Annotated in this window: 46 protein-coding genes, 1 tRNA gene and 1 pseudogene (2 of these 48 running past the window's edge); 31 read left to right on the forward strand and 17 right to left on the reverse strand. The window is 62.5% G+C overall.

All coding sequences use genetic code 11. From position 1 onward, the window contains the following. On the reverse strand, positions 1 to 942 hold the 5' portion of the coding sequence (locus NCT04_RS05645) for a sensor histidine kinase (RefSeq protein ID WP_250464296.1). Its footprint begins 546 nt before the window's first position; the window shows 942 of its 1,488 coding nt (coding positions 1-942); the start codon lies at positions 940 to 942; its stop codon lies off the left edge, out of view. 173 nt (positions 943 to 1,115) lie between these two features. Between NCT04_RS05645 and NCT04_RS05650 the strand changes: the two genes are divergently transcribed. The 5 genes from NCT04_RS05650 (at position 1,116) to NCT04_RS05670 (ending at position 3,526) form a co-directional block, all read left to right on the forward strand. After that, positions 1,116 to 1,292, forward strand: coding sequence for a DUF1328 domain-containing protein (locus tag NCT04_RS05650; protein WP_132450940.1), 177 nt, complete (start codon positions 1,116 to 1,118; stop codon positions 1,290 to 1,292). Positions 1,293 to 1,353: 61 nt separating this feature from the next. Beyond that, positions 1,354 to 1,515 (forward strand): DUF1328 domain-containing protein, encoded by a 162-nt coding sequence (locus tag NCT04_RS05655; protein ID WP_040048814.1) that lies wholly within the window; start codon positions 1,354 to 1,356, stop codon positions 1,513 to 1,515. Between the two features lie 187 nt (positions 1,516 to 1,702). Then, positions 1,703 to 2,278, forward strand: a complete 576-nt coding sequence (locus NCT04_RS05660; protein WP_244827567.1) for a ferritin-like domain-containing protein — start codon at positions 1,703 to 1,705, stop codon at positions 2,276 to 2,278. 114 nt (positions 2,279 to 2,392) lie between these two features. Next, entirely contained in the window at positions 2,393 to 3,025 is a 633-nt protein-coding gene (locus NCT04_RS05665) for a response regulator (RefSeq protein ID WP_244827568.1), read from the forward strand. A gap of 45 nt (positions 3,026 to 3,070) precedes the next feature. Next, positions 3,071 to 3,526 (forward strand): response regulator, encoded by a 456-nt coding sequence (locus tag NCT04_RS05670; RefSeq protein WP_250464298.1) that lies wholly within the window; start codon positions 3,071 to 3,073, stop codon positions 3,524 to 3,526. On the opposite strand, the gene NCT04_RS05675 is transcribed toward NCT04_RS05670, so the two are convergent. Further along, positions 3,523 to 4,746 carry an MFS transporter gene (locus NCT04_RS05675; protein WP_244827570.1) on the reverse strand — a complete coding sequence of 408 codons (1,224 nt, stop codon included), beginning with the start codon at positions 4,744 to 4,746 and terminating at the stop codon, positions 3,523 to 3,525. The two genes, NCT04_RS05670 and NCT04_RS05675, sit on opposite strands and share 4 nt — an antisense overlap. A gap of 69 nt (positions 4,747 to 4,815) precedes the next feature. Beyond that, entirely contained in the window at positions 4,816 to 5,169 is a 354-nt protein-coding gene (locus NCT04_RS05680; protein ID WP_250464300.1) for a hypothetical protein, read from the reverse strand. 182 nt (positions 5,170 to 5,351) lie between these two features. On the opposite strand from NCT04_RS05680, the gene NCT04_RS05685 reads away from it, so the two are divergent. Continuing rightward, a complete protein-coding gene (locus tag NCT04_RS05685) occupies positions 5,352 to 5,627 on the forward strand; it encodes a hypothetical protein (RefSeq protein ID WP_244827572.1) in 276 nt (91 codons plus the stop codon). Between the two features lie 132 nt (positions 5,628 to 5,759). After that, positions 5,760 to 5,972: a hypothetical protein gene (locus NCT04_RS05690; RefSeq protein WP_250464302.1), complete on the forward strand. Its 213-nt coding sequence runs from the start codon at positions 5,760 to 5,762 to the stop codon at positions 5,970 to 5,972. Between the two features lie 207 nt (positions 5,973 to 6,179). Here NCT04_RS05690 and NCT04_RS05695 read toward each other — a convergent pair. Further along, a tRNA-Leu gene (locus NCT04_RS05695) sits at positions 6,180 to 6,264 on the reverse strand. A 102-nt stretch (positions 6,265 to 6,366) separates the two neighbouring features. Between NCT04_RS05695 and NCT04_RS05700 the strand changes: the two genes are divergently transcribed. Next, the gene (locus NCT04_RS05700; RefSeq protein ID WP_250464304.1) at positions 6,367 to 6,840 is read left to right on the forward strand and encodes a metallophosphoesterase family protein; all 474 of its coding nucleotides are present in this window, start codon (positions 6,367 to 6,369) and stop codon (positions 6,838 to 6,840) included. Positions 6,841 to 6,897: 57 nt separating this feature from the next. Here NCT04_RS05700 and proP read toward each other — a convergent pair whose 3' ends face one another. The 3 genes from proP to argA all read right to left on the reverse strand — a co-directional run bounded on the left by proP (position 6,898) and on the right by argA (position 10,751). Then, on the reverse strand, positions 6,898 to 8,373 hold the full coding sequence (gene proP, locus NCT04_RS05705; RefSeq protein ID WP_244827575.1) for a glycine betaine/L-proline transporter ProP: 1,476 nt from the start codon (positions 8,371 to 8,373) through the stop codon (positions 6,898 to 6,900). Positions 8,374 to 9,042: 669 nt separating this feature from the next. Next, positions 9,043 to 9,315 (reverse strand): oxidative damage protection protein, encoded by a 273-nt coding sequence (locus NCT04_RS05710; RefSeq protein ID WP_244827576.1) that lies wholly within the window; start codon positions 9,313 to 9,315, stop codon positions 9,043 to 9,045. 65 nt (positions 9,316 to 9,380) lie between these two features. Continuing rightward, positions 9,381 to 10,751, reverse strand: a complete 1,371-nt coding sequence (gene argA, locus NCT04_RS05715; RefSeq protein ID WP_244827577.1) for an amino-acid N-acetyltransferase — start codon at positions 10,749 to 10,751, stop codon at positions 9,381 to 9,383. A 22-nt stretch (positions 10,752 to 10,773) separates the two neighbouring features. Here argA and hrpA point away from each other — a divergent pair, with 22 nt between their 5' ends. The 6 genes from hrpA to NCT04_RS05745 all read left to right on the forward strand — a co-directional run bounded on the left by hrpA (position 10,774) and on the right by NCT04_RS05745 (position 20,241). After that, a complete protein-coding gene (hrpA, locus tag NCT04_RS05720) occupies positions 10,774 to 15,540 on the forward strand; it encodes an ATP-dependent RNA helicase HrpA (protein WP_250464305.1) in 4,767 nt (1,588 codons plus the stop codon). Between the two features lie 151 nt (positions 15,541 to 15,691). Continuing rightward, entirely contained in the window at positions 15,692 to 16,705 is a 1,014-nt protein-coding gene (locus NCT04_RS05725) for a YVTN family beta-propeller repeat protein (RefSeq protein WP_244827579.1), read from the forward strand. An 88-nt stretch (positions 16,706 to 16,793) separates the two neighbouring features. Next, complete coding sequence (locus tag NCT04_RS05730) at positions 16,794 to 17,813, forward strand: sterol desaturase family protein (protein WP_250464307.1); 1,020 nt, start codon at positions 16,794 to 16,796, stop codon at positions 17,811 to 17,813. Between the two features lie 71 nt (positions 17,814 to 17,884). Then, positions 17,885 to 18,724, forward strand: coding sequence for an EI24 domain-containing protein (locus tag NCT04_RS05735; protein WP_250464309.1), 840 nt, complete (start codon positions 17,885 to 17,887; stop codon positions 18,722 to 18,724). Positions 18,725 to 18,736: 12 nt separating this feature from the next. Next, complete coding sequence (locus NCT04_RS05740; RefSeq protein ID WP_244827582.1) at positions 18,737 to 19,549, forward strand: competence/damage-inducible protein A; 813 nt, start codon at positions 18,737 to 18,739, stop codon at positions 19,547 to 19,549. Next, positions 19,546 to 20,241, forward strand: coding sequence for a copper homeostasis protein CutC (locus NCT04_RS05745; protein ID WP_250464311.1), 696 nt, complete (start codon positions 19,546 to 19,548; stop codon positions 20,239 to 20,241). The genes NCT04_RS05740 and NCT04_RS05745 overlap by 4 nt, the downstream gene beginning before the upstream one ends. A gap of 14 nt (positions 20,242 to 20,255) precedes the next feature. Here the strand turns inward: NCT04_RS05745 and NCT04_RS05750 are convergent, their stop codons facing one another. Then, positions 20,256 to 20,720, reverse strand: a complete 465-nt coding sequence (locus tag NCT04_RS05750; protein ID WP_250464313.1) for a rhodanese-like domain-containing protein — start codon at positions 20,718 to 20,720, stop codon at positions 20,256 to 20,258. A gap of 376 nt (positions 20,721 to 21,096) precedes the next feature. Here NCT04_RS05750 and glnA point away from each other — a divergent pair, with 376 nt between their 5' ends. From glnA to ntrC, 3 genes are all read left to right on the forward strand, one after another. Then, the gene (gene glnA / locus NCT04_RS05755; RefSeq protein WP_244827585.1) at positions 21,097 to 22,512 is read left to right on the forward strand and encodes a type I glutamate--ammonia ligase; all 1,416 of its coding nucleotides are present in this window, start codon (positions 21,097 to 21,099) and stop codon (positions 22,510 to 22,512) included. Between the two features lie 207 nt (positions 22,513 to 22,719). After that, positions 22,720 to 23,862 (forward strand): nitrogen regulation protein NR(II), encoded by a 1,143-nt coding sequence (glnL, locus tag NCT04_RS05760; protein ID WP_244827586.1) that lies wholly within the window; start codon positions 22,720 to 22,722, stop codon positions 23,860 to 23,862. A gap of 133 nt (positions 23,863 to 23,995) precedes the next feature. Further along, a complete protein-coding gene (gene ntrC / locus NCT04_RS05765; RefSeq protein WP_250464315.1) occupies positions 23,996 to 25,474 on the forward strand; it encodes a nitrogen regulation protein NR(I) in 1,479 nt (492 codons plus the stop codon). A 16-nt stretch (positions 25,475 to 25,490) separates the two neighbouring features. Here the strand turns inward: ntrC and xth are convergent, their stop codons facing one another. Then, positions 25,491 to 26,267: an exodeoxyribonuclease III gene (xth, locus tag NCT04_RS05770; RefSeq protein ID WP_250464317.1), complete on the reverse strand. Its 777-nt coding sequence runs from the start codon at positions 26,265 to 26,267 to the stop codon at positions 25,491 to 25,493. 369 nt (positions 26,268 to 26,636) lie between these two features. On the opposite strand from xth, the gene NCT04_RS05775 reads away from it, so the two are divergent. The 7 genes from NCT04_RS05775 to NCT04_RS05805 all read left to right on the forward strand — a co-directional run bounded on the left by NCT04_RS05775 (position 26,637) and on the right by NCT04_RS05805 (position 36,458). Further along, positions 26,637 to 26,732, forward strand: a complete 96-nt coding sequence (locus NCT04_RS05775; RefSeq protein WP_244827589.1) for a potassium-transporting ATPase subunit F — start codon at positions 26,637 to 26,639, stop codon at positions 26,730 to 26,732. Continuing rightward, a complete protein-coding gene (kdpA, locus tag NCT04_RS05780; RefSeq protein ID WP_250464319.1) occupies positions 26,729 to 28,510 on the forward strand; it encodes a potassium-transporting ATPase subunit KdpA in 1,782 nt (593 codons plus the stop codon). Before NCT04_RS05775 ends, kdpA begins: the two co-directional genes overlap by 4 nt. A gap of 14 nt (positions 28,511 to 28,524) precedes the next feature. Further along, positions 28,525 to 30,657, forward strand: a complete 2,133-nt coding sequence (kdpB, locus tag NCT04_RS05785; RefSeq protein WP_284509323.1) for a potassium-transporting ATPase subunit KdpB — start codon at positions 28,525 to 28,527, stop codon at positions 30,655 to 30,657. Between the two features lie 11 nt (positions 30,658 to 30,668). Further along, a complete protein-coding gene (gene kdpC, locus NCT04_RS05790; RefSeq protein ID WP_250464321.1) occupies positions 30,669 to 31,226 on the forward strand; it encodes a potassium-transporting ATPase subunit KdpC in 558 nt (185 codons plus the stop codon). A gap of 32 nt (positions 31,227 to 31,258) precedes the next feature. Next, a complete protein-coding gene (locus tag NCT04_RS05795; protein ID WP_250464323.1) occupies positions 31,259 to 34,000 on the forward strand; it encodes a DUF4118 domain-containing protein in 2,742 nt (913 codons plus the stop codon). 279 nt (positions 34,001 to 34,279) lie between these two features. Further along, positions 34,280 to 34,870 carry a GNAT family N-acetyltransferase gene (locus tag NCT04_RS05800; protein ID WP_250464325.1) on the forward strand — a complete coding sequence of 197 codons (591 nt, stop codon included), beginning with the start codon at positions 34,280 to 34,282 and terminating at the stop codon, positions 34,868 to 34,870. 313 nt (positions 34,871 to 35,183) lie between these two features. Continuing rightward, positions 35,184 to 36,458: an amidohydrolase family protein gene (locus NCT04_RS05805; protein ID WP_250464327.1), complete on the forward strand. Its 1,275-nt coding sequence runs from the start codon at positions 35,184 to 35,186 to the stop codon at positions 36,456 to 36,458. 51 nt (positions 36,459 to 36,509) lie between these two features. Here the strand turns inward: NCT04_RS05805 and NCT04_RS05810 are convergent, their stop codons facing one another. The 6 genes from NCT04_RS05810 to fixL all read right to left on the reverse strand — a co-directional run bounded on the left by NCT04_RS05810 (position 36,510) and on the right by fixL (position 45,828). Continuing rightward, the gene (locus tag NCT04_RS05810) at positions 36,510 to 38,615 is read right to left on the reverse strand and encodes a M3 family metallopeptidase (protein ID WP_250464329.1); all 2,106 of its coding nucleotides are present in this window, start codon (positions 38,613 to 38,615) and stop codon (positions 36,510 to 36,512) included. 174 nt (positions 38,616 to 38,789) lie between these two features. Beyond that, positions 38,790 to 39,644: a bifunctional methylenetetrahydrofolate dehydrogenase/methenyltetrahydrofolate cyclohydrolase FolD gene (folD, locus tag NCT04_RS05815; protein ID WP_244827596.1), complete on the reverse strand. Its 855-nt coding sequence runs from the start codon at positions 39,642 to 39,644 to the stop codon at positions 38,790 to 38,792. Positions 39,645 to 39,862: 218 nt separating this feature from the next. Beyond that, complete coding sequence (locus NCT04_RS05820) at positions 39,863 to 40,768, reverse strand: DUF2950 domain-containing protein (RefSeq protein ID WP_502800655.1); 906 nt, start codon at positions 40,766 to 40,768, stop codon at positions 39,863 to 39,865. 42 nt (positions 40,769 to 40,810) lie between these two features. After that, positions 40,811 to 42,073 carry a DUF3300 domain-containing protein gene (locus tag NCT04_RS05825; protein ID WP_250464684.1) on the reverse strand — a complete coding sequence of 421 codons (1,263 nt, stop codon included), beginning with the start codon at positions 42,071 to 42,073 and terminating at the stop codon, positions 40,811 to 40,813. A gap of 564 nt (positions 42,074 to 42,637) precedes the next feature. Beyond that, positions 42,638 to 43,279 (reverse strand): oxygen response regulator transcription factor FixJ, encoded by a 642-nt coding sequence (gene fixJ, locus NCT04_RS05830; RefSeq protein WP_244827597.1) that lies wholly within the window; start codon positions 43,277 to 43,279, stop codon positions 42,638 to 42,640. Further along, a complete protein-coding gene (gene fixL / locus NCT04_RS05835; protein ID WP_244827598.1) occupies positions 43,276 to 45,828 on the reverse strand; it encodes an oxygen sensor histidine kinase FixL in 2,553 nt (850 codons plus the stop codon). Before fixL ends, fixJ begins: the two co-directional genes overlap by 4 nt. 281 nt (positions 45,829 to 46,109) lie before the next feature. Here fixL and aceE point away from each other — a divergent pair, with 281 nt between their 5' ends. The 4 genes and pseudogenes from aceE (at position 46,110) to lpdA (ending at position 52,812) form a co-directional block, all read left to right on the forward strand. Next, positions 46,110 to 48,806: a pyruvate dehydrogenase (acetyl-transferring), homodimeric type gene (gene aceE, locus NCT04_RS05840; RefSeq protein WP_244827599.1), complete on the forward strand. Its 2,697-nt coding sequence runs from the start codon at positions 46,110 to 46,112 to the stop codon at positions 48,804 to 48,806. Between the two features lie 79 nt (positions 48,807 to 48,885). Next, the gene (gene aceF, locus NCT04_RS05845) at positions 48,886 to 50,553 is read left to right on the forward strand and encodes a dihydrolipoyllysine-residue acetyltransferase (protein ID WP_250464331.1); all 1,668 of its coding nucleotides are present in this window, start codon (positions 48,886 to 48,888) and stop codon (positions 50,551 to 50,553) included. A 174-nt stretch (positions 50,554 to 50,727) separates the two neighbouring features. Further along, a pseudogene (locus NCT04_RS34670) lies at positions 50,728 to 51,066 on the forward strand (biotin/lipoyl-containing protein); the annotation flags it as partial. Positions 51,067 to 51,069: 3 nt separating this feature from the next. Further along, the gene (gene lpdA / locus NCT04_RS05850; protein WP_350030003.1) at positions 51,070 to 52,812 is read left to right on the forward strand and encodes a dihydrolipoyl dehydrogenase; all 1,743 of its coding nucleotides are present in this window, start codon (positions 51,070 to 51,072) and stop codon (positions 52,810 to 52,812) included. A 176-nt stretch (positions 52,813 to 52,988) separates the two neighbouring features. On the opposite strand, the gene NCT04_RS05855 is transcribed toward lpdA, so the two are convergent. Next, complete coding sequence (locus NCT04_RS05855; protein ID WP_244827602.1) at positions 52,989 to 53,564, reverse strand: phasin family protein; 576 nt, start codon at positions 53,562 to 53,564, stop codon at positions 52,989 to 52,991. Positions 53,565 to 54,346: 782 nt separating this feature from the next. Here NCT04_RS05855 and pbpG point away from each other — a divergent pair. After that, positions 54,347 to 55,543 (forward strand): D-alanyl-D-alanine endopeptidase, encoded by a 1,197-nt coding sequence (gene pbpG / locus NCT04_RS05860; RefSeq protein WP_250464335.1) that lies wholly within the window; start codon positions 54,347 to 54,349, stop codon positions 55,541 to 55,543. An 84-nt stretch (positions 55,544 to 55,627) separates the two neighbouring features. Here pbpG and NCT04_RS05865 read toward each other — a convergent pair whose 3' ends face one another. Further along, the gene (locus tag NCT04_RS05865) at positions 55,628 to 56,422 is read right to left on the reverse strand and encodes an IclR family transcriptional regulator (RefSeq protein WP_244827604.1); all 795 of its coding nucleotides are present in this window, start codon (positions 56,420 to 56,422) and stop codon (positions 55,628 to 55,630) included. 155 nt (positions 56,423 to 56,577) lie between these two features. Here NCT04_RS05865 and NCT04_RS05870 point away from each other — a divergent pair, with 155 nt between their 5' ends. Together NCT04_RS05870 and NCT04_RS05875 are read left to right on the forward strand one after the other, a co-directional pair. Further along, on the forward strand, positions 56,578 to 57,318 hold the full coding sequence (locus tag NCT04_RS05870) for a (Fe-S)-binding protein (RefSeq protein WP_250464337.1): 741 nt from the start codon (positions 56,578 to 56,580) through the stop codon (positions 57,316 to 57,318). 15 nt (positions 57,319 to 57,333) lie between these two features. After that, positions 57,334 to 57,671, forward strand: partial view of a lactate utilization protein B gene (locus NCT04_RS05875; RefSeq protein ID WP_250464338.1) — the beginning only. 1,075 nt of this gene lie beyond the right edge of the window; the window shows 338 of its 1,413 coding nt (coding positions 1-338); the start codon lies at positions 57,334 to 57,336; its stop codon lies off the right edge, out of view.

Consider the following 57,671-nt stretch of genomic DNA (forward strand, 5'->3'; position numbering starts at 1 on the left):
GGGTTCGCTCGTCCTGAGCTTGCCGCGCACCCACGCGACATCCATCTTGCTCGCGGTAAGAATGGAGCCGAGTTCGTCGTGCAGTTCGCGCGCAAGTTCGGTCTTTTCGTTTTCGCTCACGGATTGCAAATGCCACGCGAGCGCTTCGAGCTGACGCGTGCGTTCGAACACGAGCCGGTCGAGTTCCTCCTGCTGCGTAATGAGCTTCTTCTGCACGCGGTCCTGCTTGTCCAACTGGATACCGAGATTGCGGAACAGCAGCAGGAACAGGACGATGTTGAGCGCGCACAACGCGCCGACGCACAGCGTGGAAATGCGCTGATCGGCGCGGCTTGCATCGAGCGCGTGCTGCGCGCGTTGCTCTTCGTTCAGCCGCAGGAGGGCGAGCGCGGCATCGAGCGTGGCGCTGGTGTCGGGCGACGGCGTCGCTACGACGCGTGCGCGCATTTCCGCATCCGCGGGCGTCTTCGACAGATCGGCGAGATGCGCCTCGCCTTGCGCGATGTTCTCGTCGGCGGCCGCGCGAATCTGCGCGAAGCTCGCAAGCGCGGCGTCATCGCCGATGCGGCGGTAATAGCTATCGAGCGATGTCAACGCGCGGCGCACGCGCCCGGCCGTTTGCGCGAAGTGGCTCTTGTAGGTGTCGTCGGCGGCGAGCGCGAAACCGCGTTCCTCGGCGCTGAGCGTGGCGATATCGGCCGCCAGCGACGATAACTGCGCGGTGGCGCTTTTTGCATCGAGCGCGGTCTCGTACTCGGCCGCGATGCGCATGCGCCCCGATTCCAGAATCACGAGCCCGCCGACGGTAATGACGATAGCCACCGTCATCGCGACCGCCCAGCTATAGCGATGCATCCATTCGTTGATACGCGTTGCGCGCCGGGCGAGTCCCTGTGGAGTTTCAGATGCTGCCGGCGCGGCGTCTTTTAGAACGTGGCTCATGGTGTGTTTCTGCGGTTCCGGCGGGCGTCGTGAGCCACGCCGGCAAAGCCGTTTGAAAGCGGATGTCGGTGGATTCCCACAGCAAAAAAGGAGCCAGCCCGGATGCGCACGCCCAAAGGCCCGGCTAGCATGGGTTCGTCATCATTTTTCAATCATTCCAACGGGGAACGATCATGCTGAAGTGGGCATTATTTTTCGCGATCGTGGCCGTGATCGCCGGTCTTCTCGGGTTCACGGGCGTGGCAGCGGGCGCTGCGACCATCGCCAAATTCTTGTTCGTGCTGTTCCTGATTCTGTGCGTCGTGTTCCTGGTGCTCGGTTTCGTCGTCACCAAGAAAATAGTCGATTAGCGACCAACTCACTCGCGCCCGAACCTGAATCAGACCATCAAAAGCAAGTCAGGGGGATTCCATGCTTCATTACGCTGCCGTTTTCTTCGTCATCGCGATAATCGCGGCCGTGTTCGGCTTTACCGGCATTGCCGCGGGCGCCGCGGAAATCGCCAAGATCCTTTTCTACATTTTCCTGGTGGTGTTCGTCGTCACGTTGCTGCTGGGCGTGTTTCGAACCTGACGTACGCCTGAAAGCCTTGCTGCACCGGGCCGCTCGCGCGGCCCGCGCCTTTTGCGAGGCATTGGTGGGAGCAGGCATGGCGCGTGCATCGGAGTTTTTGATTGGATAGCAGGGCCCTATGAACGAAGCGGCACGCGTAGGCCTGCTCCAGCGAACGTCTTTCATCAAATATCAAGGAGCGAACCAAATGTCCAAATCGTCTGCTGTACAAGCCGCGCCGACTCAATCGCGGGACGCATTTGTCCTCGACGTGGAAAAGATCCGCGCCGATGCGCGCACGCACATGGACGAGGGCCCGGTCACGCCGAGCTACGGCGCCGACCGCGAAGTCGTGCTAAAGCTGCTGAACGACTCGCTCGCGACGGAAATCGTCTGCACGCTGCGCTACAAGCGTCACTATTTCATGGCCAAGGGCATTCATTCTGAAGCTGTGGCGGCAGAGTTTCTCGAACACGCCAACGAGGAACAGGAACACGCCGATACGCTCGCGGAGCGCATCGTCCAACTGGGCGGGGCGCCGAACTTCGCACCCGACAGCCTGAAGTCGCGCTCGCATTCCGAGTACAAGGAAGGCTCGGACCTGATCGACATGATCCGCGAGAATCTGATCGCCGAGCGGATTGCGATCGATACGTATCGGGAGATCATTCGCTATCTCGGCGACAAGGATGTCACCACGCGCCGTATCTTCGAAGACATTCTGGCGGTGGAAGAAGAGCACGCCGACGACATGGCCGATCTGCTGGAAGGCCGTAACGGCTAAATAGCAGGGCATGCCGGCATGACGTCACGCGATGCGCGGAACTCGTCCGAGACCGCGCATCTTTTGCGTGGGCGCATGCGTACAATGGCGGCTCATCCCTGATTTCAAGCGCGAATGATCCGAGTCCTGATAGCCGACGACCATGCGATCGTACGCAGCGGTTTCAAGCAGTTCGTCGCGGACGAGCCCGATATGGAAGTGGCGGCGGAAGCCTCCACTGGCGACGAAACCATCGCGCACGTGCGCGTTCAGGCGTTCGACGTGGTGTTGCTCGACATCGCGATGCCCGACAAGAACGGCGTCGATACCTTGCGTGTCATCAAGCAGATTCGTCCGGAGCAGGGCGTGCTGATGCTGTCGGGCTATCCCGAGAGTCAGTACGCGATCAACTTGTTGAAGGCGGGCGCGAACGGTTATCTGAACAAGGACGCGGCGCCGGAGGAAATCGTCCGGGCGATTCGCACGGTGGCGCGCGGGCATCGGTATCTGTCGGAATTCATCGCCGACGCGCTCGCCGACAAGCTCGACAAGCCTGCCGCCGAACGCCCGCACGAGGCGTTGTCCGAGCGCGAGTTTCAGGTCTTCTGCAAGCTCGCGGCGGGGCGTATTCCGACTGAGATCGCGGAAGAACTGCATCTGTCGGTGAAGACGGTGAGCACGTACCGCGCGCGCGTGCTCGAAAAAATGAGGCTGGCGAACAACGCGGATCTCACGTACTACGCAATCAAGAACGGCCTGATCGAATAGCGCGACGCGCAGTCGGACAGCAAGCTGAACCGGAGGGCGCCCGAAGTGGGCAAGCACATCATCACCGACGACCGTGCGCAGCAACGCGAAGCGCGCGACACGCCGCTCGCGGTGCTGCTTATCGAGGATTCGCCGCTGATCCGGCGCAGCCTGACTGAAGCCATCGACGCGCTCGGTCCGTGGCGCGTGACCGCGTTCGCCGAGGCTCCAGACGAAGCCATCGCGCTCTTGTCGTCGCATCGGTTCCATGCGGTGATCATCGACTTGCAACTCAGGCACGGCTCGGGCATCGAGGTACTGGCGTGGTTGCAGGAGAGCGGCAAGGCATCCATACACGACGAGGCCTTTGTCGCGGTGCTCACCAATCACGCGTTGCCGACGTATCGCGAGCGCTGCCAGCAATATGGCGTGCGCCATTTCTTCGATAAATCGCTGGAGTTCGATCGGGTGCTGGATGCGCTTTGCCGGCACGCGCGGCAAAGACAAGGTGAGCGCGGTTAGCGATCCCCGCCGCCGGAGCCCGCCAACGAATCTGCCGCTTCCCGCCCGCGCCAGTGACTGAACGCCGCCAGCGCCGTCGCAGCCAGCCCGACGACGCAAACGCCCGTCCATCCCATTGCGTGCCAGGCGAGCGAAGCCAGCGCCGATCCCAACGCCCCGCCAATAAAGTAAGCCACCATATAAACCGTATTCACGCGGCTGCGCGCCTCCGGCTTCAATGCGTAAATGCGCGACTGGTTGGATATCTGCGCGGCCTGCACGCCGATATCGAGCACGATCACGCCGATGACCAGCCCCGCGATGCTGCGCGCCGAAAACGCGAACACCACGAACGACAGCGCAACGAGCCCGATGGACAACGTGATCACCGCGCGCGGCCCGCGCCGGTCCGCCGACTTGCCTGCAAGCGGCGCCGCGAGCGCGCCCGCCGCGCCGACGATACCGAATAGTCCCGCGGCCTGCGGTCCCATGTGAAATGGCTCGCCCGCGAGCAGGAGTGTGAGCAGCGACCAAAACGCGCTGAATGCTGCAAAGAGCGCGCCGCCCGTGAGCGATGCTTCGCGAAGCCCGGGATTCTCGACAGCGAGATGCCACATCGACACGAGCAGCTTGCCGTAGGGCAAGGTAGACGTCGGACGGCTCTTTGGCAGCCGCGCAACGACGACGACCGCCAGCACGATCGTCGCGATCACGGAAGCGCCGAATACCGCGCGCCAGCCGAAGTATTCGGCGACGAAACCCGACACCGTCCGCGCGAGCAGGATGCCGAGCAATAGACCGCTCATCACCGTGCCGACGGCATGACCGCGCTCGGCGGCTGGCGCGAGTTCAGCGGCGAACGGCACGGCTTGTTGCGCGATGGTCGCGACGACGCCAATGGCAAGACTCGCGGCGATCAGCACGGCGAGCGTCGGCGCGACGCACGCCACCACGAGCGCCACGCCGAGCGCGGCCAGTTGGAGCAGGATCAGAAGCCGCCGGTCGAAGCGATCGCCGAGCGGCGCCAGCACGAGCATGCCAAGCGCGTAGCCGAGTTGCGTCGCGGCGGGCACCGCGCCGATCAGATACGCGCTGCCGGGAAACGAGCCACGGAAATCGCCCAGCAGCGGCTGATTGAAGTAGATGTTGGCGACCGATACGCCCGCGATGGTCGCAAGCAGCCAGAGCGTAGCGCGCGAATAGTGCTGATGATGACTCGAGGAATCGGACGAAGCGGTCATGGTTGCCTTGAGTTGAGCGCGAGAACGGCGGCGAGCCGCCGTGGAGATGCGCGCTTCCGGTCGCCCGCCTTACTGCGCGGCATCGTCCGTGGGCTGCGGCTTCTTCACGAGCCTGGCGGGCGCGAGCCATTGAAAGCCGGTCAGCGTGTTCTCGGCGAACGTGCATTCGGCGGCGGCGGGCGTCTGGACGATTTTCGTGGCGGGCGGCTTGGGCTGCGTCGGGAATTCGCCGCGCACGACGACGCGCGAACCGTGGTAGCTCGCGCCCGATCCGGTGAGCTTCAGTGGCGCGCTTGCGGCGTCGGGATACTCGGCGCGCACGCGGTCCTTGCACGTTTCGACGTTGCGGTAATACGAAGTGCAGCCGGACAAAAGCACGAGCGGAAGGCAGACCAGCAAGAGGAGGCGGGAACGGGTAATCATTGGTGAACAGGGTGAATGCTCGGCCGCGCGAGGGCGCATCGGAGCGAAATCAGGGGATGGCGAGCTTTATAACATGCGGGCGCGGCTTGCGTGACCGCATTGGCGTCGTGCTGGCTGGCGTGCTTGCCTGTCGTGCATGCGGCGCGCGGCGGTAGCACAATCGGCGGATAGCGTTTCGTTTTGTGGAGGCCATCGTCATGCGCAAAGATATCGAAGCCGGCGAATATCTGCTGGCGCTCAACGCGGAAGAAAGCGAAAACGAGTCCGGCGCGGGCTATGCGGTTCGTGTGCGGGTGGCGCGCATCGACGGAAAAGCGGTGCACGGCTCGCGGTTGGTCGATGATTCCGGCGAGATGATCGGCCCGCACGGTCCGTTCGAGACGATAGCCGGAGCCCTCGCGCATGGCGAGGCGTGGGGGCGCCACTACATCGCGCGCGTATTGGCGCACGGGTTGTAACGGCGGGTGGCGGCGCAGGGAGGGATGTCATCCCCGCGAGGCGAGGGTGCGCGCGCGAATTATCGGTCGCTAGACTTGGCCTTACCGCTCGGTCCTGCGCCGATCGGCTCAAGCCAGTTTGCGGAGATTGCCATGACGCCCGTTGCGCTTTACGTCACGCCGAACTATATCGCCTCGGTTCGCCGGGGAAGAGGACGTGAATGTTTTGGAGGCACCGTGAGGTTTATCGGTGTGGATGCGTTGCCGTTCGATATCGAGCATCTCTGCCTGCTCGACCGCGAAACGCCGATCGAAGCCTTGTTCGATGCAGTGAGGGATGCAGAACGCTTGTTGAATGCGGTGTGATCCGCAGTGTCGATGAAGCAGGCAGGCGAAGGAAAGCGCAACGGGGTAGATCCCGCAAGCGGGGCGCGGTCTCGGCCCGCAGCGCTCTCACCCGCGTGGTGGTTTCAATTGTGTTCGTGGTCGTTCAAGTCTGAACGGAAACAGCGCGCGCCGCGATAAAAGACGTCTGGCTTTATGCTGTCGATTCAGCGTGAAACCATGGGCGAGTGGTACCGGGGACCGGACTTGAACCGGCAAGCCGTTAGGCGGCGGATTTTAAGTCCGCTATGTTTACCAATTTCATCACCCCGGCAGAGGGCGGACGCGAATTCTACCACTGCCATGCAGCGCGCCAAAACAGCGCGACGACAGCAAGTGAATGGCCCGCGCTCCGAGCGCATATCGACGAGAAAACATGACCCTCATCGGCCTCATCTCCGACACGCACAATCTCGTTCGCCCCGAAGCGCTCGAGGCCCTGCGCGGCTCTGCACACATCATCCACGCCGGCGACATCTGCAAGCGCGAAGTGCTCGATACGCTGGCGCAACTGGCTGCGCTGACCGTCGTGCGCGGCAATAACGATATCGGCGACGATGTCGCGATGTTGCCCGAGCACGCGCGCATCGACTTGGCGGGCGCGACGATTCACGTCGTGCACGATATCGCCGATGTGCCGAAAGCACTCGATGGCGTCCATGTCGTCGTGACCGGGCATTCGCACAAGCCGCTCGTCGAGAAGCGCAATGGCGTGCTGTTCGTGAATCCGGGTAGCGCGGGGCCGCGCAGGTTCAAGTTGCCGATCACGGTCGGTCTGCTCGAAATCGGCGAGACGGGTGACTCTGAGGACACGGACATAAAGGCGCGCATCGTTACGCTCATCGATTAAAAAAAGCCGGCGCTCTTGCAAGCGTCGGCTTTTGTTCTAACGACTCAACCTCGATGCTCAAGCCCGAACGGTATTCTCGGGAAACGAGCCATCCATCTCTGCTGCCTCGCGATGACCGCGCAGAATCGCATGCGCTTCCGAATGCGATGCCACCGCGGGCGGCGAGCCCTTCAGCGGCTTTTTGGCCGTCTCGCGCAGCGCGAGCACCGAAACGATGCCGATGATCGACGCGCCCATCAGATAGTACGCGGGCATCATCAGATTGCCGGTCTTGTCGACGAGCCACGCCGTCACGAGCGGCGTCGTGCCGCCGAACAGCGACACCGACACGTTGAAGCCGATGGCGAGCGCGCCATAACGAATCTTCGTCGGGAACAGCGCCGGCAGCGACGACGGCATCACGCCCGTGAAACACGACAGAAGCGCACCGAGAATCATCATGCCCGCGAAGATCGAAGGCACGGTGCCGAGGCGGATCAGCGAGAGCGCCGGGATCGACAGCAGCAATAAGCCGACGCAACCCGCGAGCATCACCGGTTTGCGGCCGATCGTATCCGACAGACGGCCCGCGAACAGCGTGAGCGGCATCATCAGCACCATCACGACGAGCACGATGAAAAGGCCATGTGTCTCGTTGAACTTGAGCGTCGCCGAGAGATAGCTCGGCAGATACGACAGCGCCATGTAGTCGGTCACGTTGAAAATGAGCACGAGGCCCACGCACTGCAAGAGCGGCTTCCATTGCTGCACGAGCGTTTCGCGAAACTGCTGCTTGGTCGTTTCGTGCGACACGGCTTCGGCCTTTTCCGCCTCGCGCTGGAACGCGGGCGTCTCTTCGAGCTTCATCCGGATATACAAGCCGATCAGCCCGAGCGGACCCGCGATCATGAACGGAATGCGCCAGCCCCAGCTGAGGAGCGCCTGTTCGGACAACGCGGCAGTCAACACCGCGACCACGCCTGCGCCGAGCACATAGCCCACGAGCGTGCCGAGTTCCAGGAAGCTCGACATGAAGCCGCGCTTCTTGTCCGGCGAGAATTCGGCAATGAACGTCGCCGCGCCGCCGTATTCCCCGCCCGTCGAAAAGCCTTGCAACAAACGCGCGGCGAGCAGCAGCACCGGCGCCATCACGCCGATGGTCGCGTAGCTCGGAATGAGACCGATACAGAAGGTGCCGACGGCCATCATGATCATGGTCATCGCGAGCACGCGCTTGCGGCCGATGCGGTCGCCGAGCGGACCGAACACCATGCCGCCGATCGGGCGCACGAGAAACGCGGCCGCGAACGTGCCGAAGGTGGCCAGCAACTGCGCGGCCGGACTGCTCGACGGAAAGAAGACCTTGCCGAGCGTCACGGCGATGTAGCTGTACACGCCGAAGTCGAACCATTCCATCGCGTTACCGATAGCCATGGCGCCGACCGCGCGCTTGAGAAGCGATTGATCGACGATGGTGATGTCGTCGAGCGTCATATCGGACGCCTGGTTCGATGCGCCTCGTTTGCGCCAGAGGCCGTCATGTGAAGCATTCATAGTGCGAGAGACTCCGTGTTCAACCCCGCGCGCGCGATGCCAGCGCCGGGTGCGCCGCTCCGAGGGCGGCGACTACTGCCGATATCGGCCGGAATAGTGCAGTTTCGCGACGGCGCCGCATGCGTACTTTCAGCCAATGGCCGAAAGCGATAGCTCCGCGCAGCCCTGAATGAAGTCAGCGCTGAAAAATGCGTAGCAAATGCGGTGCCGGTGCCTCGCGGAAGAAGTCGCGAAATTGCACTCGGGAAATAGCAAACGAATTTGACGTGCGGACGGCGAACTCAGCGAGTTGCCGCGGGTGGGCCGCGACGTCGGCGAAAAGCAAGGCTTGAAACGAAAAAGGCCGGCGCGACGTTTTGATGTCGCTCGAAAACCGACAAGCCTCTTTGTATGAAACTGTCACTGCCGCGTTCGGATTCAGGCTTTAAGCTCGAACTGACCGCGCGAATGATGGTGAATTGCTGTTGATAACGAGCAAGATGATAACACGATGACAGACGAAGCGCAAACCAGCCTGTCCGGGCGCTCTCTCGAAAACGCGCAATCCCTTGCTGGGCTTAGGATTACGCTTAGTCGAATTTGTCCTTAAGCGCTTGTTGAAAAGGACGAGCGCGCAACAAAAAACCGGCCACTCGGACCGGTTTTTTTGAGAGCCAATTAGGCTTAAGTTCAGCTTTGCGGCGGCACATATCCCGTCGCGGTGTCGGCGCCTTCGCCGAAGAAGTACTTCTCCGTTTGCTTGAGCAAGTACTGGCGCGCGCGCGGGTCGGCCATATTGAGCCGGTTTTCGTTGATCAGCATGGTTTGCTGCTTGAGCCAGCCCTGCCACGCTTCCTTCGACACGGTTTCATAGATGCGCTTGCCGAGTTCGCCCGGCAGCGGCGGAAAGTCGAGTCCTTCGGCTTCCTTGCCGAGCTTCGCACATTGGATCATTCGGGCCATCGTCTGTTTCTCCTATTGAGTAGCGGAGCGCGTGCGTTCGTGCGCACGGCGCGTGCAATGTCGGTTCAAAGCTGTTTCATCAGGACGAGCGATTTGCGCTGCCAGTTGTAGAGTCGCCGGCGGTCTTCCGGCAGGTCGTCCACCGTGACCTTCACGAAACCGCGCTTGAGGAACCAGTGTTCGGTGCGCGTCGTCAGCACGAAAATGCGCGTGAGACCGCGAGCGCGCGCGCGTTGTTCGATGCGCTTGAGCAGGCGCTCGCCATCGCCGGAACCTTGCGCTTCGGGCGCGACGGTCAGACACGCCATCTCGCCGATGCGCTCCTGCGTGTACGGATAAAGCGCCGCGCAGCCGAAGAGCACGCCATCGTGCTCGATGACCGAGAAGTGGTCGATGTCGCGTTCGATCTGATGCCGTCCGCGCCGCACGAGCGTGCCGTCGGATTCGAGCGGCTCGATCAGCGTGAGAATGCCGCCGACGTCGTCCGGCGTCGCTTCGCGCAGACTTTCGAGATTCTCGTAGGAGATCATCGTGCCGACGCCGTCGTGCAGGAAGAGTTCGAGCAGCACGCTGCCGTCGAGCTTGTACGGAATGATGTGCGCGCGCGCCACGCCGCCGCGGCAGGCGCGAATGGCGTGCTTGAGATAAAACGCGGTATCGCCCTGAAGCTCGCCGCTTTCGTGGAGCCGGTAAGCGTCGTCGAGCGACATTTCCCGCACGAGTTCGTTTTCCTGATCTTCGAGGCCGGGAATCTCGGTCACGAAGATGATCTTGTCGGCGCGCAAGGCGATGGCCGCGGCGGACGCGACGTCTTCCATCGACAGATTGAACGCTTCGCCAGTTGGCGAAAAACCGAGCGACGACAAGAGCACGAGCTTGTTGCTCGCAAGCGACTGGCGGATGGAATCGCCGTCGATCTTGCGAACGACGCCCGTGTGCTGGAAGTCGACGCCATCCAGAATGCCGACCGGCCGCGCCGTCACGAAGTTGCCCGACACCACGCTGATGTGCGCGTGAGCCATCGGCGTGTTCGGCAAGCCCTGGCTGATGGCGGCTTCGATGTCGAGGCGCACTTCGCCAGCGGCTTCCTTCGCGGATTCGAGCGCGCGCGCGTCGGTAATGCGCAGCCCGTGCGAGAACGACGATTCGACGCCGTGCAGACTCAGTTGCTCGTCGAGTTGCGGACGCGAGCCGTGCACCAATACGACGTGGATGCCCATGGCGTGCAACAGTCCGACGTCCTGGACGAGTGCGTTCAGGCGGCCTTCCTGCACCAGTTCCCCGCCAAACGCGACCACGAAGGTTTTGTTTCGGAACGCGTGAATATAGGGCGCAACGGAACGCATCCAGTCGACGAACTGGGCGTGGGGATTCGGCGCTTCGGCTTCGACTGCGGCCGGCTGCGACGGGATGGCGAGGTCGGTAGGGGAATTCATGCCGGGATTATAATGCGATGCTATGCCGAATGTTTCCAGACGCCCCACCCAAGGCGGCAAGCCGCCATCCGCCGACAAGTCGCTCGATACCCAGGAGCAGTTGAAGAAACTGCGCGAAAGCTTGCTGCGCGACGCGCAGACAGGCGAGGACGAGGCTGCCGGTCTCAGCAAGAAGGAACTGGCCGCGCGGCGATTTGCGGGCGGCGGTGCGGTTGAGGGCGCGGTTGGGACTTCGGGTTCGCACGGGCAGAATGCGAAGTCGCCGACGCCGGTGGCTTCGCAGCCTCGGCGCGGCGCGCAGCAAGCGGCCGGAGTTGCTGCCGCCAAGTCGCAGAAGCCGAAGCCGCAGTCTCCGGTCACGCAGGAGTCGCGAGGAGTCGCACCGCAAAGTCGCGTGGAGCGCAAAGCGCCGCAGGAACCTTCGACGCGAAAGCTGGATGCATCGGCTGATCGGAACACGTCGCTCGCGCGCCCGGCAAGCGCACGCGATATCGCCAAACCTTCCTCTTCGCGCGATGCAAGTAGTTCGCACGATGCTCGCGGCGAACAGCGCAGCACGCAGGCGCGCCAAACGACTTCTGCTTCAACCGCGCGGCCGGTCGAGGCACAAGGCACCCGACCTTCAAAAAACGATTCTCGCGCGGAGACTACACGTGCCGAACACAGCGCGCGCGACGAACGGCACAAGGCCGAGGCGCGGCAAGTCGATCGAAGCGCACGACCGGACAACCGATCCCATCGAGAGCAGGCCGCAGCGCAAACGCACTCGAGCGCGCGCAACGCGCAAGCCGGGCAGGTTCGCCACGTAAGCGACGAGCGTTCACCACGTGAAGCGCGCGCGGCGCGAGCCAGCGAACCACGCGCCAAGCAACAAGGAGAAGTCTCCGCAGTTCAGCCCGCGAGGCAACACAACGTACGCCCACCGCGCCGCGAGGCGCGCGCCGTTACCCCCAACCCCATCCCGCCGATCACCTTTCCCGAGGCGCTTCCCGTCTCCGCCCGTCGCGAGGAGATCGCGCGCGCGATCGAAGGGAATCAGGTCGTGATCGTGAGCGGCGAAACCGGCTCCGGCAAAACCACGCAGCTCCCCAAGATCTGCCTCGCGCTCGGACGCGGTCTCGGCGCGGGCGGCAGCGGTCTCATCGGTCATACGCAGCCGCGCCGGATCGCGGCATCGGCGACGGGGCGGCGTATCGCCGAGGAACTCGCAACGCCTTTCGGCGAAGTGGTCGGCTACAAGGTGCGCTTCACCGACAACCTCGCGCCGGGCGCATCGGTCAAGCTCATGACCGACGGCATCCTGCTCGCGGAAACGCAAACCGACCCGCTGCTGAGCGCGTACGACACGATCATCATCGACGAGGCGCACGAACGCAGCCTGAACATCGACTTCCTGCTCGGCTATCTCAAGGAAATCCTGCCGAAGCGCCCGGACCTCAAGCTGATCGTCACGTCCGCGACCATCGACGCGCAACGCTTCGCGCGCCACTTCGGCAGCGACGAAAAGCCCGCGCCCGTGATCGAGGTCAGCGGGCGGCTGTATCCGGTCGAGGTGCGCTACCGGCCGGTGGAGGAAGACAGCGCCGCCGTTAAATCGGCGCAAGGCACGCTGCAAAAGCGCAACGACCGCAAGGCGGACCGCGATTTGATGGAAGCCATCGTCGATGCCGTCGATGAACTCTGCCGCGTCGGTCCTGGCGACGTGCTCGTGTTCCTGCCCGGCGAGCGCGAAATTCGCGACGCCGCCGAGGCGCTGCGTAAGCACCATCCGCCGCATACAGAAATCCTGCCGCTGTTCGCGCGCCTCTCCGCTGCCGAACAGGAGCGCGTGTTCAAGGCGTCGAACGCGCGGCGTATCGTGCTCGCGACCAATGTCGCGGAAACGTCGCTGACGGTGCCGGGCATTCGCTATGTCGTCGATACCGGAATGGCGCGCGTGAAGCGCTATTCGTATCGCAACAAGGTCGAGCAGTTGCAGATCGAGTCGATCTCGCAGGCCGCCGCCAATCAGCGCGCGGGCCGGTGCGGGCGCGTCGCGGACGGCGTCTGCATTCGTCTCTATGACGAAGCCGACTTTCAGTCGCGCGTGCGCTTCACCGATCCCGAGATCCTGCGCTCGTCGCTCGCGGCGGTGATCCTGCGCATGAAGTCGCTGCATCTGACGGCGATCGAAACCTTTCCGTTCATCGAGCCGCCGCCGGGCCGCGCGATCGCCGACGGTTACCAGTTGCTGAACGAACTCGGCGCCGTCGACGACGACAACGCGCTCACGCCGCTCGGCCGCGAACTCGCGCGGCTGCCGCTCGATCCGCGCGTGGGCCGCATGATTCTCGCCGCCCGCGATCATCACGCGTTGACGGAAGTGCTGATCATCGCGTCGGCGTTGTCGGTGCAGGACCCGCGCGATCGTCCGATCGAAGCGCAGGAGCAGGCGGATCAGGCGCATCGGCAGTTCGTCGACGAGCGCTCCGAGTTCCTGCAATGGACGCGCATCTGGAAGTGGTTCGACGAAGCCATTGCGCACAAGAAGTCGAATCGACAGTTGACCGATGCGTGCCGCGCCAACTTTCTCTCGCATCTGAGATTGCGCGAATGGCGCGACGTGCATTCGCAACTTCTCACGGTCGTGCGCGAACATGGCTGGCGTCTGAACGAATCCGATGCGACGTTCGAGCAAGTGCATCTTTCGCTTCTCACGGGGCTGCTCGGCAACATCGGCATGAAGGCCGACGACGAGCCGCATTATCTCGGCGCACGCGGCATCAAGTTCCATTTGTGGCCGGGTTCCGCGCTGCTGAAGAAAGCGGGCCGCTGGGTGATGGCGGGCGAACTCGTCGAGACGAGCCGGCTGTACGCGCGGACCATCGCGAAGATCGAGCCGGAATGGCTAGAAACGGTCGGGCCGCATCTGTTGCGCAAGTCGCTTTCCGAGGCGCATTGGGAGAAGAAGGCCGCGCAAGTGGTCGCGTATGAACGCGCGACGCTCTACGGTCTCACGGTCTACGGGCGGCGGCGGGTGAGTTACGGCCAGCAGGACCCGAAGTACGCGCGCGAGTTGTTCATTCGCGGCGCGCTGGTGGAAGGCGAGTTCGACACGCGTCTGCCGTTCTTCGCGCACAACCGCAAGCTGGTCGCGGACATCGAGCAACTGGAACACAAGTCGCGCCGTCAGGACGTGCTCGTGGACGACGAACTCATCCACGGCTTCTACGATTCGCTCGTGCCCGAAGGCATCTGGACCGGCGCGGCGTTCGAACGCTGGTATCGCGACGAGCAGCGCAAGGAGGGCGGCAAACAACTGCTGTTCCTTTCGCGCGACGACCTGATGCGTCACGAGGCCGCCGGCGTCACCACCGACCTGTTCCCGAAGCGCATGACGATGTCGGGCATCGAAATGACGCTCGCGTATCACTTCGAGCCGGGCGCGCCGCGCGACGGCGTGACGCTCACGGTGCCGCTTTATGGCCTGAATCAGATCGATGCGCGCCGCGTCGAATGGCTCGTGCCCGGCATGCTCAAGGAAAAGACGCAACTGCTCCTGAAGTCGCTGCCGCAAAAGCTGCGCCGGCATGTCGTGCCCTTGCCGGATTACGCGGCGGGCTTTGCCGAGCGCAACGCGGGGCCGAGGTTCGGCGCGGGCGCCTTGGTCGATGCGCTCATCGCCGATATTCGGGAGCAGACGCAAGTCGCCGTGAAGAGCGCGGATTTCAAGCTCGAAACGCTGCCCGCGCATCTCTCCATGAACTTCAAGGTGATCGACGAGCACGGCCGCCAGCTCGCGATGGGCCGCAATCTCGCGCAATTGCGCGCGGAACTCGGCGGTCAGGCGCAGCAGCATTTCCAGAAGCTGACGGCAAGCGCGGCTTTCGATGCACTTTCCGCCGATTCGCCAAACGCGCCGCAGACGCAGGCCGCGAGCGCGTCCACCGGCACCGCGCTCTATGAAAACCTCACGACGTGGAATTTCGGCAAGCTGCCCGAGCTGCTGGAAATTCGACGTCGCGGGCAGACGCTGTTCGGCTATCCGGCGCTCGTCGATCGCGGCGCGCATTGCGACGTCGAAGTGTTCGATTCGCCGGAGGAGGCGGCGCGGATTCATCGCGCGGGCTTGCGGCGGCTCTTCTGGCTGCAATTGCGCGAGCCGATCCGCTATCTGGAAAAGAATCTGCCGGGGCTGCGCGAAATGTCGATGCAGTTCATGGCGCTCGGCACCGCCGACGAGTTGCGCGATCAGATCGTCGATACGGCGCTGGATCGCGCATGTTTGCAAGACCCGCTACCTGACGACGACGTGAGCTTTCACGCTCGCCGCGATGCCGCGAAAGGCCGGCTCACGCTGCTCGCGCAGGAGATCGCGCGGCTGGTCGGCGCGATCCTCGGCGAATACGCGGCGCTTCTAAGGAAGCTCGCGCAGGCGAAGCCGTTCGCCCAGGCTTACGCCAATATCCAGTCGCAGTTGAATGCGCTCATCGGCAAGCGCTTCGTGATCGACACGCCTTACGCGCAACTCGCGCATTTTCCGCGTTATTTGAAGGGCATCGGGCTGCGAATCGACAAGCTGAAGGCCGATCCGGCTCGCGATGCGCGTATTTCCACGGATCTGCATCCGCTCGTGCAGCAATATCAGCGCGCGCTCGCGCAACGCGGCGGCGTGGCGGACGCGCGGCTCTCGGAATACCGCTGGCTGCTGGAGGAACTGCGCGTGTCCCTGTTCGCGCAGGAACTGCGCACACCCATGCCCATTTCCGTGAAGCGCCTGCATAAAGTCTGGGAAGCGATGCAGCGCTAAAAGATGAAGCAGCGCAATGCCGATTTTTTCGCCAAAAAAACGGCATTTCTTGCGCCGTTAAACGAAATTGCGCAAAAACAGGCGTTTCGTCAACGCGACGACAAGCGCAAACGTTCTACAATGACGCCTGCCTTCGGACGTCTACTTTTTCATGCGCTCATCTTTTCTGTCTGGCCGCTTTCGGGCGGTTGCCTCACGCGCCGCGCTCGCTATCGGCGCGGCCTTCATCGCCACCGCGGCATTTGCCAATAACGTCATCGTCCTGAACTCGGCTGAAGCCACGCTGAGTCTTATCGACGAAAACACGCGCCAGGTCGTCGGCACCGTGCCCACGGGCAAGGAACCGCATCACTTGATGCCCACGCCGGACGCGTCATCGCTGATCGTTGCGAACTCGGTATCGAACAATCTCATGTTCGTCGATCCGAAAACCGGCGCCGTGCAGCGCTGGGTTCAGGATATCGAAGACCCGTATCAGATCGGCTTTTCGCCGGATCGCAAGTGGTTCGTGTCGACGGGTCTGCGGCTCGACCGCCTCGATATCTATCATTTCGACGGCAAGAATCTGACCGTGGCCAAGCGCTTGCCGCTCGCCACCATGCCGAGCCATATCGCGTTTTCGAACGACAGCACGACCGCGTTCATCTCGCTGCAGGTGTCGAACGAAATCGCCGCGATCGACCTGGCGACGCAGACGGTCAAGTGGAAGATGAAAGTCGGCCCGACGCCCGCGGGCGTATGGTTCACGCCGGGCGACAAGTATCTGCTCGTTGGCATGACGGGCGCGGATTACGTCGCCGTGGTGGACTGGCGCAATCAGAAGATCGTCAAGACCATCACGACCGGCAAGGGCGCGCATAACTTCCGCTCGCTCGTGGACGGCAAGCATGTGGCCGTGTCGAACCGGGTGGCGAACACCATCAGCATCATCGACGAAGACACGCTCACGAACGTCGGCGACATCACGGGCCTCTTGCCGGGACCGGATGACATGGAACTTTCCGCCGACAAGAAGTATCTCTGGGTAACGTTCCGTTTCGCGAAGCATGTCGGCGTGATCGACCTTGCGGATCGTAAGCTGATCCAAACCATCAAGGTTGGCCGTTCGCCGCACGGAATCTACTTCTTCAATCGCGCGCCGGTGACCTCGCCTAACGGCGCCTGAGGCTGCCCGCGAAAGCAGTAGGAAAAGGGCGCTTGCGGGCGCCCTGTATTACGATTGAGTCAGGCCGTATTGAGTCACACGGAGCATCATGTTTCATTCCATTCTTTCGTCGCTCGACAGCTTCGTCTCCGCCCTGCAGACCATGCTCTACGTGGACATGGTCCAGCCGTTTCTGTTCAAGGTCGGCCTCATGGACTATGACGAAGACACCTACGACGCTCTTTACTGGGTGATCGTCGGCGTGCTGGAAGTGCTCGCGATGTACGCCGTGCTGCGCCCGCTCGAAGCGCTGCGCCCGGCCGAGGAATGGCAGGATCGCAAGGGCGTGCGTATCGACGTGCTTTATACGTGGATCGTCAAGCTCGGCATTCTGAACCTCTTTTTCTTCTTCACGTTCCAGCCGGTTTTCGATTCGCTGCAAAGCTGGCTGCGCCTGCATGACATCCCGAATCTGGAAATCGACAATCTCTGGCCGGGCGTGACCACGCAACCCATGGTCACGTTCGTGATTTATCTGGTGCTGCTGGATTTCGCCGGTTATTGGTATCACCGGCTGGAGCATCGCATCGGCATCTGGTGGGAATTGCACGCGGTGCATCACAGCCAGCAGCAAATGTCGCTTTGGTCGGACGACCGTAACCATCTGCTCGACGACATCCTGCAGGCGGGGTTCTTCGCCACTGTCGCGCTCGTGATCGGCGTGGAGCCGTCGCAGTTCGTCGTGCTGGTCGCCATTACGAACCTCATGCAAAGCGTGCAGCACGCCAACATTCGCTTGCATTACGGCTGGCTGGGCGACCGGCTCTTCGTGAGCCCGGCGTTTCATCGTCGTCATCATGCAATCGGCTTCGGCCACGAAGGCACGGCGTACGGCTGCAACTTCGGCGTGCTGTTCGCGTTCTGGGACATTCTCTTTCGCTCGGCTTCGTTCGACCGCACCGTGGAGCCGACCGGTATTCGCGATCAACTCGGCGCGCCGGGCGTCGCGCCCGTGCGTTACGGCGACGGCTTCGTCGAACAGCACTGGCTCGCGTTCAAGCGGATCGGCGCGCGTTTGTCTTCGCGTCGCGCGAATTCGGCTTCCGACAAAAGCTCGGCGGCTGTCTGAGTCTCGATCACCAGCGCCCGTTCGGTGCGCTGGTTTATGCTGTCGTTTCCACTCTCTTCGTCGAATCACGCATGAATGACTTGCTGCGTTCGTTCGTGCGCGCCATTGCGCATGCCTTTCACCCACGCATGCTCTGGCTGACTTTCATGCCATTTGCGGTCGCCACGCTGAGCTGGGGCGCGGTGCTCTGGTTCTTCTGGCAGACGCTGACAGGCGCGGCAACCGGTTGGCTCGACGGCTGGGCGCTCACCGCCGCGATGTACCGCCTGTTCGATGCCGTCGGCTTCTCCTCGCTGCATGCGGTGATCGCGCCGTTTTTCGTCGTCATCATGGCGATTCCGCTGATCTTCGTGACCGTGCTGCTGCTGATCGCCACGCTCTCCATGCCAGGCGTCACCAAGCTGCTCACGCGCCGGCCGGGCGGTCATTACGCGCTGCTCGAAGAGCGTCACGGCGGCTCGTGGTACGGCAGTCTCGGGCACTCGGTCATCAACACGCTCGTTTGCCTGATCGCGCTCGTCGTCACGTTGCCGCTGTGGCTCATTCCACCGTTTTTCGCGCTGATTCCACCGCTCTTGTGGGGCTGGCTCACCTATCGCGTGATGACTTACGATGCGCTCGCCGTGCACGCGAGCGCCGAGGAACGCCGTGTGATCGTGCGTGATGCGCGCTGGCCGCTGCTTGTCATTGGCATCGTGAGCGGCCTGCTCGGTTCGGTGCCGACCATGTTGTGGGCCTGGTCGGTATGGCTCTTGCCACTCTTTCCCGTGGTCGCGGCGGCAACCATCTGGGCATACGCATTCATTCTGGTGTTTTCGGCGCTCTGGTTCGCGCATTACTGCCTGCACGCGCTCGAACGACTACGGGCGAATGCGGCGCCTCAAGTGCCGGCCACCACCGTTCCATTCTGAGAAGGAGCATTCATGGGCATTGGCGTCATCATCATCGGCGACGAGATTCTTTCAGGCCGGCGCACGGACAAGCATCTGCCGAAAATCATCGAATTGCTGAGCGCGCGCGGGCTCTCGCTCGATTGGGCCGAATACGTCGGCGACGATCCCGCGCGTATCACCGCGACGCTCGCGCGCACGTTTGCTTCCAGCGATATCGTGTTTTCGACCGGCGGCATCGGCGCGACACCCGACGATCACACGCGTCAATGCGCGGCCAAGGCGCTCGGCCGGCCGCTCGAACTGCAACCGGAAGCGGCGGAACTGATCCGCGAGCGCATCCGCGAGACGGCCGGCGACAAACCGTATGACCTCGATTCGCCGGAGAATCTGCATCGGCTGAATATGGGGACGTTTCCGCAGGGCGCGGCGATCATTCCGAACAGCTACAACAAGATTCCGGGCTTTTCCGTCGGCGATCATCATTTCGTGCCGGGCTTTCCCGTCATGGCGTGGCCAATGATCGAATGGGTGCTCGATACCAAGTACGCGCATCTGCATCACGCGACGCCTTATATCGAGCGCTCGTTGCTCGTGTTCGGGTTGCCGGAGTCGCGCATCACGCCGCTCATGGTGACCATCGAACGCGATTTCGACGGCGTGCGCGCCTTCAGCCTGCCGAGCGTGGGCGATGCCGCGCGCGGCGCGCTCTATGCGCGTTCGCATATCGACCTCGGCGTGAAGGGCGAGCCGGATCAGGCCAACGCCGCGTTCGAAGTGTTGCGCGAGGGCGTGCTCGCCCTGGGCGGCGAAGTGGTCGAAGCGCCGCCGGAGGACGCGGCGTGATTCTGCTCGAAGTCATCGCGACGACCGTTTCCGACGCGCGCGCCGCCGAGCGTGGCGGCGCCAATCGGCTTGAACTGATCACGGCGATCGGCGAGGGCGGTTTGACGCCGAGCGTCGGCCTGATCGAGTCGGTGGTGGAGGCGGTGCGCATTCCGGTGAACGTCATCGTGCGGCCGCACAGCCGTTCTTTCGTCTACGATGCTGACGATTTCGCGGTCATCGAACGCGACGTCCGCGCAATCGCGAAGACGGGCGCCAACGCGATCGTCGTCGGCATGTTGAACGCACATGGCGATGTCGACACCGAAGCGCTAGAGCGCGTGATCGATGCCGCCGACGGTTTGCCGCTCACCTTCCATCGCGCGATCGACGAAGCCCGCGATTTACCCGCTGCGTTCGAGACGCTTTTGCGCTTCGACGCCGTCACGAACGTGCTGACATCGGGCGGCAAGCCATCCGTGCTGGAAGCCGGACCGGTTATCAAGGCGCTCGTCGCGCAAGCGGCGGAAACGCATTGCACGGTGCTCGCGGGCGCTGGTTTCATCGTGGATGCGGTCGCACCGTTCGCCGCCGCGACAGGCGTGAAGGCCGTGCATTTCGGCTCTGGCGTGCGCGTGGATGGAAAAGGCTCGGAGCCGGTCGACGAATTACGCGTGGCGCGCGTGCGGGTGTTGCTCGACGCAGGCGAGTGAACGAACGGCGACGCTTATGCGCCCATCCAAGGCAAGCCGCGAAAGCACCATCCCGACACCGTCTTCCGATGCCCTTGCCCGTTTTTGTCTCCCTCGAAACCTTCGAGCAGGTCATACGCTTTCATGAACCCTTCTTTCTGCGCGGCGACCGCGGCGAGCTTGGAGCGCGCGGCGCTGCGGCACAGAAAGAGCACCGGCGTATCCGGAGTGGCGACCTGCCGCAATTGTTCGATAAACTCGCCGTTCGGCACCGAGCCGGGATAGCGAATCCATTCGATATGAGCGTATTGCGCGCTATCGACAGCGGGACGTCCGACCCAGTCGAGTTCGGCGCGTGTGCGGACATCGACGAGACGCGTACGCGGGTCGAGTTGCAGCAGTTCGAAGGCTTCGGCGGGAAGGAAGGCGCCCGCGTAGGTCAGCTTGTTTTCCGTGGCTCGGCTCGCGGCCTGACCATAAAGTTGTTCGAGCGTGCTCATGGCGCGTAGTCTCCGGTAAAGCGCAAAAATTCATTTTAGCGTGCCAGACTCTGAGCGGTGCCGAGGGCTGGAATCGCGGCAACCTTACTGCGTCAAATTGGTGCAAGATAAGACGAATGCACGAAAATCGGGCGCGCCTCGGTAGATCCGAATTGTCGCGCACTGAACTAGTGCGAACGGTCGGCTTACGACTAAGCGGCCGGCTCGATAAAGCATCATCGTTTCACAAAAAACGCGCGCCGCTTCAATTGCTTAGCGCAAGATTGGTGCGCTTGGCATGGAAGCTGCTTTTCAAACCACGATTGTTTCAGCGGTACAGGATTCGGTCGGGGCGGCGAAAGGTTTTCGCCGACTTTTGTTAATCAGGAGATAGGTAATGAGTAAATCCGTGGCCGACGTCATTCAGCTCGTCAAGGACGAAGACGTCAAGTTTGTCGATTTCCGCTTCACCGACACGCGCGGCAAAGAACAACACGTTTCCGTGCCGGTCTCGGCATTCGACGAAGACAAATTTGAAAGCGGCCACGCTTTCGACGGTTCGTCCATCGCCGGCTGGAAGGGCATCGAAGCATCGGACATGTTGCTCATCCCCGATGCGGATACCGCGTTCATCGACCCGTTCTACGAAGAATCCACGCTGGTTCTGACCTGCGACGTGGTCGAGCCGGCCGACGGCAAGGGCTACGAGCGCGACCCGCGTTCGCTGTCGAAGCGCGCTGAGGCATATCTGAAGAGCTCGGGTCTCGGCGACACCGCGTTCTTCGGTCCGGAGCCGGAATTCTTCATTTTCGACTCGGTGCAATGGAACACGGATCAGTCGGGCACGTTCGTCAAGATCGGCTCGGAAGAAGCGCCGTGGTCGTCGGCGAAGGAATTCGAAGGCGGCAACACCGGCCACCGTCCGGGCACGAAGGGCGGCTATTTCCCGGTCGCGCCGGTCGACACGTTCCAGGACATGCGTTCTGAAATGTGCCTGTTGCTCGAACAGATCGGCATTCCGGTCGAAGTTCACCACCACGAAGTGGCGGGCCAGGGCCAGAACGAAATCGGCACCAAGTTCTCGACGCTGGTTCAGCGCGCGGACTGGCTGCAGCAGATGAAGTACATCATCCACAACGTGGCGCATACGTACGGCAAGACGGCGACGTTCATGCCGAAGCCTATCGTCGGCGACAACGGCTCGGGCATGCACGTTCACCAGTCGATCTGGAAGGACGGTCAGAACCTGTTCGCGGGCAATGGCTACGCGGGGCTGTCGGAATTCGCGCTGTTCTACATCGGCGGCATCATCAAGCATGCACGCGCGCTGAACGCGATCACGAACCCGGGTACGAACTCGTACAAGCGTCTCGTGCCGCACTTCGAAGCGCCTGTGAAGCTGGCTTACTCGGCTCGCAACCGTTCGGCATCCATCCGCATTCCGCACGTGAGCAACCCGAAGGGCCGCCGTATCGAAACGCGCTTCCCGGATCCGCTCGCGAATCCGTACCTGTGCTTCTCCGCGCTGATGATGGCGGGTCTCGACGGCGTGCAGAACAAGATTCATCCGGGCGAAGCCGCGGACAAGAATCTGTACGACCTGCCGCCGGAAGAAGATGCAAAGATCCCGACCGTGTGTGCCGGCCTCGATCAGGCACTCGACGCACTTGACGCGGATCGCGAGTTCCTGACGCGCGGCGGCGTGTTCACGGATTCGATGCTCGACGCGTACATCGAACTGAAGACGAACGAGCTGCAACGTTATCGTCAGTCGGTGCATCCGGTCGAGTTCGAGATGTACTACTCGCTGTAAGCGCCGCCAACGCATGACGTCGATGCGCTTCGTAGACGGCTGGTCGATGAAGCGCGCGGCGCATGCCCTAGGCCAACACGAAAAAGGGACGGCGCGCCGTCCCTTTTTTTAATCGCCGCGTGGCTGACGCGCGTCACATGCAGTCACAAAGAAAGAAGAAGATCGAGTTTCACGAGCGACCTCATTGGCCACCCTTTTTAAAGCTCGATGGTGCTTAAGAATCTGATCAAGGCCCGCAAAGGGCACGCCGACGCACTCTCCGACGACACCCAACTCGCGGGAACCGGTCTTCTGCCGGGACTCGAAGCGTTGCCAACCGTCGTGCTCGTGCTCGACAAACGCACGCAGCGCATCGCGTACGCGAACCCGTCGGCGGAGTCGATGCTGGAGATGTCGCGCAAGCAACTCACGCAGACGCACTGGCCCAATCTCTTCGCCAACTCCGAGGAACTGGCGACGACCATCGCATCCATCGCGGAAAACCGCTTCAACGCGACGCGGCTCGATGCCATGCTCGAACGCCCCGGGCGCGAGGCGTTTCATGTGCATGCGATCGTCGCGTATTTGGAAGTCGCCACCGATTACGTGCTGCTCGAACTCTTCGAGAACGAACGGCATTTGCGCACCGACCGCGAAGAGCGCATTCACGATCTCACGGCGGTGAACAAGCAGCTCATCCGCAACCTCGCGCACGAGATCAAAAACCCGCTCGGCGGCATTCGCGGGGCCGCGCAACTGCTCGAGTTCGAACTCGGCGCGCGCGAACGCGACGAGTTGCGCGAATACACGCAGGTCATCATCAAGGAATCGGATCGGCTGCAGACGCTCGTCGATCGCTTGCTGGAACCGCACCGGCATCCGCATATCGTGGGCGATGTGAACATCCACGAAGTCTGCGAGCGCGTGCGCGCGGTGATCCTCGCGGAGTTTCCGCGCGGCCTCACCATCGAACGCGATTACGACGTGAGCGTGCCCGACCTGCGCGGCGACAAGGAACAGCTGATTCAAGCGCTCCTCAACATCGTGCGCAACGCGGCCGAAGCGTTGAGAGAGCGCATCTCGCAAGGCGACGCCAAGATCGAACTGCGTACGCGCATTGCGCGCAAGGTGACCATTGGCAAAAAGCTGCACAAACTGGCATTGGACTTGCATATCACTGACAACGGTCCCGGCATTCCTAGTGAGATTCGCGACCGGATTTTCTTTCCGCTCGTGTCGGGCCGGGAAGATGGCAGCGGTCTGGGTCTTACGCTCGCGCAGTCGTTCGTGCATCAGCACGACGGGCTGATCGAAGTGGAGAGCAAGCCCGGTTGCACCGAGTTCGCCATGCTGTTGCCATTCGGAAACTGAGGATCATCGACCTGAATCCAAACGACGCACATTCCTGGCCGCCAATTTACGACGCGATTGCGCTCCAAGCCTTGAAGCCTGACCGTTTCGACGGGCTCACACCGAACCACACGAAGACTTCTCGCCGAACGATATGAAGCCGATCTGGATAGTAGACGACGACCAATCAATCCGATGGGTGCTTGAGAAAGCACTCGCACGTGAGAACTTCACGACGCGCAGTTTCTCCGGCGTGCGCGATGCGCTCGCCGCGCTCGAGCACGACAGCCCGCAAGTGCTCGTCTCCGACATCCGCATGCCAGGCGGCTCGGGCCTCGAATTGCTGCAAACGGTGCGTGACCGCTTGCCGGGCTTGCCAGTCATCATCATGACGGCGTTCTCGGATCTGGATAGCGCGGTGGCCGCATTCCAGGGCGGCGCGTTCGAATATCTCGCGAAGCCTTTCGATGTCGACAAGGCCGTCGAGCTGATCCGCCGCGCCGTCGACGAGTCCATGCGCGGCGAGTCCGCCTTCGACGAGCGCGTGACGGAAACGCCCGAGATGCTCGGCCAAGCGCCGGCCATGCAGGACATGTTTCGCGCCATCGGCCGCTTGTCGCATTCGGCGGCGACCGTGCTCATCACGGGCGAATCAGGCACCGGAAAGGAGCTTGTCGCGCGCGCCTTGCACCGACATAGCCCGCGCGCGAACGGACCGTTCATCGCGCTGAATACCGCGGCGATTCCGAAGGATCTGTTGGAATCCGAACTATTCGGTCACGAGCGCGGCGCGTTCACCGGCGCGCAGGCCATGCGGCAAGGGCGTTTCGAGCAGGCGGAAAACGGCACGCTGTTTCTCGATGAAATCGGCGACATGCCGTTCGACTTGCAGACCCGCTTGCTGCGCGTGCTTTCCGATGGACAGTTCTATCGCGTGGGCGGACACAATCCGCTCAAGGCGAACGTGCGCGTGATCGCGGCGACGCATCAGAATCTCGAATCGCGCGTGCGGCAGGGTTTGTTTCGCGAGGACTTGTATCACCGGCTCAACGTGATTCGCCTGCGCTTGCCCGCGTTGCGTGAACGCAGCGAAGACATTCCCTTGCTCACGCGGCATTTTCTGCAGAAGAGCGCGCGTGATTTGGGCGTCGAGCCCAAGCGCGTTTCGGATGAAGCGATTGCTTATCTGGCGTCGCTGCCGTTTCCGGGCAACGTGCGCCAGTTGGAGAACTTGTGCAACTGGCTGACGGTGATGGCGCCCGCGCAAGTCATCGAGCAGAAGGACTTGCCACCCGACCTCACGCCGCGACAGGACTATGCGTCGGCGGAGAGCATTGCGGTGTTGCCCGATGGCGCGATGACGGCGGTGCCCGCAGTCACCAACGGCGTCGCGGCGCCGTTGGCCGGAACGCCGGCTGGCGTCTGGGAGAACGGCTTGCGCACGGAAGTCGCGCGCCTTTTGCGTGAGAATTCGGCCGATGTCATGGACGAACTCGCGCGCCGTTTCGAGGCTGCCGTGATTCGCGAAGCACTCGACTTCACGCGCGGCCGGAAAGTAGAAGCGGCCGAGCGTCTGGGCATTGGCCGCAATACCATCACGCGCAAGATTCAGGAACTGCATCTGGACGCGTGATTTGGAGCAGATGGGGTCAGCCGAGCGTCGCGATCACCGGCGCGTGGTCGGATGGCTGGTCCCATTTGCGCGGCGCTTTATCGACTTCGCATGAAGTGCATAGCGCCGAGAGTTCCGCCGACAGCAAGATATGGTCGATACGCAGACCCATGTTCCGGCGGAACGCCATCATTCGATAATCCCACCACGTGTAGAGCTTTTCGGGCTGCTCGAACTTGCGGAAGGCATCGGTCAGGCCGAGTTCGACGAGTTGCACGAAGTGCGCGCGCTCCTCGGACGATACGAGATTCTGTCCTTCCCACGCTTTCGGGTCGTGCACGTCGCGGTCGTCTGGCGCGATGTTGTAGTCGCCGAGTAACGCGAGCTTCGGATGATGCGCCATCTCACCGCGCAGCCATTCACGCAGCGCGTCGAGCCAGCGCATCTTGTAGGCGAACTTCTCGGTGCCGGGCGCCTGGCCGTTCGGAAAATACGCCGACACAATGCGCACGCCTTCCACCGTCGCCGCGATCACGCGCTGCTGCAAATCCTCGAAACCGGGGATATTGCGAATGACGTTCACCTCGTCCACTTCCATGCCGTCGCGCACCAGAATGCCGACGCCGTTATAGGTCTTCTGTCCCGCGAACCAGCTTTTGAAACCGGCGGCCGCGAGTTCGGCGCGCGGAAACTTTTCGTCGGGGAGCTTGAGTTCCTGAAGACACAGGACGTCGACGTTGGAGGAAGCCAGCCAGTCGATGACGTGCTGCTGGCGGACTTTGAGCGAGTTGACGTTCCAGGTGGCGATTTTCATGGGGACGACGATTATCTTTGGTTCTGGTGAGGTCGAGTGCGCCGGACTTCGTGCGCAAGGCAATTCAAGTGCGGATAGCCATCCCGAATGATACCGCCATGTCATGGCGGATCGGCTTCGGCAGCCTGGCGCGTGCTTCGCAAAGCTGCGGTCGAAGCGCCTCTTTACACCATTTTTACACCGCCCCCTCCAACCTTATCCAACCCTTTACGCGTCCTCCCCTAATCTCCACCCTATCCGAAAACCGATAGGGGAGAACGTCTCAATGGACCTGCTTTACCTCGCCGGCATAGCCCTGTTCTGGGCCCTGTGCGTGGCCCTCACGCGTGGCTGCGCGCTACTGCGCAACCGCGTTCAGGGAGGCCGCGCATGAACGCCTGGATGATGTGGCTCGCCGCCGCCTCGACGCTGCTGCTCTTCGCGTACCTCGTTTATGCGCTTCTCGACGCGGAGAACCTCGAATGAACGCCAATTCGCTGATGCAGACAACACTCTTCATCGTCGTGCTGATCGCGCTCGCCATCCCGCTCGGCCGATACATCGCGAACGTGCTCGATGGCTCATCGGTGATCGTGAGAAAGACACGACCCGTCGAACGATTCATCTATCGCATGGCCGGCGTCGACCCCGAAGCGGAAATGTCGTGGAAGCACTACGCGCTCGCCGTGCTGCTCTTCAACGCGCTCGGCACGCTCGCGCTGTACGGCTTGCTGCGCGTGCAGCATCTGTTGCCCGCCAACCCGCAAGGCTTCGGCGCGATGACGCCCGACGCCGCCTTCAACACCGCCGTGAGCTTCGTGACCAACACGAACTGGCAGGACTACGGCGGTGAAAGCACGCTCGGCTATCTCGCGCAAATGCTCGGCCTGACCGTGCAGAACTTCCTTTCGGCGGCGACGGGCATTGCTGTCGTCATCGCGCTGATTCGCGGTTTCAAGCGGCATTCGGTGCAGACCATCGGCAACTTCTGGGTCGATCTCACGCGCACAACGTTGTACGTGCTCGCGCCGCTTGCTGTCGTCGTGTCGGTGTTGCTCGTGAGTCAGGGCGTGATCCAGAACTTCAAGGCGTATCGGGACGTCTCGACGCTGCAAGTCACGACGTATCAGACGCAGTCGACGGACGCGCAAGGCAAGGCCGTCACGCAAACGCTCAAGAACGACAAGCAAACGCTGCCGATGGGCCCCGTCGCGTCGCAGGAAGCCATCAAGATGCTCGGCACCAACGGTGGCGGCTTCTTCAACGCAAACTCCGCGCATCCGTACGAGAACCCGACGCCGTTTGCAAACTTCGTGCAGATGCTCGCCATGCTTGTCATTCCGGCGGCGTTATGCGTCGTCTTCGGGCGCATGGTCGGCGACAAGCGGCAAGGCTATGCGGTGCTCGCGGCCATGACCATCGCGTTCGCCGCCGCCTGCTGGAGCGAGATCGCGGCGGAACAGTCGGGCAATCCGGTGTATGCGTCGCTGCATGTCGATACGACCGCGTCCGCGCTGCAATCGGGCGGCAACATGGAAGGCAAGGAAACGCGCTTCGGCATTGCGCAATCGGGCATTTTCACGGTGGCGACGACCGCGGCCTCATGCGGCGCCGTCAACAACATGCACGATTCGCTGACGCCGCTCGGCGGGCTCGTGCCGATGCTGCTCATCCAGCTTGGCGAAGTGATCTTCGGCGGCGTCGGGTCGGGGCTCTACGGCATGCTCGTGTTCGCGTTGCTCGCGGTGTTCGTCGCGGGGCTGATGATCGGCCGCACGCCCGAATACGCGGGCAAGAAGATCGAATCGTTCGAGATGAAGATGGTGTCGATCACCATTTTGCTCACGCCGTTCATCGTGCTCGCGGGCACCTCGATCGCCGTGCTGAGCGTGGCGGGAACGGCGGGTATCGCCAATCCCGGCGCGCACGGCTTCTCCGAAGTGCTCTATGCCTTCAGTTCCGCCGCCAACAACAACGGCAGCGCGTTCGGGGGCCTTTCGGTGAACACGCCGTTCTATAACGTCCTGCTCGGCATCGCGATGTGGTTCGGCCGCTTCGGTTCGATCATTCCGGTGCTCGCCATCGCGGGATCGCTCGCGGCCAAGAAGCGCCTCGCGGTGACGGCGGGCACGCTGCCCACGCACGGACCGCTCTTCGTCGTGTTGCTGCTCGGCACGCTGGTGCTGGTCGGCGCGCTCACGTACGTCCCCGCGCTCGCGCTCGGGCCGGTCGTCGAGCATCTCGGCATGATCGCCGGCCACTGAATCTCGAGGAAAGCATGAATCAAATGAATCAAGCGCCGCTGCATCGTCCGGACAATACCGGGCAGACGCGCACGGCGGCCCGTTCGATGTTCGATCCCGCGCTCGTGAAGCCCGCGATCGTCGATTCGTTCGTCAAGCTCGCGCCGCGCACGCAGTTGCGAAACCCCGTGATGTTCTGCGTGTACGTCGGCAGCATTCTCACGACCGTGCTCTGGATCGCCGCGCTCGCGGGCCAGGCCGAAGCGCCTGCGGGCTTCATCCTCGCGATCGCGTTATGGCTGTGGTTCACGGTGCTCTTCGCCAACTTCGCGGAAGCGCTCGCGGAAGGGCGCTCGAAGGCGCAGGCGGCGTCGTTGCGCAACGCCAAGCACAACGTGGTCGCCAAAAAGCTCAACGAGCCGCATCCGAAGTCGCCGATCCGCATCGTCGCATCGACGGATCTGCGGCGCGGCGATGTCGTGCTCGTCGAAGCGGGCGACGCGATTCCCGCCGATGGCGAAGTGATCGAAGGCGTGGCATCGGTCGATGAATCCGCGATCACGGGTGAATCCGCGCCCGTGATCCGCGAGTCGGGCGGCGACTTCTCGTCGGTGACGGGCGGCACGCGCGTGCTGTCGGACTGGATCGTCGTGCGAGTGAGCGTGAATCCGGGCGAGGCGTTTCTCGACCGCATGATCGCCATGGTCGAAGGCGCGAAGCGTCAGAAGACACCGAACGAAATCGCGCTCACCATCTTGCTCGTCGCGCTCACGCTCGTCTTGCTGTTCGCCACCGCGAGCCTCTTGCCGTTCTCCATGTTCGCCGTCGATGCCGCGAAGGCGGGCCACGTAGTGAGCATCACCGCGCTCGTGGCCTTGCTCGTCTGCCTGATCCCGACGACCATCGGCGGCCTGCTGTCCGCCATCGGCGTGGCGGGGATGAGCCGCATGATGCAGGCGAACGTCATCGCGACCTCGGGCCGCGCGGTCGAAGCCGCCGGCGATGTCGACGTGCTCCTGCTCGACAAGACCGGCACGATCACGCTCGGCAACCGGCAGGCGTCGTCGTTCGCGCCCGCGCCGCGGATCGATGAACGCGAACTCGCCGATGCCGCGCAACTCGCCTCGCTCGCCGACGAAACGCCGGAAGGACGCAGCATCGTGGTGCTGGCCAAGCAACGCTTCAACATCCGCGAACGCGACATGGCCACCTTGCACGCGACGTTTCTGGCGTTCTCCGCGCAGACGCGCATGAGCGGGGTGGATCTTCCCGACCGCGAGATTCGCAAGGGCGCGGCGCTCGCGGTGAAGAAGTACATCGAGGAACACGGCGGGCGTTTTCCGCAGGAAGTGCAGAGCGCCGTGGATGAAATCGCGCGACGCGGCAGCACGCCGCTCGTCGTCGCGGAACGCATGCTCGAAGGCGGCGCGCGCGCGCTCGGCGTGATCGAGCTGAAGGACATCGTGAAGGGCGGTATACGCGAGCGCTTTGCCGAACTACGCAAGATGGGCATCAAGACCGTGATGGTGACGGGCGACAACCGCCTGACCGCCGCCGCGATTGCCGCCGAAGCGGGCGTCGACGATTATCTCGCTGAAGCCACGCCGGAGACGAAGCTCGCGACCATCCGCGCGCATCAGGCCGAAGGGCGGCTCGTGGCGATGACCGGCGACGGCACCAACGACGCGCCCGCGCTCGCCCAGGCCGATGTCGCCGTCGCGATGAACACCGGCACGCAGGCCGCGAAGGAAGCGGGCAACATGGTCGATCTCGATTCGAATCCGACCAAGCTGATCGAGATCGTCGAGATCGGCAAGCAGATGCTGATGACGCGTGGTTCGCTCACCACGTTTTCCATCGCCAACGACGTGGCCAAGTATTTCGCGATCATCCCGGCCGCGTTCGCGACGACGTATCCGCAATTGCGCGTGCTCGACGTGATGCATCTCGCGTCGCCGTCGTCGGCGATTCTCTCGGCGGTGATCTTCAACGCGCTGATCATCGTGTTTCTGATTCCGCTCGCGTTGAAGGGTGTGAAGTATCGCGCGCTCGGCGCAGCTTCGCTCTTGCGGCGTAATTTGCTGATCTACGGGCTGGGCGGCATCGTGTTGCCGTTTCCGGTCATCAAGCTGATCGACATGACCATCAGCGCACTCGGCTGGCAATAATGGAGATGAACATGAAGAACCTCTTGCGTCCCGCGATCGTGCTGCTGCTCGCGCTGACTGTCGTGACCGGCTTGCTTTATCCGGCCATCGTGACGGCGCTCGGACAGGCGGCGTTCTCGCATCGGGCGAACGGCAGCATCATCGAGCGAGATGGGAAAGCGGTCGGTTCGGAACTGATCGGCCAGCAATTCGATGCCCCGCGCTACTTCTGGGGCCGTCTCTCGGCGACCACGCCGAACCCGTATAACGCGAGCGCTTCGAGCGGCTCGAACCTCGGTCCGACGAACCCCGCGCTCGCCGATGAAATCAAGTCGCGGATCACCGCGCTCGACGATTCGGCGTCCGCGCCTGTCGACCTCGTGACGTCGTCGGGCAGCGGGCTCGATCCCGAGATCAGTCCGGCAGCGGCGGCGTATCAGGTCGAACGCGTGGCGAAGGCGCGCGGCCTGCCGCGCGCACGGGTCGAAACGCTCGTCGCGCAGGCAACGTCCGGTAGACAGTTCGGTCTCTTCGGAGAGCCGCGAGTGAATGTGCTTAAATTGAATCTCGCGCTCGACGATGTTCGATGATCGATCACGCTTGAAGCAATCCGCCGCCCACGATGACCCGTCCCACTCCCGATGAACTCCTCGACAAACTGCAACGTGAGGAAGCGCAGCGTCGGCGCGGCCGGCTGAAGATTTTTTTCGGAGCATCGGCGGGTGTGGGCAAGACGTTCGCCATGTTGCAGGCCGCGCGGCGTTTGCGCGAAGAGGGCGTCGACGTGGTCGCGGGCGTCGTCGAAACGCATGGGCGGAAAGAGACGCTTGCGCTGCTCGAAGGAGTCGACGTTCTGCCGCCTGCGCGCATCGAGTATCGCGGGCGGCTTCTCTCCGAATTCGATCTCGACGCCGCGCTCGCCCGCAAGCCGCAACTGATCCTCGTCGACGAACTCGCGCACGCGAACGTGCAAGGTTCGCGGCATCTGAAGCGCTGGCAGGACGTGCAGGAACTGCTCGATGCGGGCATCGACGTATACACCACGGTCAATGTCCAGCACCTCGAAAGTCTCAACGATATCGTCGGGCGTATCACCGGCATTCGCGTATGGGAGACGGTGCCCGACCGCGTGTTCGATCGCGCCGACGAAGTCACGCTCGTCGACCTGCCGCCCGAAGAGTTGCTCGACCGTCTGCGCGACGGCAAGGTCTATCTGCCGCAACAGGCCGAGCATGCGGTGCGCAACTTCTTTCGCAAGGGCAATCTCATCGCGCTGCGCGAACTGGCGTTGCGGCGCACCGCCGATCGCGTCGATGCGCAGATGCGCGAGTATCGTGCCGATCAATCCATCGAGCGTATCTGGCGCGCGCGCGAACGGCTGATCGCGTGCATCGGTCCGGGCCCGGAAAGCGCGGCGCTGGTGCGTGCGGCGGCGCGGCTCGCGAGCGCGCTGAAGGCGGACTGGCTCGCGGTGTACGTGGAGACGCCGCGCCTGCAACGCCTTCCCGATGACAAGCGTCAACGCACCTTCGACGCCCTCAAGCTCGCCGCCGAACTCGGCGCGGAAACCGTCACGCTGGATGGCGCCGATGCGGCGGCCACGCTCATCGCTTATGCGCGCATGCGCAACGTGTCGAAGCTCGTGGCGGGTGCGTCCTTGCCCGGCGGATGGCGGCGCCTCTTCGATACGCCGATGACCGAGCGCATCGTGCGGCAGGCGGCGGATATCGACGTGACGCTCGTGTCCACCGGTCCACGCGACGAACCGCGCACGAACTACGCAATGTCGTTCACCGCGCATTCGCCGCCGCATGCGTACCTTCTTGCGCTCGTCATCGGTGCGGCCATTACGGTCGTCGCAAACTTCCTGGAAGCGCGCCATTTCGCGATCACCAATCTCGTGATGCTGTATCTGCTGGGCGTGATCTTCGCGGCGGTACGGCTCGGACGCGGGCCGGGCGTCATGCTCTCGTTTCTCTCCGTCGCCGCGTTCGATTACTTCTTCGTGCCGCCGACGCTGTCGTTCTCCGTGACGGACACGCAGTATTTGCTGACCTTCATCGTGATGCTGCTGACTTCGCTCACCATCAGCCATCTCACGTCGAGTTTGCGGCGCGAGGCGCGCATTGCATCGCAACGGGAACGGCGCACGAGCGCCATGTACGCGATGACCAAGGAGCTTGCGGCCGCGTTGATGACCGAACAGATCATCGAGATCGGCACGCGCCATGTCGCGGAGATTTTCCAGGCGAAGGTCGCGATTCTGCTGCCCGATGCCGCCGAACAAGTGCGCCAGAAAGTGGACGAGCCGAATCCCGACACGGCGCTTGATGCCGCACGTCTGGATATCGATATCGCGCAGTGGGTCTACGATCAGCAAAAGCCCGCGGGACATGGCGCGGAAACGCTGCCAGCCGCTGCGGCGCTCTACTTGCCGCTCAAGGCGCCGATGCGCACGCGCGGCGTGCTCGCGCTCGTCACGGGACGCGAGGCCGAATTCGCCGTGCCGGAGCAGCGGCGCATGATCGAAACCTTCGCGGCGCAGATCGCGCTGGCGCTGGAGCGCGTGCATTACGTGGAGATCGCGCAGGACGCGCTCGTCAACATGGAATCGGAGCGCATGCGCAATGCCTTGCTGGCCGCGATATCGCACGATCTGCGCACGCCGCTGACATCGATCGTCGGCTTTGCGTCGTTGCTGGAGGGCGGGGCGTCGGAAGCGTCGTCGCGCGAACTGATCCATGCTATCCACGAGGAAGCGTTGCGCATGAGCGGGCTCGTGACGAACCTGCTCGACATGGCGCGTTTGCAGGCGGGCGCGGTGCGGCTGAACCGTCAATGGTCGATGCTCGAGGAGACCGTCGGCGCGGCCCTCAACGTCATGCGCAGGACGCTCGCCGACCGTCCGGTGCAGGTGCGCGTTCCCGCCGATCTGCCGCTTCTCATGCTCGATGCCGTGCTGATGGAGCGGCTCTTCGCGAACCTTCTGGAGAACGCGGCGAAGTACACGCCTGCGGGTTCCGCCATACGCATAAGCGCGGCGGCCGAGCAGGATGGCGATGGCCGCGTCGTGCGCGTGTGTATCGACGACGACGGTCCGGGCGTGCCTGCCGGTAGCGAAGGGCGCTTGTTCGAGAAATTCACGCGTGGGGAGAAGGAGTCGGCGAAACCGGGCATCGGGCTTGGGCTTGCGATCTGCCGGGCGATTGTCGAGGCGCATGGCGGGCGCATCGGCGCGGAGAATCGTGCCGATGGCGGCGCGCGGTTCTGGTTCACGTTGCCGGTGGAGGAGGCGATGCCTAGGGACATGCCGCAGGACGAGGAGGCTGAAGCGCCGCAACGGGATGGCGATATGGCGGGTTGAGCGGCGTGATGGCTCGAGCCGGAATCTCGCGAGTCGGGCGCGCGGTCTTTTCGATTAACGATTACCTTGCGGCTCCGTAGACGAACCGGACGCGTTCTCACGATATCGGACGCGCAGACGACGAGCGGTGCTGCCCGGCTCAATAGGGTCGTCGCCGTTCACGAATGCCACGAATCAGCGGGCACATTCGGCTTTCTTTAGGCCTCGGCCGTCTGGCGGCGTGCCGAAGCCCGCGCCTCCATGCGATCATGCCATTCGCCGCCACGCTCACAAAACGCCATGACCGATCCTCAACCGACGCTCGAAGGACCGCGCGTTCAGCTTCGCCCGCTGCAACGCGATGACGCCCAAGCCTTGCTCGATGCCGCCGCCGACGGCGAGCTCTGGAATCTCGCGGTCACCGTCGTGCCGAACGCCGACACCATCGCCCGCTATATCGATGCCGCGCTCGCCGGTCGCGATGCCGGCACCGTCATGCCATTCGTGATCGTGCGCCGCGATACGGGCAAGGTTGTCGGTAGCACGCGCTTCTGGAAAATCGATCGCGCGAACCGCAAGCAGGAGATCGGTCATACGTGGCTCGCGGCATCGGCGCAACGCACGGGCATCAACACCGAAGCCAAGCTGCTCCTGCTCACGCACGCGTTTGAAACCATGCAGTGCGTGCGCGTGCAGTTCACCACCGACGAACTCAATGCGAAGTCGCGCGCGGCGATACTCGGCATCGGCGCGAAACAGGAAGGAATCGTGCGGCACGAGCGCATCATGCCCGATGGCCGCAAGCGCAACTCGGTGCGCTTTTCGATCATCGACGACGAATGGCCCGGCGTCAAAGCGACGTTGCTTGCCAAGCTCGAAGGCCAGGCGTAGCGGGGTCTTTCTCCGCGCGTGCATGAAGGCGACGAAGCGGTGCGTGAGCGCGTCGTCGCGTGCGCTTTGCCATGCAAGGCGATGCGCCTTTTCGCTAGTACGCCGCTCTGCCGCGCGAGACCAGCACGCGCTTGTAACGCGCGTCATCCGGCAAGGTCGGCACGTTTGTCTTAACGTGGCATCTGTCCTCCAAACGCCGCAACATCGCAACGCACAGCCCACTAGCGCGCTTTGCGCGTCATCCAAACAAGCCCGCACGGCTTTTCTGTCCCGCTACAATCGGACGAACAGCCTTACAGCGGAGGGTTCTAACATGGATCTCATCATTCGCCGCGCGGCGCTCGTGCGCGGTCGCGAATTGGTCAACATCGGCATGGAAGCGGGGCGCATCGTCGCCATCGAGCCGCATTTGAGCGCCACCGCGCGCGAGGAAATCGACGCCGACGGTTCGCTCGTCACCGCGCCTTTCGTCGATGCCCACTTCCACATGGACGCGACGCTCTCTTACGGCTTGCCGCGCGTGAACGCGTCCGGCACCCTGCTGGAAGGCATCGCGCTGTGGGGCGAACTCAAGCCCGAACTCACGCAGGAAGCGCTCGTCGAACGCGCGATGCAATATTGCGACTGGGCGGTCGGGCGCGGCTTGCTCGCCATTCGCACGCACGTCGATGTCTGCGATCCGCGTCTGCTCGCGGTCGAAGCCTTGCTCGAAGTCAAGCGGCGCGTGAAGCCGTATCTCGATTTGCAACTCGTCGCGTTTCCGCAAGACGGCGTGCTGCGCAGCGCCGGCGCGTTCGAAAATCTCAAGCGCTCGATTGCGCTCGGCGTCGATGTGGTCGGCGGCATCCCGCACTTCGAACGCACCATGGCCGACGGTGCGGCGTCCGTGAAATTGCTGTGCGAATACGCGGCGGAGCAAGGTTTGCGCGTCGACATGCACTGCGACGAATCGGACGATCCCATGTCGCGTCACATCGAAACGCTCGCCGCCGAAACGCACCGGCTCGGTCTGCAAGGCCGCGTGACCGGCTCGCATCTTACGTCCATGCATTCGATGGACAACTACTACGTGAGCAAGCTCATCCCGCTGATTCGCGAGTCGGGCGTCGCGGCGATTGCCAATCCGCTCATCAACATCACGTTGCAAGGCAGATCGGATACGTATCCGAAGCGGCGCGGCATGACGCGCGTGCCCGAGCTGATGGCGGCAGGCGTCGATGTTGCCTTCGGACACGACTGCGTGATGGACCCGTGGTACAGCCTGGGCTCCGGTGACATGCTTGAAGTGGCGCACATGGGATTGCACGTCGCGCAGATGACGAGCCAGGATGGCATGCGCGCCGCGTTCGATGCGGTGACGACGACGCCTGCGCGCATTCTGGGCATCGAAGGTTACGGGCTGGAAGTGGGATGCAACGCGGATTGCGTCGTGCTCGACGCACGCGATCCGATCGAAGCCATTCGCCTGCGCGCGGCGCGCGTGGCCGTGGTGAGACGAGGAAAGGTCGTGAGCCGAAGTCCCGCCGTGCGCGCAACGCTTGCGCTGGAGGGACGGCCGCCAAGCGTCGACTTCAAACTCTGGCGCTAGGCGGACAATAACGCGGATAAAAAAGAAGGGGGCCGAAGCCCCCTTTTCGATTTATCCCGCCATGCCGTTATGCCTCAACAGCGCGTCGATGTTTGGCTCGCGTCCGCGAAAGGCCTTGAACGAATCCATCGCGGGACGGCTGCCGCCGACTTCGAGAATCTCCCGGCGATACCGCGTTCCCGTCTGCGCATCCAGCACTGAACCGTTCGCGAGCTTCGCGGCTTCCTCGAACGCGGCGTAGGCATCGGCGGAAAGCACTTCGGCCCACTTGTAGCTGTAGTAGCCGGCCGCATAACCGCCCGCGAAGATATGGCTGAACGTGTTCGGCCAGCGCGAAAACGAGGTTTGCGGAATCACGTGGAACTTCTCGTTGATCTCGCGCGCCAGGTCGTTGACGTTCTGCGTGCTGTCCGCCGGATCGTAAGACGTGTGCAGGACGAGATCGAACATGGAGAATACGATCTGCCGCAAGGTGCCGAGACCGCTCTGGAAATTCTTGGCCGCCAGCATCTTGTCGAAGAGTTCGCGCGGCAGCGGTGCGCCCGTTTCGACGTGCGACGACATGTCGGTCAGCACGTCCCACTCCCAACAAAAGTTCTCCATGAACTGCGACGGCAATTCGACCGCATCCCACTCGACGCCGTTAATGCCCGACACGCCCATTTCCTCGATACGCGTCAGCATGTGATGCAGACCGTGGCCGAATTCATGGAACAGCGTGATGACTTCGTCGTGGGTGAAGCACGCAGGCTTGTTGCCGACGGGCGCCGAGAAGTTGCAGGTGAGATAGGCGACCGGCGTCTGCACGCCGCCTTGCGCGCGCTTGTGGCGTGAGCGGGCGTCGTCCATCCATGCGCCGCCGCGCTTGCCTTCGCGCGCGTACAGGTCGAGATAGAACTGCGCGACGAGCGTGCCGTCCTGGTTTTCCACACGGAAGAAGCGCACGTCCTTGTTCCAGACGGCGGCTTCGTCACGGCGGATCGAGACGTTGAAGAGCGTTTCGGTGACCTTGAACAGCCCCTTGAGCACGGCTTCCTGCGGAAAGTACTGCTTCACTTCGTTCTCGGAGAACGAATAGCGCTTCTGACGCAGACGCTCCGCCGCAAACGCGATGTCCCACGGTTGCAGTTCGGGCATGCCGAGTTCGGTGGCGGCGAACGCGCGCAGTTCCATCCAGTCGTTTTCGGCATAGGGACGCGCGCGCTTTGCGAGGTCTTCCAGGAACGCGATCACTTGCGCGGGCGACTCGGCCATCTTCGGTGCAAGCGACACTTCCGCGAAGTTCTGGTAGCCAAGCGTGCGCGCTTCTTCGAGACGCAGCGCCAGGTTCTCCACGATGTTCCGCGTGTTGTCCCACTCGGCCCGGCCCTTGCCGTAGGTCTCGCCGAGTTCCGACGCACGCGTGACATACGCGCGATACATCGCCTCACGCATCGGCCGATGCTCCGAATACTGCAGCACCGGGAAATACGACGGGAAGTGCAGCGTGAACTTCCAGCCTTCCTTGCCTTCGCGCTGGGCGGCTTCGTGTGCCGCTTCGATCACGTCGTCGGGCAGGCCTGCAAGTTCGCTTTGCTGCATGACGTAATAGGCATATGCGTTGGTCGAATCGAGCACGTGATCCGAAAACGCCTTCGAGAGCGCGGCCTGTTCTTCCTGCAACTGGGCGAAGCGCGGCTTGCGGTCCTCGGAAAGCTCCGCGCCGGACAGACGGAAGTCGCGCAGCGAGTTCTCGAGAATCTTCTTGCGTTCGGGGGAAAGGCTCTCGAAGTCGGGGCCGGCCGCAATCGCCTTGTACTTTTCGTAGAGGGCGAGATTCTGACCGACGCTCGCCGAGAACTCGGTCACGCGCGGCAGATTCGCGGCGTGAGCGGCACGCAGTTCGGGCGTGTCCGCCACCGCGTTCAGATGGCCGACGACACCCCACGCGCGCGACAGCTTTTCCGATTCGAGTTCAACTGCCTCCACGATATCCGTCCAGGTGGCGGGCGTCTCGGGCGCGCTCGCGCGATCGACGGCGCCTTTCGCGGCGGCGAGCAGCACGTCGAGCGCGGGCGTCACATGTTCGGGCTTGATGTCCCCAAAACGCGGCAGGTCGGAAAAATCGAGCAGCGGATTGGCTGCGGCGTTCGTGGTGGCTTGGATGGTATCGCTCATGACTCTCCCTTACTTGCTAATACATGCTGATTCGGGTGCGGGCGCGAGGCGCCCAAACCTTCGTTCGTTTGCTCTATTCGAGCATTATTTAAGGGCGGCGTGGGCAAAATCCAATGGTTTGTTTTTAACGGGCCGATTAATGGATGAAATTCTTTTCGTGCCAGCTCCGGTCGCTTAGTCCAGCGCCGCGCGTTCGGCCGCTTCGACGGTGTTGACGAGCAACATGGTGATGGTCATCGGTCCGACGCCGCCCGGCACCGGCGTGATGAAGCCGGCCACTTCCTTCACGTTCGCAAAATCCACGTCGCCGCAGAGCTTGCCGGCATCGTCGCGATTCATGCCGACGTCGATCACCGTCGCGCCCGGCTTCACCATGTCGGCGGTCAGGATATTGCGGCGGCCCGTGGCGGCCACGACGACATCGGCGTTGCGCGTGAAGCTGGCGATATCGCGCGTCTTGCTGTGGCAGATGGTGACGGTCGCGCCCGCTTCGAGGAGCAGGAGCGCCATGGGCTTGCCGACGATATTCGAGCGGCCGATCACCACCGCGTTCGCGCCCTTCAGGTCGATGCCGTGCGCTTCGAACATCTTCATCACGCCATAGGGCGTGCACGGGCGAAAGAGCGGCTTGCCCGTCAGAAGCGCGCCCGCGTTGGCGACGTGGAAGCCGTCGACGTCCTTTTGCGGAGCGATCGCTTCGATCACCTTATGGCTGTCGATATGCGCGGGCAGCGGCAATTGCACGAGAATGCCGTGGATCGCGGGATCGGCGTTCAGCTTGTCGATGTGCGCGAGCAATTCGTTCTCGGCGAGCGTCGCGGGAAAGCGGTCGAACACCGAATGCAGGCCGTTGTCGTGGCACGCCTTGACCTTGTTGCGCACGTAGACCTCGCTTGCCGGATTGTCGCCCACCAGCACGACCGCGAGGCCAGGCTTGTGGCCGCGAGCGGTGAGGGCGGCGGCGCGCCGGGCGACATCGGCGCGAAGAGTCTTGGAGAGGGCGTTGCCGTCGATGAGTTGGGCAGTCATGGCGAATCGGATTCGGATCGAGGATGGGCGAGAGAGATGTCCGGGCGTCGGACTCGCAGCGCCCGGCGCGATGATGCCGCGTTTGTTCGCGGGCATCGCCGGGTGTCTTCGCACCCTGGGGAAGGGCGAAATTATACCGCCGAGGGCTTCGTGGCGTTCTGGGCGGTGCGCGTCGCCGCTTTGATTCGGCGACGCGCGCATCGTTCAGGCCGGCCTTCTCACTGCGCGACCGGCTGCCACGACGAATCCGGATCGAACGACTTGATCGCCGCCGCCGTGCGCGGCGTCGCTGCGCCCAGATTCTTCTCGTACACCTGCCCGTCCTGATTGACGATGAACGACATCACGCCCGTCTGCCCATACTTTGCCGGCCACGCGATCATGGCGAAACCCCGGCTCAGGTTTCCGTCCTGCAGGTAGTTCATCGCGCCGCCTTTCGCATGCGGCCCCTGCGCCGTGAGAATGCGGTAGTGGTAACCGTAGTAGGCATCGGCCGTGTCGGTCTTGTCGGGCATGGTGGCGGCGAGCGGGCCGAGCGGGCTTTTGGGTTCACCGGGCGCGGCGTCCCAGTAAAGGCCGTCGTGCGTGCCGTGCGTGCTCAGAAAGCGCAGCGCGTAGTGGTTCGTGAGCTTCCGAAAGTCGTTTTGAGCATCGACGAAAGCGAGCGCGACCTGGATCACCGAACGCTCGTTGCGGCCAATACGCCGCGTCAGCACTTCATCGCGCGCGGCGGGCATGTCGAAGCGCCAGCCCTGGGCCGCCTTCACGAGCGGGATCGGCAGCGTCCAGCCGCTGTCGCCCACTTCAACGTGCGCGCTGCGACGGCCGCCGAGCGGCTTGGCATCTTCGACGATGCGATGCCCCTTGGCCCACGAGCCAAGGTACTGATAGATATCCTGCTCGCCGATGCTGTCGGTCGGCACATACTGCGCGTGGTCCTTGCCGAGCACCTTGGAAAGCGCGGTTTCGTCGTTGGAGGCGATGGCATCGGTGAGCGCCTCCGCGGCGGCTTCTGGCGACGGATAAATGGCCTGCGCGTGCGCGAGCATGGGCATCGACAACGACATGAAAGCGAGTGCGGCGCAGAAGGCGCGTGAAAGTGCGAGTGCTTGGTTAAACGTCATCTCAGGCTCCTGTAGCGGATGGGGACATGGGGCGCGACACGATCAACGGCGATGAAAACCTCCGCCACCGCCAAGTCCGCCACCGCCGTGAAAACCTCCGCCGCCTAAGCCGCCTTCGCGCTGCACGCCGCCGCCGCCCGCACCAAGGCCTGGGCGCTGCACGCCGCCGCCGTTGCCGCCTACGCGATTCTGCTGACTCGCGAACGACTGCCTGCTCGCTTGCCCGCGCTGAGCGTCCTGCCGGGCCGTATTGCCGTCGCCCGCGCCGCGCAGCGCGTTATCGCGATTCACGCTCTGCGCACGCTGCCGCACGCCGTTGTTGTCGAGCGCGTTCTGACCGCCGCCTTGCCGAATGTTCTGCACGCGCTGACTCGCATTCTGGTTGAGGTTCTGGCCGGTGCGCTGCTGCAGCGTCTGTGCGGCCTGCGCGCGGGCGTCGTTACGGCCGCGATACTGATCGCGGTTGGCCGTGCCGAGATTCTGATTGTTGAAGTTGTTTTGCCGGTTCGCGACGTTGTTCCGGTTGAACTGCGGGTCGTTGCGGTTCCAGTTCACGTTATTGCTGTTCGCGTTCAGGCGATTGTTCACGTTGATGTTGTTGTACCGATTGACGTTCACGTTCACATTGCCGTGGTTCCAGTCGCAATTGCCCCACAACGAATTCGCAACCGCGATGCCCGCGCCGAACGCGAGCCCCGTCGCGAATCCGGTGGCGATCGCATAGCCGGGCGGCGGCGGCACGTACACCGGCGGATACGCGGGATACGGCCACGCGCCATACACGACCGTCGGGTTGTAGGTGGGCACGTAGACCACTTGCGGATTGGCAGGCTGAATCTGGATAGTCTGCTGCTCGACCACGATCTTCTGCTGCTCCGTGCTCTTGAGATTGCCCGCTGTCTGCGCGGCGCGGCGCAAGCGCTGCACGGAGTCCATCACGTCGCTCGGCTGCGCAATGAACGCGTTGCCAAGTTGCGTCATCCAGTCGGCCTTGGATGCCATCGTCGCGAGCGCCTGCGGGAAAGCAACGAGCGATTGCACGCTCGGGTCCCACGGCTCGGACTGCACGGCCTTGACGGCATCGTCGCCCTTGATGTTCGAGTTGGTCTTCGACCATTGCGCGGCCTCGGTGACCTCTTGCGGATACGTCGACGCCATCAGCACTTGCGCGAGCAGCGCATCGGGATAAAGCGCGACGGGCGCGGTGAGCGCGTCGAGTTGCTGATTGCCGAGCTTGGGCGCCGTACTGGCCGCGCCTTGAGTCTGCGCAAGCACGGACGAGCAATGCAGCGCGGCGAGCGGCATGGCGGCAAGCGCCGCGCACAGCGCGAGCATGCGGGCTTGCCGCGCGGGCCGGGTCAAACGGGTGCGATGAGCGGTCAATTTCAGTTCCTCCGTTGCACGGTATTCGATGCTTCGGGCGCGACCTTGGCGCCCGACAGACACGCACACGCCGCCGCATGACGCGACATGCGCGCGAGAGATGAGCGTGAACCAGCGGGATGGATTGGCGGTACGAGAAGTAAGAGCGAAGCCGATGAAAGGCAATGAAGCGAAGCAAGCACCGAGGCAATCACGCTGCTTTTGGCAGCACTCAATTCAAACGTTTGCCCGCGTGCCGAAGCACCGTTTGAAAAGGCGACGAATGCGTTGTCGTGCATGACCTCGTTCCCGTAAGGAGGGTGCGGTCAAGTTACGGGCCGCCCTTGTAATGTGTCAACGTGATCCACGAAATATCACGTTTTGCATGCGCGGACAACGAAGGAATGTCGAGAGAAGGGCGCGTGAATTGGAAGCGCAAATACGCATACGGCCAGCATCGAATGCCGGCCGTATGGTTGAAGGTTGCCTTTAGGCAATGAACTACGGTTATTGCTGCTGCGGCTTGTTTGAAAGCGCGAGACGCAGAAGGTCGGCAACGGTATTCACGGAAAGCTTCTCCATGATGTTCGCGCGATGCGCTTCCACCGTCTTGATGCTGATGCCGAGATCGTCGGCGATCTGCTTGTTCAGCCGCCCGGCGATGATCCGCTCCAGCACCTGATGCTCGCGCGCCGTGAGCTTGCCAAGCCGCTCGGCGGCCGCGCGTTGCTGCTGCACGCTGCTGCTTTCGTTGCGCGCTTTTTCGAGCATGCGCTCGACGAGTTTGCGCAGTTCGGCTTCGTCGAAAGGTTTCTCGATGAAATCCATCGCGCCTTTCTTCATCGTCGAGACGGCCATCGGCACATCGCCGTGACCGGTCACGAAGATGATCGGCAGAAGCGAATTCTCGGCGATCAGCTTTTCCTGCAACTCGAGGCCGGTCATGCCGGCCATGCGCACATCGAGAATCAGGCACGAAATGGCGCCCGAATGCGCGATCGGCAGATAGACGTCGAGGAACGATTCCGCGCTCGAAAAACACTGCACGCGATACCCGTTCGCCTCGAGCAGCCAGCGCAACGAATCACGCACGGCTTCGTCATCGTCCACGACAAAGACGGTTTCCTGAGTGGTGACTGGACTGCTCATAGTTCTCCCGTAACTGTTTGTTGTCTCGTATGTTCGCTTTGCGACCCGGCGTTGCCGCCCGAGTCCGTGCCCGACCCATCCACTTCGCCGATCGGCAGGCTGCAATGGAAAGTCGCGCCGGTCACGTGTCCGTCCGATTCGACATTGTTCACGACCCAAAGGCGGCCGCGATGCGATTCGATGATCGAACGGCAAATGTTCAGCCCCATGCCCATGCCATCGGACTTGGTGCTGTAAAACGGTTCGAAGAGACGCTCGGCGGTGGCTTCATCCACACCCGGGCCCTGATCGACCACGCTGATGCACACCACGCCGCCGTCGAGCCGCTGCACGATCACGCGGATTACGGGATCGACGGCATTCGGTTTTGCATCATGCATTGCTTCGGCTGCGTTTTTCAACAGATTCACGAGCACTTGTTCGATCAGCACGGGATCGACGTAGATCACGGGCATGCGCGAGCGGATTTCCGTGACGATGCGAATCTTGCGTTTGCGCGCCTCGATTTCGGCGAGACCGACTGCATCCGCGACGATATCGGCCACGCGCGTCGCCTGCCGCTTCGGCTCGCTGCGCTTTACGAACTCGCGAATGCGCTTGATGATCATGCCTGCGCGCACCGCCTGCTGCGCGGTTTTTTCGAGCGCGGGCAAGAGCGATTCCTGTGTCATGCGCCCGGATTTCACCAAGGCGACGCAGCCCGAACAATAGTTGTTGATGGCCGCGAGCGGCTGATTCAGCTCATGCGCGAGCGACGACGCCATTTCACCCATCGTCATCAAACGGCTCGTGAACTGCAGCTTTTCTTCCTGCTGATGCGCGAGTTCCTGCGCCTGCTTGCGCTGCGTGATGTCGGTCGCGATCTGCATCTGCGCGAGATGGCCGTCCACCCACTGAATGTACTGGCGGCGCACTTCGAACCACTTCTGGATGCCTTCCACATAGACTTCCTGCGCGTCGGCCGAGCTTTCGGTCAGCGCGGTGGCGGGCAGTCCGGCGTAGGTATCGACCATGTCGATGGTGTCCGACGAACTCAGCTCCGACGAACCCGAAGCGCCATCGAAACCGGCGCCCGCAAGCTGCAAGTGCCCGTCCGGACGAATGCCGAAGAGATGCCGGTAATAGCGGTTCGCGAACAGCAGTTCGGCTTCGTCGGCGGCGAGAACGGAGACGGCGGCATCGAGACTTTCGAGCACCGTGGTGAAGCGTTCGTGGGCGGCGGCGAGCTCTTCGCGCGCGCGCTTGGGTTCGGTGATGTCCGTCATCGACGACATCCAGCCGGTCTGGCGGCCCGAACTGTCGATCAACGGCGACACGTAAAGACGCGCGTGGAAGAACGAACCGTCCTTACGGCGCACGCGCAACTCGAAACCGGAAGAGGGCGCCTTGCCGCGCAGCGTCATGTCGAGTTGGCGCTGCATCTCGGGATAGGCATCGCGCGGCCAGTATGGAAACGGCGCGTTCTTGCCGACGAGATCGCTTTCGTCCCAACCCGTCATGCGGCAGAACGCGGGATTCACGTGCGTGATGCGGCCGTGCATGTCGAGCACGCGCATGCCGATCAAGACGGAGTTTTCCATCGCGCGGCGGAAGAACGCTTCGGCGTAAAGCGCCTGTTGCGCCTCGAAGCGCTGACGCGTGTGCTTCCAGAGACTCCACAAGCTCCAGAGCACGAAGCACGACAGGCCGGCGACGAGCCACACCAGCGTGTTGTTCGTGAAGTTCGTGAGCTGCGGATACGAATACACGCGCACCGACAACCCCTGGCCGGGCGGATCGAGCGGCAGATCGTAGAACATGTCGCGCGGCAGGCGTGGACGGCTCGATGTCGTCGCGAGTTCGCGATTGTTCAGATCGGTGATGGAGATCTTGTACTTCGCCGACAGCTCGCTCGGAATGTCGTGCTTCAGAATGCCTTCGATGGAAAACACCGCCGCGATGGACCCGAGGAATTCGCGGTCGCGAAACACCGGCGTTTGCAAGGTGATGTAGCCGTTGCCGAGGTCGTCGTAGAGTAAGGGCGAATAAACCTGGCGACGCGTCGTGCGCGCTTCCTCGAAGGCGGCCTGCACCGCTTCGTCCATCTGCGTGTCGTTGGGTTTGGCGAGCCGAGACCCGAGTACCGGCAGCGGCGTATTAGGCCAGCGCGGTTTGTGCTGGCTCGTGTACCAGTTCATGTAGAGGATCTCGGGATGCCCCTGCATGATGTCGGTGGAAGACGTCTGGAATGTCTGAGGGTCGCCATGACCGCTTGCGATGTCTCGCGATAACGCCTGGATCTGCTCTTGCGCACCCGTCATCGAAAGACGAATCTGTTGCTGGGCCCAGGCGACGTTCCGATATAGCGTGTCTTCCTGCTGCTGCTGCTCGCGGCGGTTGAGACTCCAGAGAATCAGGCTCATGACGACCAGAAAAACGAGGATCGAGATGAGCGGCGTGAGTAAATAGGAGTTCGACCACCACGGTCCGTGGTGCCAGCGGGTGGGCGACGAGTCGGTCGGCTTGCGCGCGACCCGCGCCGAGCGTGCGAGAAGCCGATCGGTCAACATGGAAGCGATTGTAACGCAGCGTCTGATTGTTAATTAGCGTAAAAAGGTGCTAGAGACGGCTCAATTGCGGGAAAAGGAGGAGAAAAGTCTGATTAAAAAAGCCATATCGGACGGTGCATTGCAGCAATTTTCCGCATTATGAGATCATCTCTCATGATTCGAAAAATTCCTTGCTACAAAGTCTGGACCCTATTTAGAATTGCCGGCACGCGGCCAGTGCCCGGTTTTCGGCGGGCGACTGTCGGCGGTTCTTAGAGCGATCCTCACATCAGGAGACGAGCATGTCCGCTGTACCCGACGAAGTTCTCAAATATGTCGCCAATGCCAAAGACGACGATCCTCAGGAAACCGCCGAGTGGCTCGACGCACTCGACGGCGTCATTTCGGCAGTCGGTCCTGATCGCGCGCACTACCTGATCGAAAAGCAGATCGAATTCGCCCGTGTGCATGGCGAGCATCTGCCGTTTTCGGCGAATACGCCCTATATCAATACGATTCCCGTCGCCGGCCAGGCCAAGATCCCGGGCGACCAGGACATCGAGCACCGCATTCGTTCGTACACGCGCTGGAACGCCATCGCCATGGTGTTGCGCGCGGGCAAGGACACCAATGTCGGCGGTCACATCGCTTCGTTTGCTTCGGCGGCGACGCTGTACGACGTCGGCTTCAATCACTTCTGGCACGCACCGTCGAAGGAACATGGAGGCGATCTCGTGTTCGTGCAGGGTCACTCGTCGCCGGGCGTCTACTCGCGCGCGTTCCTGCTCGGCCGTCTGACCGAGGCGCAACTCAACAACTTCCGTCAGGAAGTGGGCGGCGAGGGGATCTCCTCGTATCCGCATCCGTGGCTGATGCCGGACTTCTGGCAATTCCCGACGGTGTCCATGGGCCTCGGCCCGATCATGGCCATCTATCAGGCGCGTTTCATGAAGTACATGGAAGCGCGCGGTATCGTGAAGACGCAGGGCCGCAAAGTCTGGGCGTTCCTCGGCGACGGCGAAACGGACGAGCCGGAATCGCTCGGCGCAATCGGCATGGCCGGGCGCGAGCGTCTGGACAACCTCGTGTTCGTCATCAACTGCAACTTGCAGCGTCTGGACGGTCCGGTGCGCGGCAACGGCAAGATCATCCAGGAACTCGAAAGCGAATTCCGTGGCGCGGGCTGGAACGTCGTCAAGGTGATCTGGGGCAGCCGCTGGGACGCGCTCTTCGCACGCGACAAGACCGGCGCGCTTATGCGCCGCATGATGGAAGTGGTCGACGGCGAGTACCAGACCTACAAGTCGGAATCGGGCGCGTTCGTGCGCGAGCACTTCTTCAACACGCCGGAACTGAAGGCGCTGGTGGCCGACTGGTCCGATGAAGACATCTGGAACCTGAACCGCGGCGGCCACGATCCGCACAAGATCTACGCGGCTTACGATCAGGCGCAGAAGTCGAAGGGCTCGCCTACCGTGATCCTCGCCAAGACCATCAAGGGTTATGGCATGGGCGAACACGGCCAGGCCATGAACATCACGCACCAGCAGAAAAAGCTGCCGATCGACACGCTGAAGAAATTCCGCGACCAGTTCCGTCTGCCGTTGACCGACGAACAGATTGCCGACGTGCCGTATCTCACCTTCGAGGAAGGCTCGAAGGAACTGGAATACATGCGCGCCCGCCGTCAGGAACTGGGTGGCTATCTGCCGTCGCGCCGCGAGAAGGCGGAGTCGCTGCCGGTGCCGGAACTGTCGGCATTCGAGCCGCTGCTCAAGGGCACGGGCGAAGGCCGCGAAATCTCCACGACGATGGCGTTCGTGCGGGTGCTCAACATCCTCTTGAAGGACAAGGCCATCGGCAAGCGTATCGTGCCGATCGTGCCGGACGAGTCGCGTACTTTCGGCATGGAAGGCCTCTTCCGCCAGATCGGCATCTGGAATCAGGACGGCCAGAAGTACATTCCCGAAGACTCCGACCAGCTGATGTTCTACAAGGAATCGGAAACCGGGCAGATTCTGCAGGAAGGCATCAACGAAGCCGGTGGCATGTGTGACTGGATCGCGGCCGCGACGTCGTACTCGACGCACGGCGAGATCATGATCCCGTTCTACATCTTCTACTCGATGTTCGGCTTCCAGCGCATCGGCGACCTGGCCTGGGCGGCGGGCGACATGCGTTCGCGCGGCTTCCTGCTGGGCGGCACCGCTGGGCGCACGACGCTCAACGGCGAAGGCCTGCAGCACGAAGACGGCCACTCGCTGCTGTGGGCAGCATCGATCCCGAACTGTGTGAGCTACGACCCGACCTTCGGTTACGAACTCGCGGTCATCATGCAGGACGGCCTGCGCCGCATGGTCGCCGACCAGGAAGATGTGTATTACTACATCACCGTGATGAACGAGAACTACGAGCATCCGGCGATTCCGCAAGGTGAATCGGTTGCCGCGGACATCATCAAGGGCATGTACGCGTTCAGGAAGGCCGAAGGCGCGGCAAAGGGTCCGCGCGTCCAGTTGATGGGCGCGGGCACGATCTTCAACGAAGTGATCGCCGCCGCCGACTTGCTCAAGAACGACTGGGGCGTGGCCGCCGACCTGTGGAGCGTGCCGAGCTTCACGGAACTGGCTCGCGAAGGTCAGGCAATCGACCGCTGGAACCTGCTGCATCCGGCCGACGAAAAGCAAGTGCCGCATGTCACCAAGCTGCTCAAGGGCGCGCAAGGTCCGGTGATCGCGTCGACGGATTACATCCGCGCGCTCGTCGACCAGATTCGCGCCTATGTCCCGAACAAGTTCGTGGTGCTCGGCACCGACGGCTACGGCCGCTCGGACACGCGCGAAGCACTGCGCCACTTCTTCGAAGTCGACCGCTACTGGGTCACGCTGGCCGCGCTCAACGCGCTCGCCGACGAAGGCACGATCGAGCGCAAGGTCGTCGCTGAGGCGATCAAGAAGTACAACCTCGACCCGGCTAAACCCAACCCGATGACCGTCTAAAGGCATCGCCCCCGTGCGTTGTGATGCGGCGCGCTCCCGAAGCGGGGGCGCGCCGCATGCAACACAGGAGACACTAATAATGAGTCAAGCGATCGAAGTCAAAGTGCCGGACATCGGCGATTTCAAGGACATTCCCGTGATCGAGGTTCTGGTCAAGGTGGGCGATGTCGTTGAACAGGAACAGTCCCTCGTCACGCTGGAATCCGACAAGGCCACCATGGATGTACCGAGCTCCTCCGCGGGCACGGTCAAGGAAGTAAAAGTCAAAGTGGGCGATAACGTGTCGGAAGGCACGTTGATCGTCGTATTGGAAAGCGGCGCTTCCGCGCCCGCCAAAACCGACGCGCCCGCCAAGCAGGAAGCGCCGGCCGGCACGACCACGCAGTCGCAACCCGCGCAAGCCGCTCAGGCTTCGAGCGGCGGCGGATCGGTGGAAGTGAAGGTGCCGGATATCGGCGACTTCACGGATATCCCGGTCATCGAAATCGGCGTGAAGGTTGGCGACAAGGTGGAGAAGGAACAGTCGCTTGTCACGCTCGAATCCGACAAGGCGACCATGGATGTGCCTTCGCCTGCCGCTGGCACCGTCAAGGAATTGAAGGTCAAGCTCGGCGATACGGTGTCAGAAGGTACGCTGATTCTGATTCTCGAAGGCGGCGAAAGCAGCCCGGCCGCTTCCGCGCCCAAGCAGGAGGCGCCGAAGCAGGAAGCGCCGAAGCCGGTCGAAGCGCCGCCCGATGCGCCCGCCAAACCCGCGCCCGCGCCCGCCCAGCCGTCCGCGCTCGCGCAGGCGCCCGCAATTCCCGCAGGCGATGGCACACGCACGTCGAGCCACGCGTCGCCTTCGGTGCGCAAGTTCGCGCGCGAACTCGGCGTCGATGTCACGCGTGTGCGCGGTTCCGGTCCGAAAGGCCGCATCACGCAAGGCGACATCACCGCGTTCGTGAAGGGCGTCATGTCGGGTCAGGGCGCAGCGCCCGCCGCGGTTGCCGCGCCGGCTGGCGGCGGTGGCGACCTCAACTTGCTGCCGTGGCCGAAGATCGACTTCACGAAGTTCGGTCCTGTCGATCCGAAGCCGCTGTCGCGCATCAAGAAGATCTCGGGTGCGAACCTGCATCGCAACTGGGTGATGATCCCGCACGTCACGAACAACGACGAAGCGGACATCACCGAGCTCGAAGCGCTGCGCGTGAAGCTGAACAAGGAAAACGAGAAGTCGGGCATCAAGATCACGATGCTGGCTTTCGTCATCAAGGCAGTGGTTTCCGCGCTGAAGAAATTCCCGACCTTCAACGCGAGTCTCGACGGCGACAACCTCGTCTTCAAGAAGTATTTCCACGTTGGCTTCGCGGCCGATACACCGAACGGCCTCGTCGTCCCGGTGATCCGCGACGCCGACAAGAAAGGCTTGATGGATATCGCGAAGGAGATGACGGATCTCTCGAAGCTCGCGCGCGAAGGCAAGCTGAAGCCGGACCAGATGCAAGGCGGCTGCTTCTCGATTTCTTCGCTGGGCGGCATCGGTGGCACGAACTTCACGCCGATCATCAACGCGCCGGAGGTGGCCATCCTGGGTCTGTCGCGTGGCGCGATGAAGCCGGTGTGGGACGGTAAGCAGTTCGTGCCGCGCCTCACGTTGCCGCTGTCGCTGTCGTATGACCACCGCGTCGTCGACGGTGCGGAGGCGGCGCGCTTCAACGCCTATCTCGCGGGCATTCTGGCGGACTTCCGCCGGGTGATTCTCTAAAAAAGTGGCGCGTGTCTTCCTCGCTCGATTGTGCGGGCAAGACACGTGAGACGCTGGGACCGGCGCGTGCTTCGGTGCGCGCGCCTGCTCCAACCGCTCTTCTTCGCCATCATCTTGCATGGGACCCGGGTCAGGCGCTTCAGGCACCGGCTCTGGTCGACATAGGGGACAAATATGAGTCTCGTCGAACTAAAAGTACCCGACATCGGCGACTTCTCCGATGTCGATGTCATCGAAGTCAATATCAAGCCCGGCGACGCCATCGAAAAGGAACAGGGCGTCATCACGCTCGAAACCGATAAGGCCACCATGGAAGTGCCCGCCGACCAGGCAGGCACGATCAAGGAAGTGAAGGTCAAACAGGGCGACAAAGTCTCGCAAGGCTCGGTCATCGCGATGATCGAAACCGAAGGCGCGAGCGCCGCTGCAGAACCGAAGGCCGAAGCGCCGAAGGAAGCGTCGTCCGCAAAGCCGGCTGCACCCGCGCCCGCGGCGTCGGGCGGCGGCGCACAGGACGTGAAGGTGCCGGATATCGGCGACTTCAAGGACATTCCGGTCATCGAGATCCATGTGAAGCCGGGCGATACGGTCGAGAAGGAGCAATCGCTCGTCACGCTCGAATCCGACAAGGCGACCATGGATGTGCCTTCGCCCGCCGCGGGCACCGTGAAGGAACTGAAGGTCAAGCTGGGCGACAACGTCTCCGAAGGCAGCGTGATCCTGACGCTCGAAGGTCAGGGCGGAGGCGTGAGCGAAGTGCCGACCAAGCCGACGGCCGCGCAACCGCAGCCCGCCGAAAAGGCGAGCGCCGCGCCCGCGCCGAAGGCAGGCAGTTATTCGGGCAGCGCGGATGTCGAGTGCGACATGCTCGTGCTCGGCGCAGGCCCCGGCGGCTATTCGGCGGCGTTCCGCGCAGCGGATCTCGGCATGAGTACCGTGCTCGTCGAACGCTATGCGACCCTGGGCGGCGTGTGTCTGAACGTCGGCTGCATTCCGTCGAAGGCGCTGCTGCATACCGCGCTCGTGCTCGACGAAGCCAAGCATCTCGAATCGCACGGCATCACGTTCGGCAAGCCGAGCATCGATCTGGACAAGCTGCGCGGCTTCAAGGAGGGCGTCGTCAAGAAGCTGACCGGCGGTCTCGCGGGCATGGCGAAGGCGCGCAAGGTACAGGTGGTGACGGGCGTTGGTACGTTCGTCGATCCGAACCACATGGAAGTGCAGGGCGACGGCGGCAAGAAGGTCGTCAAGTTCAAGAAGGCGATCATCGCGGCGGGTTCGCAGGCGGTGAAGTTGCCGTTCTTCCCGGACGATCCGCGCGTGGTCGACTCGACCGGCGCGCTCGAACTGCGTCAGATTCCGAAGCGCATGCTGGTGGTGGGCGGCGGAATCATCGGGCTGGAAATGGCGACGGTTTATGCGTCACTCGGCTCCGAAATCGATGTCGTCGAAATGCTCGACGGTCTGATGATGGGCGCCGACCGCGATCTCGTGAAGGTCTGGGAGAAGTACAACGCGAAGCGCTTCGCCAACGTCATGCTGAAGACCAAGACGACCAAGGCGGAAGCCAAGGACGACGGCATTTACGTGACGTTCGAGGGCGACGAGGCGCCGACCGAAGCGCAGCGTTACGACCTCGTGTTGCTGGCCGTGGGCCGCAGTCCGAACGGCGGGAAGATCGGCGCGGACAAGGCGGGCGTCGCGGTGACGGATCGCGGCTTCATCAACGTCGACAAGCAACTGCGTACGAACGTCGAGCATATTTTTGCGATCGGCGATCTCGTTGGCCAGCCGATGCTCGCGCACAAGGCCGTGCACGAAGGCCACGTCGCGGCGGAAGCGGCGCATGGCGAGAAGGCGTACTTCGATGCGCTGCAAATTCCGTCGGTGGCTTATACCGATCCGGAAGTGGCGTGGGCCGGCAAGACCGAAGACCAGTGCAAGGCCGAAGGCATCAAGTACGGCAAGGCGGTGTTCCCGTGGGCCGCTTCGGGCCGCGCGATCGCCAATGGTCGCGACGAGGGCTTCACCAAGCTGATTTTCGATGAAGCGACGCATCGCGTGATCGGCGGCGGGATCGTCGGATTGAACGCGGGCGATCTGATCAGCGAAGTGTGTCTCGCGGTCGAGATGGGCGCGGATGCCACGGACATCGGCAAGACCATCCACCCGCATCCGACCTTGGGCGAATCCATCGGCATGGCGGCGGAGTTGTACGAAGGCGTCTGTACGGACTTGCCGCCGCAGCGCAAAAAGTAAGCGGCCGCAAGAGGGTGTCGAGCGAAGCGCGCTTCTTCACGGAAGCGCGCTTTTGCTTTTGAACTGCCCGCTCGAATGCGTGAAGCGAAAGCCGTTTTTCCGAACCAACAGACGACAAAAAACCCGGCGCGAGGCCGGGTTTTTGCTTCGTCAACCGGGCGAACCCGGCTTCGGACTTACGCAACCGTCTTCTTGGCGGTGCGCGTAGCTTGTTCGGTCGCTTGCGTAGCGGCCTTCGTGGCGGCCGTGGCGGCTGCGTTGAAGTTGCTTTCAGCGATTTCGACAGCTTGCTTCGTTGCCTTGTGAACCGTTTCGTACGTCGTGTTGGCGGCGGTGATGGCCGACTTCATGACTGCGACTGCGGTTTCCGAACCAGCCGGTGCGTTTTTCGCGACGTTGTCGACGAGCGATTGCACCTTGCGGTTTTGCTCTTCGTACTGAGCTTCAGCAACGCGAGCGAATTCAGCTTGCGTGGACGATGCGATTTCATACAGATGACGGCCGTACGACAGAACCTTCTCGGCGACCGGCTGCGTGAGGCTTGCTTGCAGCGAGAGGAGTTCTTGTGCGTCCTTGACCGACAGCGCGCGCTGGGTGTTCTCCTGGCTTTCGGCCAGGGTCGACTTCACGACTTGCAGATTCAGTTCGACCAGCTTTTCGATACCTTCGAATGCCTTGTTCGTAAGGCCGAACAGCGTGTCGAAGTTAGCTTTTTGTGCGGCGGCGATTTGCTCGGGGGTCAACAGGGTCATCTCAGGCTCCTGATAGTCGACCCATCAACGCGGGTCGTGGTTTGGTAGATCCGGCGCGCCGTTGCGGCCGGTTACTGCAAAGTGCGATTGGTGCGTCGCAACATGAAGCCATTTTAGAGATATTCCGATAGATGTCAAGCGCTTTTTGTGCATTGCACAATACGCCGAAAGGTCTTGTTAAACAATGGCTTAAGTTAGATCGCATCCGCATGCGCTGCTGCTTGGTGAAAACCCTATGCACCGCCGCAGGGCGTGGCGTTGCGAGACGCTCTTAACCGGATGGGAGCGTTATGAAAGCACGCTAAGACGACAGAATCATGTCCCGTCGATGCGCATGCTGGAAACTCGCATCGGCAAGAAAGATGAGATGTTTCTGTAGTAAGTCCTATTTTTAGGATGACGCCGTACACCAAATTGTTGAAGAGACGTTAACATTTCGACTGTCGGTTGCGTTGTTGTTGTGTCGACGCCGCATCCGTCCACCGCACGCAGCCTTCTTCGAATTTTCGCTTCGCTGTCTTCCAGACCCGAATCCGCGATTCCTGGCTCAAGTTGCAGAAAGTTTTGCCGATAGTGCGCTTGTCGTCCCGTATAAAAGCGCACTGTTGGCAGCACTGCTGCAAAGCGCGATCGTTTTTTCCGATCAAAGCGCGCGTTGTGTAACGATAAGCAATCGTGGCTTACAACTCGGTTTAACGAGTGCCGATAAGTGCTTAATATTGCTTAAATTTCGTAGCTTCACTACACTTGGCGGTACTCTCCAGCCGCCCAACAGAACACTAATGAAAACCGAAATGTTTTCGTCGTTTAAGGTGGTTCATGGCGTAGCGCTGCGCTCCGCGTTGTCGATCGCCATTTCCATCGCCGTAGCGACGTCCTTTGCAGCGGCTCCGGCTGAAGCCCTCGCAAAAACCGCCACCGCAACCAAATCCGTCAAGAAATCCGCGAAGTCCACTGCTTCCGCCGAGAAGGCCGAAAAGCCTGCTCGTGTGGCGAAGACATCGGCGAAATCGGGCCGTGCCGCCCGCGTAGCCAAGGTCGCCGCCGAAGACGACGACGTACCCCGGGCTTCCCGCAAGCGTCGAGTGAATTACCGCATGGACCCGCGCTCGCGCCGCGCCGCAGTGCACTCGGTGGCGTATCAGCCGCGTGCCACCTCGGTCGGTTCGGCGTTCGGTCTGCATGAAACGCCCGACAGCCTGGCGCTGCGTTCGAGCGTGGCCTATGTGGTGGACCAGAACACGTCCGAAACGCTTTTCGACAAGAATTCGCGCGCGGTCGTGCCTATCGCGTCTATCACCAAGTTGATGACGGCCATGGTCACGCTCGACTCGCACTTGCCGCTCACCGACGAAATGGCGGTGACCGACGAAGATCGCGATTACGAGAAGTTCACGGGCTCGCGGCTCGCCGTCGGCTCGGAGCTCAATCGCGAGGACATGCTGCATATCGCGCTCATGGCATCGGAAAATCGCGCGGCGGCTGCGTTGTCGCGCTATTACCCGGGTGGCCGGCCGGCTTTCATCGCGGCAATGAACGCGAAAGCGAAGTCGCTCGGCATGACCGACACGCATTTCGAGAACTCCACGGGTCTCACGAGCCTCAACGTTTCGAGCGCACGCGATCTCGTGAAGATGGTGAACGCGGCGTATCAATATCCGCTCATCCGCAAGTTCTCGACGGATCGCAGCTACGAAGTCTTCACCGGCAAGCGCAATCTCGCCTACAACAGCACGAACGCGCTGGTGCGTAATGCGTCGTGGGATATCGGTTTGCAGAAGACCGGCTTCATCAACGAAGCGGGCGAGTGCCTGGTGATGCAGGCAACGGTCAACGGCCGCCCGGTCGTGATCGTGCTGCTCGATTCCTACGGCAAGTATTCGCGTTTCGCGGATGCCGGCCGCCTGCGTTCGTTCCTCGATACGCTCGGCGAACCGCGCATCATGAGTGCGGACATGGGTAGCGGCACGAACCCCTAAGCACGTTTGAATAAGCAGAAAGCCGGATGGGTCTCTCGACCCGTCCGGCTTTTTGTCTTTGAAGCAGCGTGTCTAACGCAAGATTCAGCGCGATGCGGCTGCAACCGGCTCGGGGTGATAACCCAGCGAGCGCGAGATCTCCAGCGCCGTATGACTGAGTTGCTTGAGCCACGCGTCCTGCAGCCGATCGGCCGGCGCCGACAACGACAAGCCCGCGACGAGCCGCCCGGTATCGTCGTAAATGCCCGCCGCGATACAGCGCACGCCCAGTTCGAGTTCTTCGTTATCGCGCGCGCAAGCCTGTTGCCGCACGAACGACAGCTCACGTTCCAGCTTCGACAGATCGGTGATGCTGTTCTGTGTGTGGCCCGAAAGACCCGTGCGCATGGCGTAGGCGCGCACGCGCGTGGTTTCGTCGGCGGCGAGGAAGAGTTTGCCGACCGAAGTCAGATGCAGCGGCGCGCGTCCACCGATCGCGCGCACGACCTGCATGCCGGAGCGTTCGGAATAAGCCCGCTCGATATAGACGATTTCGTCGCCCTGACGCACCGAGAGGTTGACTGTCTGTCCCGTTTGCCGATGCAGTTCGCGCATCGGCGGCATTGCGGCCTCGCGCACCGAAAGGCGCGCCTTGACCAGATTGCCTAGTTCGAGCAGACGCATGCCAAGCCGATACGTGCCTGGATCGGAGCGGTCCACCAGCCGGCACAGCACCATGTCGTTCAAGATGCGGTGCGCCGTGGAGGGATGCAGATCGGTGCTTTGAGAGAGTTCCTTCAGGCTGACGGGATCGGTGTGGCCGGCAAGCGCGTCCAGCAGACGCATCATGCGTTCGATCACCTGAATGGAGGTTTTGGATTCCGGGTTCGTATCGCTCATCGTGGAAATCGGTTGATGCGTCAAACTACGGATGCGCAATTGTATCTCATAATGTGAAAACGCGGTCGGCGGTTGGGATTGCCCGAACCACCGCCGCTTCGCGGATAATCGGCGTGCGTCTTAGAAAATCGCGATAAAACAGGAAACGCTCCACCATGCAAGTCGGACTATTCGTCACGTGCCTCATCGACATGATGCGGCCGGAGATCGGCTTTTCGGTCATCAAGCTGATCGAGCGCGCGGGTTTTACGGTGAGCGTGCCGCCCGCGCAAACCTGCTGCGGCCAGCCCGCGTATAACTCCGGCGATCGCAGACTTGCACGCGATCTCGCCGAAAAGACACTGCGGGAATTCGAACAATTCGACTACGTGGTGGTGCCGTCGGGTTCGTGCGGCGGAATGATCCGCGCGCATTACGGCGATCTCTTCCGCGACGATCCGCAACTCATGAATCGCTTCGCGCGCCTGCAACCGCGCGTCTTCGAACTCACCGATTTTCTCGTGAATGTTGCCAAGGCGCGCATGGAGCCCGGTGTGTTCGAAGGCGCCGTGACCTATCACGATTCCTGCTCGGGCCTGCGTGAACTCGGCGTGAAGGCGCAGCCGCGCGAATTGCTCGCACAAGCGGGCGTGCCCGTGATCGAGATGGCGGGCTGCGAACATTGCTGCGGTTTCGGCGGCACGTTCGCGGTGAAGTACGGCGACATTTCGACGGCCATCGTCGATGAAAAATGCGCCAACATCAAGGCGAGCGGCGCGGCTACCGTCGTGCTGGGCGATCTCGGCTGCATGCTGAATATAGAAGGGCGCTTGAGGCGCACCGGCGACACGAGCACGCGTGTGCTGCATATCGCGCAAGTGCTTGCCGGCGACGCATCCGACTCCATCCGCAACTGACGAACGAGCGAGCCCATGCAAGTCCAGACGATGCACTTCAAGGCGCGCGCCGGCAGCAAACTCGCCGATGAGCGTCTGCAGCAGAACCTCACCAAGCTCTCGACCAAATTCGTGAGCGCGCGGGCGAGCGCGGTGCTCGATATCGACTTCGAGGCGACGCGCGCCGCGCTGAAGGAGCGCCGCAATCGCGCGCTCGACAACCTCGACGTATGGCTCGAAACCTTCGAACGCGAGGCGACGCGCCGTGGCGCGACCGTGCTCTACGCGGAATCGACGCAGGATGCCGCGCGGTTGGTCGCGGACATCGCGCGCGCGCATGGCGTGAAAAAGGTCATCAAGACCAAGTCGATGGT

Origin of the sequence: Caballeronia sp. GAFFF2, assembly GCF_023631485.1 — a bacterium.
Lineage (GTDB): Bacteria > Pseudomonadota > Gammaproteobacteria > Burkholderiales > Burkholderiaceae > Caballeronia.

Bases quoted from the DNA above. Each gene is read 5' to 3' on its own strand.
- NCT04_RS05650 (WP_132450940.1), top strand. From the start codon at position 1,116: ATGCTGAAGTGGGCATTATTTTTCGCGATCGTGGCCGTGATCGCCGGT.
- NCT04_RS05655 (WP_040048814.1), top strand. From the start codon at position 1,354: ATGCTTCATTACGCTGCCGTTTTCTTCGTCATCGCGATAATCGCGGCC.
- NCT04_RS05660 (WP_244827567.1), top strand. From the start codon at position 1,703: ATGTCCAAATCGTCTGCTGTACAAGCCGCGCCGACTCAATCGCGGGAC.
- NCT04_RS05665 (WP_244827568.1), top strand. From the start codon at position 2,393: ATGATCCGAGTCCTGATAGCCGACGACCATGCGATCGTACGCAGCGGT.
- NCT04_RS05675 (WP_244827570.1), bottom strand. From the start codon at position 4,746: ATGACCGCTTCGTCCGATTCCTCGAGTCATCATCAGCACTATTCGCGC.
- NCT04_RS05680 (WP_250464300.1), bottom strand. From the start codon at position 5,169: ATGATTACCCGTTCCCGCCTCCTCTTGCTGGTCTGCCTTCCGCTCGTG.
- NCT04_RS05690 (WP_250464302.1), top strand. From the start codon at position 5,760: ATGACGCCCGTTGCGCTTTACGTCACGCCGAACTATATCGCCTCGGTT.
- NCT04_RS05700 (WP_250464304.1), top strand. From the start codon at position 6,367: ATGACCCTCATCGGCCTCATCTCCGACACGCACAATCTCGTTCGCCCC.
- proP (WP_244827575.1), bottom strand. From the start codon at position 8,373: ATGAATGCTTCACATGACGGCCTCTGGCGCAAACGAGGCGCATCGAAC.
- NCT04_RS05710 (WP_244827576.1), bottom strand. From the start codon at position 9,315: ATGGCCCGAATGATCCAATGTGCGAAGCTCGGCAAGGAAGCCGAAGGA.
- argA (WP_244827577.1), bottom strand. From the start codon at position 10,751: ATGAATTCCCCTACCGACCTCGCCATCCCGTCGCAGCCGGCCGCAGTC.
- hrpA (WP_250464305.1), top strand. From the start codon at position 10,774: ATGCCGAATGTTTCCAGACGCCCCACCCAAGGCGGCAAGCCGCCATCC.
- NCT04_RS05725 (WP_244827579.1), top strand. From the start codon at position 15,692: ATGCGCTCATCTTTTCTGTCTGGCCGCTTTCGGGCGGTTGCCTCACGC.
- NCT04_RS05730 (WP_250464307.1), top strand. From the start codon at position 16,794: ATGTTTCATTCCATTCTTTCGTCGCTCGACAGCTTCGTCTCCGCCCTG.
- NCT04_RS05735 (WP_250464309.1), top strand. From the start codon at position 17,885: ATGAATGACTTGCTGCGTTCGTTCGTGCGCGCCATTGCGCATGCCTTT.
- NCT04_RS05740 (WP_244827582.1), top strand. From the start codon at position 18,737: ATGGGCATTGGCGTCATCATCATCGGCGACGAGATTCTTTCAGGCCGG.
- NCT04_RS05750 (WP_250464313.1), bottom strand. From the start codon at position 20,720: ATGAGCACGCTCGAACAACTTTATGGTCAGGCCGCGAGCCGAGCCACG.
- glnA (WP_244827585.1), top strand. From the start codon at position 21,097: ATGAGTAAATCCGTGGCCGACGTCATTCAGCTCGTCAAGGACGAAGAC.
- glnL (WP_244827586.1), top strand. From the start codon at position 22,720: ATGGTGCTTAAGAATCTGATCAAGGCCCGCAAAGGGCACGCCGACGCA.
- ntrC (WP_250464315.1), top strand. From the start codon at position 23,996: ATGAAGCCGATCTGGATAGTAGACGACGACCAATCAATCCGATGGGTG.
- xth (WP_250464317.1), bottom strand. From the start codon at position 26,267: ATGAAAATCGCCACCTGGAACGTCAACTCGCTCAAAGTCCGCCAGCAG.
- NCT04_RS05775 (WP_244827589.1), top strand. From the start codon at position 26,637: ATGAACGCCTGGATGATGTGGCTCGCCGCCGCCTCGACGCTGCTGCTC.
- kdpA (WP_250464319.1), top strand. From the start codon at position 26,729: ATGAACGCCAATTCGCTGATGCAGACAACACTCTTCATCGTCGTGCTG.
- kdpB (WP_284509323.1), top strand. From the start codon at position 28,525: ATGAATCAAATGAATCAAGCGCCGCTGCATCGTCCGGACAATACCGGG.
- kdpC (WP_250464321.1), top strand. From the start codon at position 30,669: ATGAAGAACCTCTTGCGTCCCGCGATCGTGCTGCTGCTCGCGCTGACT.
- NCT04_RS05795 (WP_250464323.1), top strand. From the start codon at position 31,259: ATGACCCGTCCCACTCCCGATGAACTCCTCGACAAACTGCAACGTGAG.
- NCT04_RS05800 (WP_250464325.1), top strand. From the start codon at position 34,280: ATGACCGATCCTCAACCGACGCTCGAAGGACCGCGCGTTCAGCTTCGC.
- NCT04_RS05805 (WP_250464327.1), top strand. From the start codon at position 35,184: ATGGATCTCATCATTCGCCGCGCGGCGCTCGTGCGCGGTCGCGAATTG.
- NCT04_RS05810 (WP_250464329.1), bottom strand. From the start codon at position 38,615: ATGAGCGATACCATCCAAGCCACCACGAACGCCGCAGCCAATCCGCTG.
- folD (WP_244827596.1), bottom strand. From the start codon at position 39,644: ATGACTGCCCAACTCATCGACGGCAACGCCCTCTCCAAGACTCTTCGC.
- NCT04_RS05820 (WP_502800655.1), bottom strand. From the start codon at position 40,768: ATGACGTTTAACCAAGCACTCGCACTTTCACGCGCCTTCTGCGCCGCA.
- NCT04_RS05825 (WP_250464684.1), bottom strand. From the start codon at position 42,073: ATGCCGCTCGCCGCGCTGCATTGCTCGTCCGTGCTTGCGCAGACTCAA.
- fixJ (WP_244827597.1), bottom strand. From the start codon at position 43,279: ATGAGCAGTCCAGTCACCACTCAGGAAACCGTCTTTGTCGTGGACGAT.
- fixL (WP_244827598.1), bottom strand. From the start codon at position 45,828: ATGTTGACCGATCGGCTTCTCGCACGCTCGGCGCGGGTCGCGCGCAAG.
- aceE (WP_244827599.1), top strand. From the start codon at position 46,110: ATGTCCGCTGTACCCGACGAAGTTCTCAAATATGTCGCCAATGCCAAA.
- aceF (WP_250464331.1), top strand. From the start codon at position 48,886: ATGAGTCAAGCGATCGAAGTCAAAGTGCCGGACATCGGCGATTTCAAG.
- NCT04_RS05855 (WP_244827602.1), bottom strand. From the start codon at position 53,564: ATGACCCTGTTGACCCCCGAGCAAATCGCCGCCGCACAAAAAGCTAAC.
- pbpG (WP_250464335.1), top strand. From the start codon at position 54,347: ATGAAAACCGAAATGTTTTCGTCGTTTAAGGTGGTTCATGGCGTAGCG.
- NCT04_RS05865 (WP_244827604.1), bottom strand. From the start codon at position 56,422: ATGAGCGATACGAACCCGGAATCCAAAACCTCCATTCAGGTGATCGAA.
- NCT04_RS05870 (WP_250464337.1), top strand. From the start codon at position 56,578: ATGCAAGTCGGACTATTCGTCACGTGCCTCATCGACATGATGCGGCCG.